This is a genomic window from Natrinema hispanicum, from assembly GCF_900111485.1.
In the GTDB taxonomy this organism is placed as follows: Archaea; Halobacteriota; Halobacteria; order Halobacteriales; family Natrialbaceae; genus Natrinema; species Natrinema hispanicum_A.
This window is the reverse complement of record NZ_FOIC01000019.1, coordinates 1-52,639: the sequence shown is the minus strand read 5'-3', so window position 1 is coordinate 52,639 and position 52,639 is coordinate 1. Positions and strand designations below refer to the sequence as shown.

General features: G+C 59.7%; 49 protein-coding genes and 1 pseudogene. 31 read left to right on the top strand and 19 right to left on the bottom strand.

Features of this window, described 5'->3' with window-relative positions; translation table 11 throughout:
- Window positions 1-373: pseudogene (locus tag BSG09_RS21335) on the top strand (hypothetical protein); the annotation flags it as partial.
- 93 nt (window positions 374-466) lie between these two features.
- Here the strand turns inward: BSG09_RS21335 and BSG09_RS14920 are convergent.
- Both BSG09_RS14920 and BSG09_RS14915 read right to left on the bottom strand, forming a co-directional pair.
- Complete coding sequence (locus tag BSG09_RS14920) at window positions 467-1,291, bottom strand: transposase (RefSeq protein ID WP_092934469.1); 825 nt, start codon at window positions 1,289-1,291, stop codon at window positions 467-469.
- Between the two features lie 217 nt (window positions 1,292-1,508).
- Window positions 1,509-2,276 carry a helix-turn-helix domain-containing protein gene (locus tag BSG09_RS14915; protein WP_092934467.1) on the bottom strand — a complete coding sequence of 256 codons (768 nt, stop codon included), beginning with the start codon at window positions 2,274-2,276 and terminating at the stop codon, window positions 1,509-1,511.
- Between the two features lie 90 nt (window positions 2,277-2,366).
- Between BSG09_RS14915 and BSG09_RS14910 the strand changes: the two genes are divergently transcribed.
- Complete coding sequence (locus tag BSG09_RS14910; protein WP_092934471.1) at window positions 2,367-3,482, top strand: oxidoreductase; 1,116 nt, start codon at window positions 2,367-2,369, stop codon at window positions 3,480-3,482.
- A 933-nt stretch (window positions 3,483-4,415) separates the two neighbouring features.
- Here the strand turns inward: BSG09_RS14910 and BSG09_RS14905 are convergent.
- The 3 genes from BSG09_RS14905 to BSG09_RS14895 form a co-directional block, all read right to left on the bottom strand.
- Window positions 4,416-5,294, bottom strand: coding sequence for an amidohydrolase family protein (locus BSG09_RS14905; RefSeq protein WP_092934465.1), 879 nt, complete (start codon window positions 5,292-5,294; stop codon window positions 4,416-4,418).
- A gap of 374 nt (window positions 5,295-5,668) precedes the next feature.
- The gene (locus tag BSG09_RS14900; RefSeq protein ID WP_092934463.1) at window positions 5,669-6,427 is read right to left on the bottom strand and encodes an enoyl-CoA hydratase/isomerase family protein; all 759 of its coding nucleotides are present in this window, start codon (window positions 6,425-6,427) and stop codon (window positions 5,669-5,671) included.
- Between the two features lie 29 nt (window positions 6,428-6,456).
- On the bottom strand, window positions 6,457-7,125 hold the full coding sequence (locus BSG09_RS14895) for a helix-turn-helix domain-containing protein (protein WP_217650132.1): 669 nt from the start codon (window positions 7,123-7,125) through the stop codon (window positions 6,457-6,459).
- An 89-nt stretch (window positions 7,126-7,214) separates the two neighbouring features.
- Here BSG09_RS14895 and paaA point away from each other — a divergent pair, with 89 nt between their 5' ends.
- From paaA to paaE, 5 genes are read left to right on the top strand one after another with little or no spacing between them, the layout of a single operon-like run.
- On the top strand, window positions 7,215-8,159 hold the full coding sequence (gene paaA, locus BSG09_RS14890; protein WP_092934459.1) for a 1,2-phenylacetyl-CoA epoxidase subunit PaaA: 945 nt from the start codon (window positions 7,215-7,217) through the stop codon (window positions 8,157-8,159).
- A gap of 2 nt (window positions 8,160-8,161) precedes the next feature.
- Complete coding sequence (paaB, locus tag BSG09_RS14885; RefSeq protein WP_049911664.1) at window positions 8,162-8,476, top strand: 1,2-phenylacetyl-CoA epoxidase subunit PaaB; 315 nt, start codon at window positions 8,162-8,164, stop codon at window positions 8,474-8,476.
- On the top strand, window positions 8,476-9,348 hold the full coding sequence (paaC, locus tag BSG09_RS14880) for a 1,2-phenylacetyl-CoA epoxidase subunit PaaC (protein ID WP_092934457.1): 873 nt from the start codon (window positions 8,476-8,478) through the stop codon (window positions 9,346-9,348). The genes paaB and paaC overlap by 1 nt, the downstream gene beginning before the upstream one ends.
- Window positions 9,341-9,793: a 1,2-phenylacetyl-CoA epoxidase subunit PaaD gene (gene paaD, locus BSG09_RS14875; RefSeq protein WP_092934455.1), complete on the top strand. Its 453-nt coding sequence runs from the start codon at window positions 9,341-9,343 to the stop codon at window positions 9,791-9,793. Before paaC ends, paaD begins: the two co-directional genes overlap by 8 nt.
- 2 nt (window positions 9,794-9,795) lie before the next feature.
- On the top strand, window positions 9,796-9,963 hold the full coding sequence (gene paaE / locus BSG09_RS20890; protein WP_175542216.1) for a 1,2-phenylacetyl-CoA epoxidase subunit PaaE: 168 nt from the start codon (window positions 9,796-9,798) through the stop codon (window positions 9,961-9,963).
- Window positions 9,964-10,561: 598 nt separating this feature from the next.
- On the opposite strand, the gene BSG09_RS14870 is transcribed toward paaE, so the two are convergent.
- Together BSG09_RS14870 and BSG09_RS14865 are read right to left on the bottom strand one after the other, a co-directional pair.
- The gene (locus tag BSG09_RS14870; RefSeq protein ID WP_092934453.1) at window positions 10,562-12,013 is read right to left on the bottom strand and encodes an aldehyde dehydrogenase family protein; all 1,452 of its coding nucleotides are present in this window, start codon (window positions 12,011-12,013) and stop codon (window positions 10,562-10,564) included.
- Between the two features lie 456 nt (window positions 12,014-12,469).
- Window positions 12,470-12,931, bottom strand: coding sequence for a MaoC family dehydratase (locus BSG09_RS14865; protein ID WP_008011733.1), 462 nt, complete (start codon window positions 12,929-12,931; stop codon window positions 12,470-12,472).
- A gap of 124 nt (window positions 12,932-13,055) precedes the next feature.
- Here BSG09_RS14865 and paaI point away from each other — a divergent pair, with 124 nt between their 5' ends.
- The gene (paaI, locus tag BSG09_RS14860; RefSeq protein ID WP_008011732.1) at window positions 13,056-13,451 is read left to right on the top strand and encodes a hydroxyphenylacetyl-CoA thioesterase PaaI; all 396 of its coding nucleotides are present in this window, start codon (window positions 13,056-13,058) and stop codon (window positions 13,449-13,451) included.
- A gap of 8 nt (window positions 13,452-13,459) precedes the next feature.
- Here the strand turns inward: paaI and paaK (BSG09_RS14855) are convergent, their stop codons facing one another.
- A complete protein-coding gene (gene paaK, locus BSG09_RS14855) occupies window positions 13,460-14,749 on the bottom strand; it encodes a phenylacetate--CoA ligase PaaK (protein ID WP_092934451.1) in 1,290 nt (429 codons plus the stop codon).
- Between the two features lie 178 nt (window positions 14,750-14,927).
- On the opposite strand from paaK (BSG09_RS14855), the gene BSG09_RS14850 reads away from it, so the two are divergent.
- Together BSG09_RS14850 and BSG09_RS14845 are read left to right on the top strand one after the other, a co-directional pair.
- A complete protein-coding gene (locus tag BSG09_RS14850) occupies window positions 14,928-16,100 on the top strand; it encodes a thiolase domain-containing protein (protein WP_008011727.1) in 1,173 nt (390 codons plus the stop codon).
- Complete coding sequence (locus BSG09_RS14845; RefSeq protein WP_092934449.1) at window positions 16,097-17,533, top strand: zinc ribbon domain-containing protein; 1,437 nt, start codon at window positions 16,097-16,099, stop codon at window positions 17,531-17,533. Before BSG09_RS14850 ends, BSG09_RS14845 begins: the two co-directional genes overlap by 4 nt.
- Window positions 17,534-17,538: 5 nt before the next feature.
- On the opposite strand, the gene BSG09_RS14840 is transcribed toward BSG09_RS14845, so the two are convergent.
- Window positions 17,539-18,675: a thiolase family protein gene (locus BSG09_RS14840; protein WP_092934447.1), complete on the bottom strand. Its 1,137-nt coding sequence runs from the start codon at window positions 18,673-18,675 to the stop codon at window positions 17,539-17,541.
- Between the two features lie 441 nt (window positions 18,676-19,116).
- Between BSG09_RS14840 and BSG09_RS14835 the strand changes: the two genes are divergently transcribed.
- The 4 genes from BSG09_RS14835 (at window position 19,117) to BSG09_RS14820 (ending at window position 21,969) form a co-directional block, all read left to right on the top strand.
- Window positions 19,117-19,815: an AzlC family ABC transporter permease gene (locus tag BSG09_RS14835; RefSeq protein ID WP_092934445.1), complete on the top strand. Its 699-nt coding sequence runs from the start codon at window positions 19,117-19,119 to the stop codon at window positions 19,813-19,815.
- On the top strand, window positions 19,812-20,159 hold the full coding sequence (locus tag BSG09_RS14830; RefSeq protein WP_008011719.1) for an AzlD domain-containing protein: 348 nt from the start codon (window positions 19,812-19,814) through the stop codon (window positions 20,157-20,159). The genes BSG09_RS14835 and BSG09_RS14830 overlap by 4 nt, the downstream gene beginning before the upstream one ends.
- Before the next feature lie 116 nt (window positions 20,160-20,275).
- Window positions 20,276-21,160, top strand: coding sequence for a 3-hydroxyacyl-CoA dehydrogenase family protein (locus tag BSG09_RS14825; protein WP_008011717.1), 885 nt, complete (start codon window positions 20,276-20,278; stop codon window positions 21,158-21,160).
- Window positions 21,160-21,969, top strand: coding sequence for an enoyl-CoA hydratase/isomerase family protein (locus BSG09_RS14820; protein WP_008011714.1), 810 nt, complete (start codon window positions 21,160-21,162; stop codon window positions 21,967-21,969). The genes BSG09_RS14825 and BSG09_RS14820 overlap by 1 nt, the downstream gene beginning before the upstream one ends.
- A gap of 858 nt (window positions 21,970-22,827) precedes the next feature.
- On the opposite strand, the gene BSG09_RS14815 is transcribed toward BSG09_RS14820, so the two are convergent.
- Window positions 22,828-23,598 (bottom strand): IclR family transcriptional regulator, encoded by a 771-nt coding sequence (locus BSG09_RS14815; protein ID WP_092934443.1) that lies wholly within the window; start codon window positions 23,596-23,598, stop codon window positions 22,828-22,830.
- Window positions 23,599-23,753: 155 nt separating this feature from the next.
- On the opposite strand from BSG09_RS14815, the gene BSG09_RS14810 reads away from it, so the two are divergent.
- Both BSG09_RS14810 and BSG09_RS14805 read left to right on the top strand, forming a co-directional pair.
- Window positions 23,754-24,080, top strand: a complete 327-nt coding sequence (locus tag BSG09_RS14810) for an EthD family reductase (RefSeq protein WP_049911662.1) — start codon at window positions 23,754-23,756, stop codon at window positions 24,078-24,080.
- On the top strand, window positions 24,073-25,776 hold the full coding sequence (locus BSG09_RS14805; protein WP_092934441.1) for a thiamine pyrophosphate-binding protein: 1,704 nt from the start codon (window positions 24,073-24,075) through the stop codon (window positions 25,774-25,776). The genes BSG09_RS14810 and BSG09_RS14805 overlap by 8 nt, the downstream gene beginning before the upstream one ends.
- A gap of 7 nt (window positions 25,777-25,783) precedes the next feature.
- Here the strand turns inward: BSG09_RS14805 and BSG09_RS14800 are convergent, their stop codons facing one another.
- Window positions 25,784-26,179 carry a RidA family protein gene (locus tag BSG09_RS14800; protein WP_092934439.1) on the bottom strand — a complete coding sequence of 132 codons (396 nt, stop codon included), beginning with the start codon at window positions 26,177-26,179 and terminating at the stop codon, window positions 25,784-25,786.
- Window positions 26,180-26,286: 107 nt separating this feature from the next.
- Here BSG09_RS14800 and BSG09_RS14795 point away from each other — a divergent pair, with 107 nt between their 5' ends.
- Window positions 26,287-27,249 carry an NAD-dependent epimerase/dehydratase family protein gene (locus tag BSG09_RS14795; protein ID WP_008011705.1) on the top strand — a complete coding sequence of 321 codons (963 nt, stop codon included), beginning with the start codon at window positions 26,287-26,289 and terminating at the stop codon, window positions 27,247-27,249.
- Window positions 27,250-27,348: 99 nt separating this feature from the next.
- Here BSG09_RS14795 and BSG09_RS14790 read toward each other — a convergent pair whose 3' ends face one another.
- Window positions 27,349-27,813: a VOC family protein gene (locus BSG09_RS14790; protein WP_092934437.1), complete on the bottom strand. Its 465-nt coding sequence runs from the start codon at window positions 27,811-27,813 to the stop codon at window positions 27,349-27,351.
- Window positions 27,814-27,951: 138 nt separating this feature from the next.
- Between BSG09_RS14790 and BSG09_RS14785 the strand changes: the two genes are divergently transcribed.
- Complete coding sequence (locus BSG09_RS14785; RefSeq protein ID WP_092934435.1) at window positions 27,952-29,220, top strand: M24 family metallopeptidase; 1,269 nt, start codon at window positions 27,952-27,954, stop codon at window positions 29,218-29,220.
- A 45-nt stretch (window positions 29,221-29,265) separates the two neighbouring features.
- On the opposite strand, the gene BSG09_RS14780 is transcribed toward BSG09_RS14785, so the two are convergent.
- Window positions 29,266-31,257 carry an oxidoreductase gene (locus BSG09_RS14780; protein ID WP_049911673.1) on the bottom strand — a complete coding sequence of 664 codons (1,992 nt, stop codon included), beginning with the start codon at window positions 31,255-31,257 and terminating at the stop codon, window positions 29,266-29,268.
- Window positions 31,258-31,530: 273 nt separating this feature from the next.
- On the opposite strand from BSG09_RS14780, the gene BSG09_RS20885 reads away from it, so the two are divergent.
- Together BSG09_RS20885 and BSG09_RS14775 are read left to right on the top strand one after the other, a co-directional pair.
- Complete coding sequence (locus BSG09_RS20885) at window positions 31,531-31,698, top strand: hypothetical protein (protein ID WP_160162896.1); 168 nt, start codon at window positions 31,531-31,533, stop codon at window positions 31,696-31,698.
- Entirely contained in the window at window positions 31,698-33,323 is a 1,626-nt protein-coding gene (locus BSG09_RS14775; RefSeq protein ID WP_092934433.1) for a sodium:solute symporter family transporter, read from the top strand. Before BSG09_RS20885 ends, BSG09_RS14775 begins: the two co-directional genes overlap by 1 nt.
- A gap of 29 nt (window positions 33,324-33,352) precedes the next feature.
- Here the strand turns inward: BSG09_RS14775 and BSG09_RS14770 are convergent, their stop codons facing one another.
- Window positions 33,353-33,769, bottom strand: a complete 417-nt coding sequence (locus tag BSG09_RS14770; protein ID WP_092934431.1) for an acyl-CoA thioesterase — start codon at window positions 33,767-33,769, stop codon at window positions 33,353-33,355.
- A 112-nt stretch (window positions 33,770-33,881) separates the two neighbouring features.
- On the opposite strand from BSG09_RS14770, the gene BSG09_RS14765 reads away from it, so the two are divergent.
- From BSG09_RS14765 to BSG09_RS14750, 4 genes are all read left to right on the top strand, one after another.
- Window positions 33,882-34,886 carry an LLM class flavin-dependent oxidoreductase gene (locus tag BSG09_RS14765; protein ID WP_092934429.1) on the top strand — a complete coding sequence of 335 codons (1,005 nt, stop codon included), beginning with the start codon at window positions 33,882-33,884 and terminating at the stop codon, window positions 34,884-34,886.
- Between the two features lie 128 nt (window positions 34,887-35,014).
- Complete coding sequence (gene paaK, locus BSG09_RS14760; protein WP_092934427.1) at window positions 35,015-36,301, top strand: phenylacetate--CoA ligase PaaK; 1,287 nt, start codon at window positions 35,015-35,017, stop codon at window positions 36,299-36,301.
- Between the two features lie 84 nt (window positions 36,302-36,385).
- Window positions 36,386-38,386: an AMP-binding protein gene (locus BSG09_RS14755; protein ID WP_008011696.1), complete on the top strand. Its 2,001-nt coding sequence runs from the start codon at window positions 36,386-36,388 to the stop codon at window positions 38,384-38,386.
- A 108-nt stretch (window positions 38,387-38,494) separates the two neighbouring features.
- Entirely contained in the window at window positions 38,495-38,878 is a 384-nt protein-coding gene (locus BSG09_RS14750) for a PaaI family thioesterase (protein ID WP_008011694.1), read from the top strand.
- An 80-nt stretch (window positions 38,879-38,958) separates the two neighbouring features.
- Here BSG09_RS14750 and BSG09_RS14745 read toward each other — a convergent pair whose 3' ends face one another.
- Window positions 38,959-39,549 (bottom strand): HD domain-containing protein, encoded by a 591-nt coding sequence (locus BSG09_RS14745; RefSeq protein WP_008011693.1) that lies wholly within the window; start codon window positions 39,547-39,549, stop codon window positions 38,959-38,961.
- Between the two features lie 3 nt (window positions 39,550-39,552).
- Window positions 39,553-40,269: an EthD domain-containing protein gene (locus BSG09_RS14740; RefSeq protein ID WP_092934425.1), complete on the bottom strand. Its 717-nt coding sequence runs from the start codon at window positions 40,267-40,269 to the stop codon at window positions 39,553-39,555.
- Between the two features lie 101 nt (window positions 40,270-40,370).
- Between BSG09_RS14740 and BSG09_RS14735 the strand changes: the two genes are divergently transcribed.
- The 6 genes from BSG09_RS14735 (at window position 40,371) to BSG09_RS14710 (ending at window position 47,406) form a co-directional block, all read left to right on the top strand.
- Complete coding sequence (locus tag BSG09_RS14735) at window positions 40,371-41,732, top strand: NAD-dependent succinate-semialdehyde dehydrogenase (RefSeq protein ID WP_092934423.1); 1,362 nt, start codon at window positions 40,371-40,373, stop codon at window positions 41,730-41,732.
- Window positions 41,733-42,111: 379 nt separating this feature from the next.
- The gene (locus BSG09_RS14730) at window positions 42,112-43,356 is read left to right on the top strand and encodes an ABC transporter substrate-binding protein (RefSeq protein WP_092934421.1); all 1,245 of its coding nucleotides are present in this window, start codon (window positions 42,112-42,114) and stop codon (window positions 43,354-43,356) included.
- Between the two features lie 7 nt (window positions 43,357-43,363).
- The gene (locus tag BSG09_RS14725) at window positions 43,364-45,397 is read left to right on the top strand and encodes an ABC transporter permease (protein WP_008011686.1); all 2,034 of its coding nucleotides are present in this window, start codon (window positions 43,364-43,366) and stop codon (window positions 45,395-45,397) included.
- Window positions 45,390-46,157, top strand: coding sequence for an ABC transporter ATP-binding protein (locus BSG09_RS14720; protein WP_092934419.1), 768 nt, complete (start codon window positions 45,390-45,392; stop codon window positions 46,155-46,157). Before BSG09_RS14725 ends, BSG09_RS14720 begins: the two co-directional genes overlap by 8 nt.
- The gene (locus BSG09_RS14715) at window positions 46,150-46,872 is read left to right on the top strand and encodes an ABC transporter ATP-binding protein (RefSeq protein WP_049911672.1); all 723 of its coding nucleotides are present in this window, start codon (window positions 46,150-46,152) and stop codon (window positions 46,870-46,872) included. Before BSG09_RS14720 ends, BSG09_RS14715 begins: the two co-directional genes overlap by 8 nt.
- Before the next feature lie 135 nt (window positions 46,873-47,007).
- Entirely contained in the window at window positions 47,008-47,406 is a 399-nt protein-coding gene (locus BSG09_RS14710; RefSeq protein WP_008011681.1) for a universal stress protein, read from the top strand.
- A gap of 170 nt (window positions 47,407-47,576) precedes the next feature.
- Here BSG09_RS14710 and BSG09_RS14705 read toward each other — a convergent pair whose 3' ends face one another.
- Both BSG09_RS14705 and rdfA read right to left on the bottom strand, forming a co-directional pair.
- Window positions 47,577-48,329, bottom strand: coding sequence for an IclR family transcriptional regulator (locus BSG09_RS14705; RefSeq protein WP_206536886.1), 753 nt, complete (start codon window positions 48,327-48,329; stop codon window positions 47,577-47,579).
- A gap of 527 nt (window positions 48,330-48,856) precedes the next feature.
- A complete protein-coding gene (gene rdfA, locus BSG09_RS14700) occupies window positions 48,857-49,573 on the bottom strand; it encodes a rod-determining factor RdfA (protein WP_139246225.1) in 717 nt (238 codons plus the stop codon).
- A gap of 120 nt (window positions 49,574-49,693) precedes the next feature.
- Between rdfA and BSG09_RS14695 the strand changes: the two genes are divergently transcribed.
- Window positions 49,694-51,637: an archaea-specific SMC-related protein gene (locus tag BSG09_RS14695; protein ID WP_092934417.1), complete on the top strand. Its 1,944-nt coding sequence runs from the start codon at window positions 49,694-49,696 to the stop codon at window positions 51,635-51,637.
- Window positions 51,638-52,261: 624 nt separating this feature from the next.
- Here BSG09_RS14695 and BSG09_RS14690 read toward each other — a convergent pair.
- On the bottom strand, window positions 52,262-52,639 hold a 378-nt coding region (locus tag BSG09_RS14690; protein ID WP_139246224.1), incomplete at its 5' end, for an IS630 family transposase.

Below are 52,639 nucleotides of genomic sequence, written 5' to 3'. Positions count from 1 at the left end.
ACTGGCACACTGAGTACGAAATCTCCGCACTTGACGTTGAGTACCTTGTTCACTACCGCGGCTCATCACCGAATGCAGTCATGAACAACGCGCTCATTCGGGCAAAAGGATACTCTCAGCGCTGGATGGCCGAAACCTCGTACTCAACAACGAAGCGCTCGCTCGGCGAGAGTGGTCTGCGTCACTTCTAAATCGTGGCTACACCGGTACGCTCTTCGAATCCGGCGACTCGAGCGAACGCTTCCGAAACGAGTATTCAAACCAAACCCCGATCACTCACGCCGTGCGAGCGCTGGGCTGGTATCGCCAGTTCCGTGAAATTGTCCTGATGTTCGCCCTCATCAATATAGAATCGCTGTGTGAGCCTCTGTAACCGTGACTCAGCATCTATTCAACAGAGCAGTTACGATCGGTCTCAGAGAAGCTGTTTGAAATGCTCTATTGAAAATGCGGTACGGCGGTACGATCATAGCTTTGTAGCGGTCTTTTTGATGTTATGGAGAGCGAACATGAGGACGATCTCACGGAACTGGCGGTACCAGAACCGCGAACGCAAGGCGGAGGCCTGCGTTCGCTTCGTCGTTGAGTAGGACGTCGCTACCATCCATCGTTGCGTGTAGCTGTTCGTCTGGTTGAGCGCATTGTGTGCTACAGCCATCGGCTTCGATCCACGATGATGAACACGATAATCGAGATCGTACGCGGACAGCTCGTATTCGGTGTGCCAGTCTTGGAATCCGTTGTCGGCGACGACGGCCCGCAGGTCGTCCGCGTTCCGGCGGACGACCCGCGGGCCAGCCTTCGTATCGTGTTCACGCTCAATACAACAATGCACGTCCAGCACCGCCAATGACTCTATATCGGTCAGTGTCGTCGCTTTGACTGTTGTGACCGTCCGACTCTGCCGTTGGAGGTAGTACTGCGAGGGTTGGTCACGGTCGAAGAACGTGCTGTCCAAGGCGACGTGTCCAGACTGGCGGAGTTGCTGCTCAGAGACGCGCAGCAACGCCCGCCACACGTACATCGCGTATCGGTCTAGAGAGTGGTAGAACGTCGTTGGATCAGGCAATGCCTCGGGATGAATGCCGAGGCAATCGCACACCTCCGGCATAAGTCCGAGCCGATCAACAAGTTCAGTGAACGTGTGGCCTTCTTCCTTCCGAATACAATGAGCGACGATGTGTGCTTCGCGGGGAAGCCCGCCTGACTCGGGCTTCCCCGCATGATTCCCCAACGCTTGTTTTGCTACGCGTAGTACCTTCTCAACGAGGTCAAGGAGTGCGACTGCCATAATCGGCTTCTTGACCTCGTTCTCTCAAACCAGTACCGACCAAACTCGACGCTGTCGGCCATTTTCAATAGAGCAATCTGAACACTGCATGAACACTACTGTTTTCAGTCAAACATTTATTCCTAATGACTACTCTGAGTTCCCAATATTTATTTGATATATAATGCGCTGACCGGCGAGACGGTCCTGACTCCGTAAGCAGTCGAAGCATTCGGTTTTACACTTTGAATTCGACTTGTTTAGTCCGCTTTTCCGTATCGGTGGTAAGTGTGTTAGAGATGAATTGCTTCACGAGCCACGCTTCAGCTCGATTTAGCCGATATTGCAGCGTTGAATTAGGTATGTCCATCGCCGACGCAATTTCTTTGAGTGAGTTGCGTCGAGGTGTTTCGTAATATCCGTACGCAACAGCAGCCTCTAGCGCAGCCTTCTGTTCCGCTGGCAGAGAATCCGTACGGAAGTTGCTTTTGATCCAGCACCGGGGTTCGCTGAGACGCTGAATACTGAGGGACAGCCCATCCCGTAGTCCGTTGGTCATTTCTTCGTAAATATCTCTAACCGTGTCATCATCGTCAACAAGGAGACTCCATTGATACTTGTTCGCACGACGTTTCGACTGCATCAGCAGGCCGTCACCGATGTGTTTTGCGGCGACGAACGGTATCGAGTGAACCCCGTTTCCTTCCGTACGGACCGAGTAGACGATTCGACGATTAGGCGTCCGTGAGAGGACTTCGTGATCACTCTCGACAACGGGTGCGTCGCACATCCCGATGATATCACTGCAGACGGTGGTGTTTTCGATGTGGTCATCGAAAGCTTCAAGCGCTGTGGTCGGTCCCGTGACATGTTCCAGACGCCATATCGACCTTTGGGTCACGTGAATGGCCATCGTTTCCGCTTGGAGGTTAGGATTCTCGGTAAAAAGGTCCATCAGCTGGTCTGCGCCCCTCTCGTACTCAACGGTGAAGACAAACTCGCGCACAGATACATGAAAGATAGCCCAGAACTATAGTCTTGATTGGTATATTCCAACCGAGTGACTATGCATGTCCGACCCATAGACGAGGGTAGAATGTTGTTTGATTCGACCTCGCTAGGTGAACTAACACTGGACAATCGAGTTGGTCTAGCACCGATGACGCGAGTGAGCGCGACGGCCGATGGACGGGCAACTGAAGAGATGGCGCAGTACTACGCGAAGTTCGCCAATGGCGGTTTTTCATTTGTCATTACTGAAGGAGTCTACACTGATGACGAATACAGTAAGGGCTATCTCAATCAGCCGGGCCTAGTCACTGCCCAGCACGCCGACGCGTGGACGCAGGTTGTCGATGCCGTTCACGATAGTGACACAGCTATTTTCGCGCAATTGATGCACAGCGGTGCTCAAAACCAAGGAATCCCACGCAGCAATAACCAAGAGACAATTGCCCCATCAGCCGTCCAACCGGACGGCGAGAAGGCCGAAGCCTACGGTGGAAGTGGAACGTATCCTGTTCCAAAGAAAGCCACTCAGGATGACCTTGCGACTGCGCGCGAGGGCTTTGTTACAGCAGCAAAAAACGCCCACAACGCTGGCTTCGACGGCGTGGAATTGCACGCTGCAAACGGCTACTTCCTCAATGAGTTCCTTTCGAAGTCGCTGAATCAACGCGACGACGAGTATGGTGGTAAGCCAGCGAATCGCGTTCGGTATCCTGCCGAAGTCGTCTCCGCGGTCGCAGAGGCAGTTCCCGAGGACTTCGTTGTTGGTGTCCGTATCTCACAGACAATGGTAACCGACTACGATTATGAGTGGCCCGAAGGAGAAGATGCAGCAGCCGTTTTTTTCAAGGAACTCTCGGCTGCTGGTGCAGACTACATCCACACAACTGAACGCGACGCCACTGCATCAACGTTTGGTGCCGATGGACCAACGCTTGCAGAAGCCTCTGTCGAATACAGCACAGATCACACAGTCGTTATCGCCAATGGTAGTCTGGGTACACCTGAAGCAGCACGCAAAGCTCTTAATCACGGGGCAGATCTCTTGACACTTGGGACGAGTGCTCTCGCGAACCCAGACTGGCCGACACGAGTCGCCGAGGGAGACGAGCTCGCTCAATTTGATCGGGCACAGTTCCTAAAGCCGGAAGCTAGTATATCTAATCACGAGCTTCTGGATGGTATGTCAGCTACTGAGGATTGAATCCCGTACATGAGAGCTGACCGCTGCAACAAATAGAGGCCGATCGATAAATTTGTAGCCTTGGATTGTATCTGATATGAGCATTAGTTGCCATTCGACGTTGCTGAAATAGTTCGTAATGGAATAGTTCGGGTTTGATTCATCTGAATATTACCGTATAACAGATATGGAGCTTGTCATCGAAAGACTCTCACGGAGTGGGTTTTTAAGTTATTTTGGTTGAATTAACTAGAAAGTATATATAGACTAAGTAATCAATTCACCTGAAGACGAAGGGTGATATTTGCACAGCAATGCTCCGTACAGAGGTAATATCGAAGGCAGATATAATCAGTGTGATCGTCAGAAAGCCGGTGATGGACCGGCTTACAAGTCCCTAAGTTGGTGGTGAGATATCGCCCTGGAATTGAGCAATGATGCCTGCCCAAACCTACTACGCCGGATTTCCAGGGCAATTTACCAGTTTATATTAAATAATTATTAAGATCTGGTGAAGCGGCATTGGTTGCCCAATTATATTATTTTGAAGGCTATTCGACGGTCACTACAGCCAAATACAGAATACCAGATTCAATTAAACTTAATGTCGTGTGATCAGGTGTTGATTGGCTTTCAGTGGTTACTATAGTTGAGACGTATAAGCGAATAGGAATTAAACGAGTCAACGAAGCGGTCAGAGACTATAAACTTGGGCGTGACGTTATTTAAGCTGCGTCCATGTGCGAACGAAGACTTTCTTGAAGTTGTATCGGTGTATTATCGTTTCTATCCGCAACTACGAACGAAAATACGATCACACGGTGAAAAGGGGTGCTGTGACAATTCTTCTAGAGATGACAATCTATCAACCGAGAAAGCATGACCTTATCCTTTATTATTTTAGCCACCTATAAATTAATATATTTAAATAATTATAAATATAGATAAGGCGGACTATGAGAGCCCAAGGAACTCTTCAGCGTTCTCGTAGAGAATCTTTTGCTGGACCGACTCATCGAAATCGGTATGTTTTTCAAAGGATTTGAGCCAGTCTTCAGGATGGATCATCGGATAGTCCGTTCCGAACATCACCTTGTCCTGTAGAACGGACCCTGCATAGTGGAGGACCTGATCATCGATATATTTCGGGATCCATCCGGAGAGATCCATGTAGACGTTGCCCTTCTGCTGACAGACGGCAAGTTGTTCTTTCTCCCAAGGGAAGGCAGGATGTGCAAGCAGAATCTGGAGGTCGGGATGTTCGGCGGCCACCCTGTCAACGAGCATCGGATCACCGTACTCAATCCGCAAACCACGACCGCCGGGACTACCGGCCCCGAGCGTCGAGTTACCACCGTGGAAGATTACTGGCACACCAAGATCTTCAATAGTATTCCAAAGATGCGCGTGACGATCTGCGGAGGGATCGAACCCTTGTGCGATCTGTTGGAACTTGAATCCATCGAGGTCAAGATCCTCTACACACCGAATTGCCTCCTGAACACAGTCATCTTTCAGTGGATCAACGCTCCCGAACCCAACGAAGAAATCGGGATACTCGTCGCGAATCTCAGCTACGTAGTCGTTCGGAACCGGTGGACTCCCGGTGTTGGTCTCGGCGTCCCATCCCAGTAGAATGGATCGACCGATGCCCATCTCTTCGTACTCCTCGAGCATCGCCTCGTAATCCCACGTCTCCAAGTCAGTTCCAAACTTGTTTGCGGCGTCTTCCATCATCTCACCGCCTGCATCGTGCAGGAACTCGCTCGTGGGCTGGTGGGCGTGCGTGTCAATGAGCCGCTGGCTGTCGATGCCAGGCAAGTCAATCTCCATAGTTGGGCTGTTTCGCTCAATAATCAAAACCTTATGGATTGTCTGCGTCTGGAACGATAGTCTATTCTTTGCCGTACTGACCTGTCCCATGGCCGAATTCAGCGAGAATGATGCTCTCATGGTCACCGCCATGGAACAGCACAGGCGAGTAGCCATCAGTTAGCCTCGGCGAGTCCATCAACATGCGTAGAAATAAGTTCGAGCGAGTGCGTGTCAACCCCCAAGAGTGTGGAGCGCGCAACACCATCGTACGCTTGAAGTCGTGAGCGGACGGGCCGGGAATGTCATTGAAATCGTCGCGTCTGGACACCAGACGGGGTGTTAGTCATGATCGAATTCTACAACCACGTTCACGACGTCGGCGTCAGCTTCCACTAGAACTCCGGAGTCCGATCATTGAGAAAAGCATCGACGCCCTCGGCATGGGCGTCCGTGTCGTAGGCGAGCGTCTGGAAGTGAGCCTCACGCTCGAGTCCTTCTTGCAGCGACGCGCCCAGATTACCGTGAATCGCACGTTTGGCTAGACAGATGGATTCCGTCGGTTGCTCAGCGAGCGTCTCGAGGAGGTTGTCGACCCGGTCGTCGAGCTGATCGTCCGGGACCGCTTCGTTGACGATGTCGAGATCGGCCGCCTCCGTGGCCGAGAGGAGTTTCCCAGTGAACGCGAGTTCCTTCGTCTTTCGGAGCCCGATGAGTCGCGGGAGAATCGCGGTGCCGCCGAGGTCGGGAACCAACCCGACGTTGATGAAGGAGGCTCCGAAACGAGCGGACTCGGCGGCATAAGCGAAATCCGCAACCGCAGTGAGTGCCATGCCAGCGCCGACGGCATCGCCGTTGACCTTCGCGACTACCGGGACGGGTGCTGTCAGTACTGCTTCGGCGACGCGTCCAAGCGTCGTGCGAACGCGTTCGTACGCCTCCGGTGCTGATTCGTCTCGCTCAGCCATCGCCTCGATGTCACCCCCGGCGCTGAAGGCGTCGCCATCGCCAGTGATGACGACGGCGTCGTGGTCGCTTGAGTCGAGATCAATCAGCGCGTCCGCGAGGTCGTGGGCGACCGCTGCGGTCATAGCGTTGTATACATCAGGCCGGTCGAAAGTGATCTGTCGGATGGATCCGTCGTCGATTCGCATATGCCAGTAATTCTCGGACCCAATAATAATTAAGTGTCGTTGCCAGCCTGCTGGTCAACGTCGGAGAACAGTTCCGAAAACAGAGCCTCCTGTGCCCGACGAAGCCGTTCGAGGAAAGCCGTCTTGCTGATCCCGAGTGCATCCGCGACTTCGCCCGCAGTCGTTTGTCGGGGGACCTGAAAGTATCCCATCTGCAGTGCATACCGGAGGCTCTCTTCCTGCGCGGGGGTGATATCCCACTGCTTGTCGACTGCGTCGTCATTCTCGGGCCGCATCGAGTACACCCGCTGGAGTTGTATCCCAACGGTCTGTCCTGCCGTTTCCAACACGTCTTTGAGGATATCGTTCCCGACGACTGCCCCCATCAGAATCGCATTCCCGTTCTGATAGGTCAGTGACTCGATCATGAAGCCGGTACTGATGAGTTCGTGGACAACACAGCGATGAAGTGACAGACAGCGGTAATTATACCGTCCGTCCGTCTTCGCCTGATAGAGATAGCGAACGCGGTCGTCGTTGTCGAGTTCCGCCGTTAGTTCCTCCCCACACGAGGAACTGAACCGGAGCAACACGTTTCCGTCATCGCGCAATAGTGGCGGGGCGGCATCGACGGTTTCCTCGAGGTGCCTCGTCGCATCCGCGAGCGGGCAGTCATCACCTTTGATCCGGAATTCCGTCATCAGACATTCGTCTATCATACGTATCATTTCAGGACCCTAAGCATATAAACCCCGTATATAGACTGCACAATTAGTAAGCGCGAACCGGCCGTAGTACATGATGAACAATGAACGTTGAAGAAACCAAGGCACGTGCGAGTCCACGGGAGTTCAGCCCCAAGGACGACCTGCCGGAGGAGTACCGGAAGGCGGCGACGCGAATGCTCGAATTCCATGCGAACAGTGAGATCATGGGTGCGTACTTGGAGCGCCCGTTCATCCGCAAGGCACCGAGCCTAGAGCGGAAGATGGCCTTCAGCGCCAAGGTGCAAGACGAGATCGGTCACGGGCAGTTGCTCTACCGGGCCGCCGAGTCGCTCGGTGTCAAGACCCGGGACGAGATGCTCGACGATCTGGCCGAGGGTAAGGGCAAGTTCCTCAACTGCTTCCACTACCCGCTCGAATCGTGGGTCGAGACGCCGATGATCGCGTTCTTCGTCGACGGCGCAGCGATGCGCCGGCAGGCGACGCTCAAGAAGTCCAGCTGGGAACCATACGCCCACGCGATGGACAAGATCTGTTTCGAGGAAGGCTTCCACGTCAAACACGGCGAGAGCATCCTTGGCGAATTGATGAACGGCTCGAAGAAAGAACAGGAGATGACCCAGGAGGCCTTCGATAAATGGTGGCCACGCATCCTGCAGTTCTTCGGTCCGACCGACGACCAGTCGTCCCACCACGACTTCGCCGCGGATGTCGGCCTGAAGGTCATGACCAACGACGAACTTCGGAACGCGTTCCTCAACACGTACCTCCCCAAGGCCAAGAAGTACGGCCTGGAGATTCCGGACGAGCCACGGATCCGCGAGAACGACGACGGCACGTACGACGTCGTCGAGGACGACCTCGACTGGGACGAGTTCTTCACCATCGCGAAAAACGACTACGAGCCCGGCGTCGGCCAGATCGAAGGCCGCAAGCACGCACAGGACGCAGTCGAATGGGTCCGCAACGCCCTCGACGAACAGGAAGCAATCGCAGCTGGCGGTCAATCACCACAGGCGGCTGACTAACAATGATTTGGGAAGTGTTCCGGCAGAACCAGGCGGGTGACTATCACACCCACTGTGGCAACGTTCACGCACCAGACCGTGAGATGGCATTGCTGTTCGCGGAGGTCCAGCACGGCCGACGCAAGCCGACCAACAGCCTCTGGGTCGTTCCCCAAGAGGAAATCGGCGAGGTCGACACCGAGGACGCGAAGTTCGGCGGGACGACCAACAAGTCCTACCGTTTCGCCCGGACGTACAACGTCGAGCCGGCGGCCGAGGAGGTCGAAGCCTCCGAGAAAGAACTCACCGAGGCAGAGCGCAAGCGTGGTGAGGCATAATGGCGGCCGCTGACGACGCCACGTTCGCCTCCACCGATGACCTCGACGAGACCGAGCAGGAAGCCGTGCAGGACCTGCTCTTCCGACTCGCCGACGATGAGCTCGTCCTGGCCGAGCGCTACACCGAGTGGCAGGTCCGCGCCCCAACCCTCGAGTCGGACATCTCGATGGCCAACATCGCACAGGACGAACTGGGCCACGCCCGCCTCTGGTACGAGGTGCTCAAGGACTTCGGCCACGACGAGACGGATCTGATCTGGGAGCGCGACGCCGACGACTTCCGTCACAGCACGCTCGTCGAACAGCCCTTCGCGGAGGGTGACTGGGCCGACGCCATCGTTCGCGCGTACCTGTATGACGTGGCCGAAGACATCCAACTGCACGCGCTCGAGAACTCGACGTTCGAACCCATCCGTGACCGCGTCGGCAAGGTGCTCGGCGAGGAGGATTACCACCTCGAGTACGCAACGAACTGGCTCGAGCGGCTGGCAGCCGACGACGAGGGACGCGAGAACGTCCAGGACGCCGTCGACCGGCTGTATCCCTATGCGCTGACGCTCTTCGAGCCGACCGACGAGGAGGTCGAAGCCACGATCGTCGAACGTGGCCTGCGCGGCGAGGACCTCGTGGAACTCCGCGACACGTGGCACGACCGCGTCAGCGACTTCCTCGAATCGATCGGCATCGAGGTGCCGGGACTGGACCTCCCCGACCAGTACGACGTGCACATTTCGCCGGACGAACTCCCCGAGCACCTCGGGCGGGACGGCGACCACACCGACCACTGGGAATCGCTCCTTGACGAGATGACGGAAGCCTACGACGAACTCGGTCGCGACTACGCCACCCACATCATGGACGACGATGAGTAGCGAGTACGAGCGCCCGGAGCGTGACGACGACGCGACGGCTTGCGCCTATACGAGCTACGACAACGACGAGGACGTCGAGTACGACGAGAAAGAATCCGTCGACGGCGAGGTGCCAGCCACCGGACGGGGAGCCGAAGGCGTCGAACGGCGCGTCTGGCAGGCCCTCTACGAGGTGGAGGATCCGGAGATGCCGATCTCCATCGTGGATCTGGGCCTCATCTACGGCGTCTCCGTCGAGGACGGCGTCGCCGCGGTCGACATGACGCTGACCTACACCGGGTGTCCCGCTCGCGACATGCTGATCAACGAGGTCAAACAGTCCGTGAGTGCCGTCGAGGGCGTCGACACGGCGGAGATTGCCGTGGTCTGGTCGCCCGGCTGGACCGTCGACATGGTCACCGAACAGGGCAAAGAATCGCTCCGCGAATTCGGACTCAGTGTCTAACCATGCGCAACCTTGACCCCAGCGTCGATACGTCCGGGAAGCACGAACAGGCCGAGTGTCCCTACTGTGGCTCGGCGAACACCGAACGCGACCACCCGAAAGGACCGTCGCTGTGCCGGTCGATGCACTACTGCAACGACTGCGAGCAGCCCTTCGAGAAGTTCGCGTAGCCCACGCACACTCGACTCCTCGACTGGCAGTGCCGTTTCAATCATAGCAGTCGTGTAGCGACCGTGCCGTTTCCGCGGTCGTTTCCGGTCCACTCGATCCGGACTTCCATTCATTCCGTTCTCAGAGAGTGTCACATTGTAAGTCTATTCGGTGAACCCCTCAATATGCTAGTGTATCCCAGACACGATCATTTCTGACAGCTCGTTACTGTGCTCAAGTCATCACAGGCAACTCCGACAGCGACTCGCCATTGGAACCGATGTCAGCCCGACTTGCGTCCTCCCTCATCAGTGGCGACACACCGGTAGAACAGCCGTGTGCTGTCAACGATCATCTCTTGACTCCAATTATTCATCGTGGCAACTCCATCCGAAGACAGGTGTGATACGGTGTATCGTCACTGTGTACCGGTGCACCCGCAGGCCGGTCGCGGATGTACCGGCACTGACTGACAGGAGACCGTCTGAGCCACCCCGAAACGGGAGCGGTCAAGAAGGGCTCGGAAACAGGCGCGCTCGGCATGTCACAGGACCGCACTGTTCCGACGAGTAGACAGGTCGCTACGTCGTCACTCTCGATCGACCGATCGGTTCGTCGTCACTCGAGGTTGACGTGAACGTTCTTGACTTCGGTGTAGGCGTCGATCGCTTCCTCCCCTTGTGCACGTCCGTGACCGCTCTGCTTGGTGCCGCCAAAGGGCGTCTGTGGCCAGGTGTTGGGCGTGTCGTTGACCATGACCATGCCGTACTCGAGTTTGTCGGCCATGGTGTGTGCGCGGCTGAGATCGTTCGTCCAGACGCAGGACGTCAGCCCGTACGGCGAGTCGTTGGCGACCTGGAGGGCCTCGTCCTCGTCTTCGACTTCGATGATCGACAGGACGGGGCCGAAAATCTCCTCGCGGGCGATGGTCATGTCGTTGGTCACGTCCGCGAAGACGGTCGGTTCGACGAAGTGACCGGCGTCCTTGTCCTCGGGAACGCCACCGCCGGCGACGACGGTTGCACCTTCCGCTTTGCCGGTCTCGATGTAGTCGAGGATCTCCTGTTGCTGGCCCTCGCTGACGACTGGCCCCATCTGGCCGTCGTCGTCGATGCCGCTGCCGAGCGTGATGTTCTCGGCGATGTCGGCCATCCGATCAATCATCTCGTCGGCGACGTCCTCGTGGACGACCAGCCGCGAGTTGGCCCAGCACATCTGACCGGCGTTCATGAAGATGCCATACTGGACACCCCGGGCGGCCGCACCGAGGTCGGCGTCGGGGAAGACGACAGCCGGACCCTTCCCGCCGAGCTCGAGCGTCACGTCCGTGACGCTGTCGGCGGCGTCCTTCTGGATCGTCTGGCCGACGCCGGTGCTACCAGTGAACGTGACGTGGTCGACGTCGTCATGACTGGCCAGTGCGCTGCCCGCGCCGCTCCCGGAGCCGGGAACGACGTTTACGACGCCGTCGGGGAGACCCGCCTGTTCGGCAGCCTTGGCGTAGTAAAGTGCCGATAGCGGTGTCATGCTGGACGGCTTGAGCACGACACTGTTGCCGGTCGCTAGCGCCGGTGCGATGCTTCGGCCCGCGAGCTGGAAGGGGTAGTTCCACGGAGAGACATGGGCGGTAACCCCGACCGGTTCGCGCTTGGTGTAGTTGAGTCGAGAGTCGGATACCGGAATCTGCTCGCCCTGGATCTTGTCGGACCAGCCGGCGTAGTACCGGAAAGTATCGACGATCAGGTCAATCTCGAGGCCCGCCTCAAACGGCGTCTTCCCGTTGTCGTGGGACTCGACCATCGCGATCTCGTCTTTCAACTCCTCGATCGCGTCGGCCATCGCGTGCATATACTGGCCGCGCTCGTCGGGGTCCATCGTTCGCCACTCGGAGCCGTGGTCGACCGCCTCGGCGGCCGCCTGGACGGCTGCGTCGACGTCGTCCGCGTCCCCCTTCTGGACCGTCGCGTACGGCTCTTCGGTCGCTGGGTCTTCGGTTTCGATCGTCTCGCCGCTGCTCGCAGCTGTCCATTCGCCGTTGATATACAGGTCTGTCGGACCGGAGTATTCCATTGCGTTCGATACGAACGGTCCATTCACCTTAACAGTTTATGTCCGTGGTGTCAACAGCGTTTACGGCCCACAGAAACGTAGTGAACGTTCCCGTTCTTCGTTCGAGTCATACCCCTATTCGGACGGCCTGCTATACGAGTTTCCGTGATCAGAAGGGGACTCATGGTCGCGCCGGGACTGACGGATAGGCGTCCGTCCCAGATCAAAGCGAACGACACGCACTGTCCTGCCTCCCCGATCGTTTGCTGACCGTATGATCACGTATCAGTCGCTCCGCTCAAGTTCTGCTGTGACTGTCACGTGACAGGGAGACAGATACCCTGATACGGGCTGCCGTCACGAGGCCCGGCGCACCCACACGACGGCTCACGGTCGGGCCGGGACTGGCTGATAGCGCCCGCATGACAGTTAGAGCTGTTCCCTTCTGCGAGGCACGTGAGAAACGAAAACCAGGTCTCAGTCCTGTTTCTTGATGAGGAACTTCATGTCGCCCTCGAGAACGGTGGTGCCGTCCTGCTTTTCCATCTCCGTGTCAAGGACGACGAGGCCAGCGTCGTCGCGGCCGACTTCTTTCTTCTCCGTGACCTCCATCTCGAGCTGGAGGGTGTCGCCGATGAAGACTGGGTTGGGCAGATCCATGTAGTTCATGCCCAAGAACGCGAGCGCGGTCCGCTCAACGATACCAGTGCGATAGACGAATCCAGTCGCTTGCACGAACGTCATGGGACCGTGGGCGATACGCTCGCCGAAATCGTCCTGTTCGGCTGCGTACTCCTTGTTGGTGTGCAGTTCAGTCCAGTCACCGCTGAGCGCTGAGTGCATCACGAAGTCCGACTCCGTGACGGTCCGACCGACGCTAATGAATTCTTGCCCTTCTTCGAAGTCTTCGAAGTGATGTGGCTCGTAGCTGTAGGCCATACACCGTATTTCGCAAACCACCATTAAATAATTTTACGTTCGTGGTGATTCACGGCCAAATATATAAATAAAATTATCAACAACCAGTACGTATTTACGTCAGCTTTCTGAATTAGTTTCCTGTATGTCGAACGTATCTGATGAGACACGGTCACGTATCGAATCCGATTCGTACTGCGAGACGCTCGGTATCGACATCGTTGAACTAGAGGCGGGATTCGCTCGCACAGAACTGACGATCACTGAGGATCTGCTCAACTTCCATGGAACTCCACACGGAGCTGCCATCTACTCGCTTGCGGACGCTGCCTTCGCCGCGGCGTCGAACTCCCACGGCGAACCCGCCGTCGGATTGGAGGCGAACATCTCGTATCTGGAAGCCGCCGACACCGGCGAAACGCTCACGGCCACGGCCGAGGAGACGCACGTCTCCGGTCGAACTGCAGAATACGAAATCACAGTAACGGGTGAGGGTGGAAACCGAATTGCGACGTTCCGCGGACGCGTTTATCGTCCCTGAAATCGTCGTTACTCGCGGTGGTCGTAGACGCGCTGGACCTTGCCGACCTCGGTTCGAGCGATGCCGCCGTGGTCGACGAGTTCGAGTTCGTCTGGTGTGAATTGAAGGACGTTCTCCAGGCGTGTCATGATTTGTTTCTGGAGTTCCTTGTCGTCGCCGTCGAACTCCTCGGCTTTTTCGATGGTGAGTTCCATGACATCGAGAGTGCCCTTTTTGTGGAGATCGATGCGATAGTGTGGGGCGACACCGTCGATCTCGAGGACGACGTGTTCGATCTCGCTCGGGTAGAGGTTGACACCCCGAACGATGAGGAGATCGTCTGCACGACCGGTGACGTTGTCCATGCGGACCATGGTCCGGCCGCACTCACATTTGTCGTAGTTCAGCGTCGTGAGGTCACCCGTCCGGTAGCGTAGCACCGGCAACGCCTCTTTCGTGAGCGTGGTCAACACGAGTTCGCCCTCTTCGCCTTCTTCGACGGGTTCGCCCGTCTGCGGGTCAACGACTTCCGGATAGAAGTGGTCTTCCCAGATGTGCAGGCCGTCCTGAGCCTCGTGGCACTCGTTGGAGACACCTGGACCAATGATCTCCGATAGCCCGTAGATGTCGATGCCGTTCACGTCGAGTCGCTCCTCGATCTCCTCGCGCATCGGTTCGGTACACGGCTCAGCGCCGAAGATAATCGTCGAGATCGGGAGCTCTTGTGGATCGTAACCCATCTCCTCTGCCGTCTCGGCGAGGTACAGCGCGTAGGAGGGCGTACACGAGAAGGCGTCGCTCTCGAGGTCGGTCATCAGTTCGACCTGACGCTGTGTTCCGCCACTCCCGATGGGGATGACCGTCGCGCCGAGTTCTTCGACACCGTAGTGGAGGCCAAGGCCACCCGTGAACAGACCGTAGCCGTAGGCGTTCTGGACGGTGTCGCCCGGGTTTACGCCGCCTGCCTTCAGCGACCGGGCAACGACTTCGCTCCAAACATCGAGATCGTCGTCGGAGTAGGAGACGATCTTTGGCTTGCCGGTCGTCCCGGACGACGCATGGAGCCGCGTGATTTCCTCGTCGTCGACGGCGAACAGGCCGTCGGGATACTCATCGCGGAAGTCCTCCTTGGTCGTCATCGGGAGCTTCGCGATGTCTTCGAGACTCGCGATGTCACTCGGTTCGACGCCGGCTTCCTCGAGTTGCTCGCGGTAGAACGGGACGTTTTCGTACGCGTGTTCGACTGTTTCGTGGAGGCGTTCTTCCTGAATTGCACGGAGTTCTTCGCGGTCTTCGCTCTCTACAGGTGCATACACCATACTTCATGCGCTGATTAGAATACTACCATGAAAAATCATTCGGGTATGATCCGTCAGGTTCGAGTGGTAGTTTTTGATCATTTGGATAAGAAATTCGACTTACGAACATAACTGGGAACACAGTGTTTCCACGCGTGGAGGAAAAGCTATTTCTCTACACATCGGCAACTCGAAGCGTATGCGGGATGCCTACGTCATCGGAGCAGGGCAAACACCGTTCGGTACGATGCCCGACGAGAGTTATCGCTCGCTGTTTTCCGCGGCCCTTGAGACGGCCGTCGACAGCGTACCATATGGACTCGAGAGAGACGACATCGACGAAGCCGTTATCGGCTCGCTCGGCGTCGGCGGTCGCCAACTGGGGCTGTCGGGGCCGGCGGCGACCGAACATGCTGGCTTACACGGAATCCCGAGTTCGCGCATCGAGAACGCCTGTGCGGCGTCGGGGTACTCGGTTCGGCAGGCAGTGCAGGCGGTCAAAAGCGGGATGGCCGACGTGGCGCTGGCCGGCGGTGTCGAAATCATGACCGACATGAGCAGCGACGTGACGAAGTACTGGCTCGGCGTCAGCGGCGAGACAGAGTGGGAGCGCCTGACGGGGACGACCTTCGCGGGCGTCTACGCCCAGATGGCCAGTACGTACTTAGACCAATACGAGGCGACGCAGGAACACCTCTCGATGGTTGCGGTCAAAAACCACGAAAACGGCGCAAAAAATCCGAAGGCCCATCTGGGCTTCGAGTGTTCGCTCGACGACGCGGTCGGTGCGCCGACGGTTGCCGACCCGCTGAACCTCTATCACTGCTGTCCGACCTCCGACGGCGCGGCCGCCGTGTTGATCGCGAGCGAGGATGTCGTCGATGAGTATACAGACGATCCGATCCGCGTTGCGGGCGTCGGTGCCGCCAGCGAACGGGTCGGTCTCTTCCAGCGCGACGACTACACGGGAATCGCCTCCTCAAAGAAAGCCGGCGAGCAGGCCTACGACGAAGCGGGTATCACGCCCGACGATGTCGACTTCGCGGAGATCCACGACTGCTTTGCAATCGCGGAACTACTCGCCTACGAAGACCTCGGCTTTTGCGAGCGCGGAGAGGCTCACCAATTGCTCGAGGACGGCGTCACGGAACTGGACGGTGAGCTCCCGGTCAACGCGTCAGGCGGCCTGAAGTCCAAGGGCCACCCTATCGGCGCGACGGGTGCGGGCCAGGTCGCCGAGGCGTTCAAGCAACTGAGTGGCAAGGCCGGTGATCGACAGATCGATGACCCGCAGTACGGCCTGACACACAATGTTGGAGGCAGTGGCGGTGCAGCCGTTGTGCACGTTCTCGAACGGGAGGTGGCACAATGACCGACGTCTCCATCGCAGCGGTCGGTGCCTACGCCCCGCGGCTGCGGATCGACGCCGACGAGATCGCCGACGCTTGGGGCCAGTTCCAGGCGTCCGGTATCGAGCGGAAGGCAGTCCCCGAAGCCGACGAAGACGCGCTGACGATGGCCGTCGAAGCAGCCGAGCGGGCACTCGCTGCCGCCGGCCGGGACGGATCCGCCGTCACACATCTGGCGCTGGGGACGACGACGCCACCGATGGCCGAGGAGGACCTCACCGCGCGGCTGGCGAGCATGCTCGGCGCGCCTGAGGACGTGACCACCCGGACGGTGACAGGCAGTACCCGCGCCAGCGCGCAGGCACTCGACGCCGCTCTCGACGCAGGACCGTGGGGCGACGAGGTCGCACTCGTCATCGCCAGCGACTGTCCGCGCGGCGAACCCGACAGCGAACGCGGGCACGCCGCCGGTGCCGGCGCGGCCGCGTTCGTCCTCGAGGCTGACGGACCCGGAACGATCGTCGACCGTGCTTCCCACGTCGAGCCCTACCCCGGAACGCGGTTCCGGACGACCGGCGACGACGAGACGACCGGACTGGGCGTCACACAGTACGACCGGGACGCGTTTACCACGACACTCGGCGGTGCCACGAGCGACCTCGAGGAACCCCTCGACGTCGACGCGGCAGCAGTCCAGTCACCTGACGGAAAACTGCCGTATCGCGCGACCGATGCGCTGGGCGTCAGCGTCACCGAGATCTCGGCCGCGGAGACAGTGAGCACGCTCGGCGACACCGGTGCAGCGAGCGTGTTCCTCAGTGCCGCGACGGCCTTTGAAGAGGGTGCCGAGCGGCTCCTCATGGCGGCCTACGGAAGCGGTGCGGGCGCAAACGCCTTGCTCATTGACGGGGCCGTCCCCGTCGCCACATCGCTCGAGGGAGATACTGACCTGTCGTATGCCGAGTACCTCCGGCGGCGCGGCGAGATTACCAGCGACGAGCCCGAAGGCGGCGGCGCGTACGTGAGCGTCCCCTCATGGCAGCGGACGATCTCCCAGCGTCACCGACTGGTGGCCGGGCGGTGTCCGAACTGCAACGGCTTGAACTTCCCGCCAGACGGGGCGTGTTACGACTGCAACGAGGTCCCTGACGAATACGAGACCGTCGAACTGTCGGGAACCGGTACTGTCGAGGCGGTGACCCAGATCGAACAGGGCGGTGCCCCACCCGAGTTCGTCGAGCAGCAGTCCAAGAGCGGGGCGTTCGTCAGCGCCGTGGTGGCGTTCAACGGGCCTGATGGCGAGCAAACAGTCAGCGCGCCAACGCAGGTCCTGATCGGCGGCGACGAAGTCGTCGATGTCGGCGACGACGTCGAAACTACGATCCGGCGCATCTACACACAAGAAGACGTCATCCGCTACGGCTTCAAGGCCCAACTCACCGGCGCGAAACGGTAACGATCTTAGGGCCGTTCGAAAATTGTCGCCACACCCTGTCCGAAGCCGACACACATCGTCGCGAGCCCGTATGTGGCGTCCTGTTTTTCCATCTCATGAAGCAGCGTCGTCGAGATCCGTGCACCCGAACAGCCAAGCGGGTGGCCCAGCGCGATCGCCCCGCCATTGACGTTCACTTTCTCGTCAGGTATTCCGAGTTCGCGGACACAGTGGACGCTCTGTGCAGCAAACGCCTCGTTGAGTTCAACGAGGTCAATGTCGTCGATCGTGAGCTCGGCGTCCTCGAGTGCAGCACGCGTCGCAGGGATTGGCCCTTTCCCCATGACGAGCGGATCGACGCCGACGACGGCGCGGGTTTTGACCCGGGCAAGCGGCTCGAGTCCGTGGTCCTCGGCGTAGGACTCGCTCGTGACGAGCAGGCCAGCAGCGCCGTCGGTCAGCGGCGAGGCGTTGCCCGGCGTGACCGACGCCTGGTCGTCGTCGCGGAAGACGGTCGGGAGTTCGCCTAGTTTCTCGAGTGTCGTGTTCGGCCGCGGCGTCTCATCAGTCTCTACGAGGCCGTCGTCGGTGTCGACGGGGACGATTTCGTCGTCGAATCGGCCACTTTCGACTGCCTCGGTCGCCCGCTCGTGCGATCGGAGGGCGAACTCGTCTTGATCGGTACGGCTCACGTCGTGCCTGCGGGCGATGGTCTCGGCGGTCTGCCCCATCGGCAGTCGGTCGGCGTCGTAGCGCTCCTCGATCGCCGGGTGGAGCCAGTCCGAGAAGGGAACTCGACTCATCTGCTCGACGCCGGCAACGGGATAGACGGCACCGTCACCGGCCTCAATGGCGCGGGCGGTGTCGTTGAGCGTGCTCAGCGAGGAGCCACAGAGGCGCGTGGTGGTCGAGCCAGGAATGGTCTCTGGGAACCCGCCCGCGAGCAACGACTGCCGGGCGAGGTTTCGACCCTGTTCCTCCTCCTGGTTTGCACAGCCGAGCCGGAAGTCCTCCCAGGCTGTTGCTTGGATTCCCGTACGCTCGACGAGCGCGTCAAGGATCGCCGTGACAAGGTCTTCGGGATACAGGCCAGCGAGCGCGCCGTCCTTTTTCGCCTGCGGTGTTCGGACTGCATCGACAATTACAGCATTGGCTTGTGTCATCACGCTGTAGGTCGAACGGTTCGGGGTTTAAGCCTTCGGCTCTCGACTGCGTCGGGATCGGACGACTGGCGGCTCAGACGTGGTACTCGATACCAGCACTTGATCGTGAACGTTCGACATTGTTTTGAGTCAGACATGGAAAGGAAGAGTAGGCAATGTCCATTGCACGGCAGTGACTCGATCATGATCACCACACAGACCTCCGGATGCCTGCGATCGTTCAGCGGAGGACGAGACGGGCATGTCCAGCCCGATCACTGTCGAGATCGCAGTCGCCGGATCGTCTGTGGTGTCGCGTTCCCGCTTCGTCGGGACTTATGTCGATCTCAACATGTTAGCGCCAGATACCGCATCGATGGGTCCGTCATCCCCGTCGATCCAACGATCGTACAGCCCTCGAACAACCCCCCACAACGTCACGGTCACCCAACTAGAGACTCCATGAACGAAGATTTTAGCGCGGGAGCGCGCGACTCCATTGGAATCCTGCTTGGGCTCGTCCCGTTCGCGCTCGTCTTCGGGATCGCCGCTGACGGTGCGGGACTGTCGGTTGCCCAGACGACGATGATGTCCGCGGGTATCTTTGCGGGCACCGCACAGCTCGTCACCGTCGAGTTGATCGGTGCGAACGCAGGGCTCACCATCATCGTCATCACTGGAATCGTCGTCAACTTGCGGATGCTCATGTACTCAGCGTCGATCGCGCCACACTTTACCGACTACGGGAAGCGAACGCGGGCGTATCTCGCATACTTCCTCACCGATCACGTCTACGCGATGTCCATCGCCGAGTACGCCGCGGAAGCCCGAAGCCGTGACAAGCGGCTGTACTACCTCGGGCTCGGCGTGAGTATCTGGGTCGTCTGGGTCGCCACGACGATCGTTGGCTTCGTCCTCGGTGCCGGCATTCCGGAGTCGCTGAACCTCATGTTCGCGATTCCGCTAGTCTTCCTCGCGATCCTGGTCCCGGCAATCGAGGATCTCCCGCAGGTCGTATCCGCCCTCGCCAGCGCCATCGTCGCGATCGCCGCGGCGTACGCCGTCGCCGAGTTCGGACTGCCGGCGGGACTCGACCTCCTCATCGCCGCAGCCGTCGGGATCGCCGCCGGCGTGACCACTGAGGAGGCGATGGACCGATGAGCGAGTTCTCCACGCTCGGTATCTGGGTCATTATCCTTGTGATCGCCGTCGCGACCTATCTCATCCGGCTCTCCTTTATCCACTTGTTCGGCCGAATCAACCAGGTTCCGCCGCGTGTCAAGCTCGTTCTCAAGTTCGTCCCTCCGGCGGTGCTCGCAGCACTCGTCGCCCCTGGACTCGTCACGCCGAGTCCAGATGTCGCCGCGATGGTCATAGACGACCGGCTGGCCGCCGGTATCGTCGCCGCCGCGGTGGCGTGGTGGCGCGGGAACATTCTGTTGACGATCGGCGTCGGGATGGCCGCCCTCTGGGTGCTCGAGTTCGGTCCCGCGCTCGTCTTCTGAGACGGAGGTTGTGACGAATTCCCCGGGGCATCCACAGACGGATCGCGGGTGCGCCGGATCGGACTCACACGTATGAAACGGAAACGGCTTTTAGGGACCCACGGTATTGCTTGTGTATGCGAGTCGCAGTACTTGGAGCTGGAACTATGGGGCACGGAATCGCACAAGTAACCGCCATGGCTGGCCACGACGTGATCGTCCGGGACATCGAGACGGAATATGTCGAGAACGGCCTCAAGTCGATCGAGGACAACCTCGAGGGCGGCATCGAACGCGACAAGGTCACCCGCGAGGAGGCCGACGCCGCCCTCGAGCGCCTCTCGGGAACGACGGACCTCGAGGAGGCCGTCGCGGACGCGGATCTCGTCGTCGAAGCCGTTCCCGAGGACTTAGACCTCAAGAAGTCGACGATGGCGGACGTCGAAGAGCTGGTCGACGACGAGACGGTCATCGCGACGAACACCTCCTCGCTGTCGATCACGGAGATCGCGAGCGCGGCGGCGAACGACGGCCGTGTGATCGGACTGCACTTCTTCAATCCTGTCCACATCATGGAACTCGTCGAAATCGTCGTCGCCGAGCAGACCGACGACGAGACCCTCGAGTTCGCCCACGAGTACATTGAGGACATCGATAAGACACCTGTCGAAGTGACCGACGCCCCCGGCTTCGCGTCCTCGCGGCTGGGTGTCGCGCTCGGTGTCGAGGCGATGCGGATGGTCGAGGAAGGCGTCGCCGATCCGCGGGACATCGACACCGCGATGGAACTCGGCTACAACCACCCGATGGGACCGATCGAACTCGGCGATGTCGTTGGGCTCGACGTTCGACTGGACATCCTCGAGTACCTCCGTGAGGAACTCGGCGAGCGATTCAAGCCCCCACAGGTGTTAAAACGGAAAGTCCGAGCCGGCAAACTTGGCAAGAAAAGCGGTGAAGGATTCTATGTCTGGGAGGACGGCGAAATCGTCGGCACGAGCGGCGACTGGGGTGATGACTGATGTCGATCGAAGCGACCGCCGCCGAGTGTGAGACGGTAAACGCCACCGTCGGTGACCGTATCGAGCACGTAGCGACGATCGAACTATGCCGACCAGACGCCCGCAATGCGCTCAACGCACAGTTGCGGTCGGAACTCAAAGACGTTCTCGACGCCGTCGAGGACAGCGACGTGCGCGTCGTCGTCCTGACGGGTGCTGAGGAATCCGGCGCGTTCGTCGCGGGCGCGGACGTGACGGAACTGCGCGAACGGGGTATGCTAGAGCAACGTGAAGCGAGCAAGCGCCCGCGCGTCTACGAGCGCGTCGACGACTGTCCGATCCCGGTCATCGCCCGGATTAACGGCCATGCACTGGGAGGGGGCTGCGAACTCATCCAGGCGTGCGATGTCCGCATTGCCCACGAGGACGCGAAAATCGGTCAACCCGAGATCAACCTCGGTATCATGCCAGGCGGTGGCGGCACCCAGCGCCTCCCGCGACTAGTCGGTGAAGGCCACGCCATGCGGCTCATCCTATCCGGTGAACTCATCGACGCCGAAGAAGCCGCAGACATCGGCCTCGTCGACGAGGTACACGCCGACGAGACGTTCGACGACAGCGTCTACGACCTCGCCGCAGCAATGGCCGAGAAGAGCCCGGTCGCACTCGAGTTCGCGAAAAAGTCCGTCAAAGCCGCCTCGCGGATGGGCTTAGAGGAGGGCATCGAGTACGAGGCTGAACTATTCGCACAACTATTCGCGACCGACGATAAGAACGAGGGCATCGACGCCTTCTTTGAGGATCGCGAGCCCGACTGGCCGAGCAGCTGATCACGATCGTACTCTGTGAACAAGTAGCATAACTGTTCACCCTTATCGAACAATTTTTCATTGTCGAACAGGGCTATCTGCTGCCGCCACCAGCTAAGCGTCGATTTCTCGTTCAATGATGGTTGTTCATCGACAGTGAACGCTCGCACGTCGATGTTCACAGTTCTGGTCTCGGAATATTCGATTTAATCGCATGACAGCGAGTGGATTTGCCATCGGCCCGATCCTTGAGAGCCATTGCCAGTCAGTTGGGGCCGGATTTGCGTTCATCATAATTGAATCAGTGGTTTTGGAGCTTCTCGAGACAGATATCGGCCGTGAACCGTGAGACCTTTTCTTGACTTCGGGATATCGACCCGGCGCTCAGCTCTGATCCACCGCGATCATTGGTCGGCATAGCAGAAACGAGCCCATTGTGGTGATGCGTCGTACCACGCTCTTCTACTGATTACAGAACTAGTTCTGTAATGGCAATGGACTCGATTTCTCAAGTCGAGCTGGCAAATTCGCGTATTCGAATAGATCGAATGAATTGAGGTAGTAACAGATTGTTTGTGTCGCCGTAGCCGGCTTTCTAGGGCCGATATTCGCGGGAAACACGGTATCGCTGACTGAGTACCAAAGTACGTTTCGGTACGCCGGAATTTGTGTTCACTGTAAGTGAACAGAATTGGGAACAGAAAAGAAGGAAGCCTGTCCAGCTCCTGTCGGAATATATCATTACTCGTTCGGTAATGTGATACGCGTCCGCGGGCGAACCGGCCGTCTCGTGACCGCTGTTCGGGCGGATAGTTGGGTGAGCGGCGACAGACGCGGCCGGGTCACACCCTCGAGAAGCCGTCTTGCGACGGTCGTCCGTCAGGCGTGTGCGAGGTTAATCGTGATTTCGTTGACTGTCCCGAGCAGTAGCGTCGGGAGTTCTTCCCGGAGGAACGATCCGTCGAGGCGATTCGCAGGCCCCGAGATGCTGATAGCGCCGAGTGCAGTCCCGTTCTCATCTTTTATCGGTGCCCCGATCGCGTGGAGCCCTTCGACGGACTCCTCAATGTTCAGTGCGTACCCACGCTCGCGAATGGCCTCGATCTCGTCCCAGAGCTCGTCCGCGGTCGTTATCGTATGTTGCGTTCGTGCTGGCAATCCGTACGTCTCGACGATCTCGTCGATGCGCTCGTCCGGCAGATACGCCAGTATCGCCTTCCCCGCGGCATGCTGGTGGAGGTAGTTCTGATGTCCCAGGCGAGCGTACGTCCGCACGGAGCGTTTCCCCTGCGCGCCGTAGATATGAACGCTCCGCCCGTGCTCCTCGACGGCACACCAGATCTTCTCGTCAGTCTCGTCGGCGAGAGTATCAACTTTCGATTTCACTTCCCGATAGAACGTGTGCCTGTCTCGAGCGATGACGCCGTAGTCCAAAAACCGAATCCCGAGACGATATTCGTCGTTTTCCTCGATGAGAAAGCTGCTCGCCTCGAGCGTCTTCAGGTGGCGATGGGCAGTGCTCTTGGCACAGCCGAGATGGGCCGTCACCTCGGCGATCGTTGCAGGTCCGTTCTCCTTGAGGTAGTCGATGATGTCGATCGCTCGTTCGACGGTTTCGACGGGCCGGTCGACATCAGGTGGGAGTGACATGTGATACTCAACGGATTGATTTCACTAAAGCCTGTTCAAGCTATTCGAACAAGCTGTCGAACCCGATTGGACATCTCTTCAGCGATTCCCGTGAGCTGGCGCGGGAAGCGGTAACCGTTAAACCAAAGAGTGTGGAATATGAGATAGCTAGTACCATGATTAAGATGGTAGACTTCCTCGTCCGCACGGACGAGTACAGCCACGAGGAGTTCGCCGAGCGCTGGCAGGGCGAGCACGCAGCGATCGCAAAGGATCTGCCGGGCCTCCGGAAGTACACGACGTCTGTCCCGACGAACCCGAATGCCGTCGAGTATGACGGCGTCCTTGAGCTCTACTTCGACGACATGACAGCGCTCAATCAGGCCTTCGAGTCCGAGGTCGGACAGAAGGTCCAAGCCGACGCCGCGGAGTTCATCGACCTCGAGGCAGGGCCGACGCTCGTCGTCGACGAGACTGTGCAACTCGACGAGACCCATGACTGAGACGGGCGAACGGCTCGTCGAAGAGCTCGACGCCCAGGACGTCGAGTATCTGTTCGGGTATCCGGGCGGCCGGGTCATCGAAATCCTCGATTACATCCCGGAGTCCGATGTGACCATGGTTCGCCCACGTGACGAGCGCGAGGCGAGTATCATGGCGGAGATGTACGGGCGGATGACGGGCAATCCCGGCGTCCTCGCGGGGCAGGGACCGTGGATCGGCAGTCTCGGTGCCATCGGACAGATGGAGGGCAAACTCGCCTCCTCGCCGATGGTCGTCATCACGGAGGCCAGCGAGCGCGGCGACTACTCCACGCTCGCGCCCTACCAGCAGGCCCGGGGCGACTACGGAGGACTAGATCTCCCCTCAGCGCTCGAGGCGTACACCAAGGAACACTGGTTCCCTCGGTCGCCAACGGAAACCATTCGCAGCCTCCAGCTGGCATTCAAACACGCGACGGCTGGCCGCTCCGGCCCCACTGCCGTCATTCTTGACGGTGACGCCGTTTCCGATGAGATGCCCGACGATCCAGTGCCACCTGTCTGGGACGGCCACGACCAGGTACAAAACTGGGAGGCACGTCCCGACGCTGATGACCTCGCGACGGCTGTGGATGAACTGATGGCCGCCGAGCGCCCGGTCATCATCGCCGGCAACGGCGTCCACTCGGCTGGCGCGTACGACGAACTGATGGCAGTCGCCGAGGCCACCGACGCCGTCGTCACTACCTCCTATCTCGGAAAATCCACGTTTCCCGAGATTCACGAGCAGGCCGCGGGCGTCATTGGCTCGTTCGGCCACGAAGGAGCGAATCAAGTTGTCAGCGAGGCTGACGTACTGCTTGTCGTCGGGTCCCGACTCAACCCGATGGACACGAACTGGCAGGCACCCGGTTTCATCCGACCGGACGAACAGACGATCATCCACGCCGACATCGACACCCGCAACGCCGGATGGGTCTACCCTGCTGACGTCGCACTCATCGGCGATGCTACGCAGAGCCTCGCCGACCTCGCGGATGCACTACCCGACGACGTGGTCAACGACTGGGCACGCGACCGGGCGGCCGAGGCACGGGAGTCGTTCTCCGATCCGAAGTGTAAGTCGAATGCCTCACCAATCAAGCCCCAGCGCGCGGTCAAAGAGATCGAAGCCGTCGTCGACGCGGACACCATCGTCACAGCCGACTCCGGGAACAACCGCTTCTGGCTCCTGAACTACCTGGAGACCCCCGACACGGGGACCTACTACGGCAGCGGCGGCGTCGGGAGCATGGGCTGGGCTACGCCGGCAGCCGTTTCGGCGGCGATCACGACGGACAAGGACGTCATCGGCGTCGCCGGCGACGGCGGCTTCGCCATGACAATGACCAGCGTCGAGACGGCCGTCGAACACGGCGTGGCGCCGACGTTCGTCGTCTTGAACGATACGAGTCTGGGCATGGTCCGGCAGATGCAAGACGACGAGGGCGACATCGCCGGCGTCGAGTTCCACGATACCGACTTCGTCAAGGCTGCTGAAGCGTTCGGGGCCGAGGCGACGCGTGCAGTGACGCCCGACGAACTCGCCGACGCGCTCGAGACCGGGACGAACGCCGATGTCCCGTTCGTCATCGACACGCGCATTGATCGCGAAGAGGAAATGGTCGAGTCTCTCCAATCGTCGTTCTACGAACAGGTCGGCGGCCTCCACGAATAGTCGGCGGCTACTCGTCGATCGGGACTTCGACCTCGAGTTCGACGAGTAACCCGTCCTGTGCGAGTTGCTGTGGACCGAGCAGCGTGAGACACGGGAACGGCGGCTCGCTGAGCACATCGTTCCACACCTCGAAGAACGCGTCCCGGTTCGCTTGGAGGTCGACGACGTGCGCGGTCACTTTCGTCACGTCGGCCAGCGATCGATCGACGTCCTCGAGGAGCATCTCGACGTTCGCGAATGCTTGGCGTGTCTGTGCTGTGACGTCCTCGCCGGCAAGTTCGAACGACTCGTCCCAGCCGACTTGCCCGGACATGTAGAGTGTGCCGTCCGCGACGATGCCGTGGCTGTAGCCGATGCTCGAGGCGTCGATGAGCCCGTCTGGATCTAACTGTCGCCGTGCCATGACGTGACGGACATCGTGGGTCTCAAAATACCTGGTGGTAGACGTGTCGGCGGGACGGTGGTAATAACAAACTTTTTTGTGTTGCTCCGTCACGTCGTTGGTATACGATGACAGAGTCAACTGTACTCGTCACTGGTGGTACTGGCTTCCTCGGCTCGTACGTCGTCGAGGACTTGGTCGATGCGGGACACGACGTCGTCGCCTACGACCTGTCGACGGACGACCGCATTCTGGACAAACTCGGCGTCGCCGACGACGTGACCATTCGGCGGGGCGACGTCTCGGAGCCGACAGACGTCATCCGCGCAGTCAAAGAGACCGGAACGACACACATCATTCACCTGGCAGCGCTGCTGACCAACACTGCCCGCGACAACCCGCGTGCGGCCCTCGACGTGAACGTCACGGGTACGAACAACGTCCTGGAAGCCGCCCGTACGCTCGACGATCAGGTCGAACGCGTCGCCTGGGCGTCGAGCGCCGCCGTGTACGCGCCGCCGCACAACTACGAGGGCGAGTACGTCGACGAGGACGAACTCGTCTACCCCGACACGCTCTACGGAGCGACCAAAGAGTACAACGAACACCAGGCTCGGGTCTACTACGAGGACTACGACGTCTCCCACGTCGGCCTGCGCCCGACCGTCGCGTACGGCCCCTACCGGGAGACCGGCGGCTCGGCGTTCCTCGCGAACATCGTCGAGAAACCGGCCCTCGAGGAGTCGTTCAGCGTCGAATACGGCGACCAGGTCATCGACTGGCAACACGCCCGCGACATCGCCCAGGCGTTCCGGAAGGCGGCCTTTACCCCCGACGAGGACCTCAGCCAGCGGATCTACAACGTCCGCGGGGAACTCGCTACCATCCGCGAGGCCGCCGATACCGTCCGCGAGATCATCCCGGACGCCGACCTCGACGTCTCCGACGACGGCGAACTCCCGTGGACCCAGAACCTCGACATGACCGCCGCACAGGAGGACCTCGGCTACGAGGTCGAATACGACCTCGAGAACGGGTTCCGCGAGTACATCAACACGCTCCGCGAGGAGAACGGGCTCGAGCCGGTCTGATCGGTTTTTCAGGCTTCTTCTATAGTAACAACTGAAACGATTTACACACCGATCGCACGACGACTGTGCGATCGGGTGTGCATTGACTCTCAGTGGCTACTATAACCGCTGGCCGTCGACGTAGAGCGCGTCGGCCGGCGGGCGGTCCTCGCCGTACCCCTCGTGGTACTCGAACAGCTGGAACAGCGCCCCCGTCGGGTTCGACGGGGGAACGAACGCCTCCGTCCAGTCGTCGTATTCTTCGTACTCGACGACCCGATAGCCGGCGTCCTCGAGCGCCGCGGCGACGGCCGCGATGTCCGCGACCTCGAAGGTGATGTGGTGGAGTCCGGGACCGTGCTCGTCGAGGTACTCGGTCAGGAAAGTGTCGTCGGCCTCGGGTTCGATGAGTTCCAGTCGCGAGGCGTCCATCCCGAAGTCGTACTGGGCCCAGCGGAAGCGGCCCTCGACGGACTCCTCGATAAGCTTCCGACAGCCGAGCGCGAACAGGATCGGTTCGGCGTCGGCGATCGATTCGACGGCGATGCCGGTGTGGTCGACGCGAATCGGCGTCTCGTGGGACATAGCCACCAGTGGTCGCAGCAGGCAGTTATAGGCTCGGGTGGGTACACGCTGCCAGCACAGCGAATCGACCGGTGGGGTGTGTCAGCTGTCACCATCAAATCCGGAGTTTGATTAGCCCCCTCTGTGTACGTTGATGTGATGTACGAGCGCGACTTCATGGAAGGAACGCGTGGAACCATGGCTGTCGACTGGGAAGAGCGCATCGACGTCCAGCGCATGCGACGCGAGCGCAAGGAGCGAGCGCTCGAGCGACTCCAGGACTCGGAGTTGGGGTCGATGTTGCTCATCAACGACCCGAACGTCCGCTACGTGACCGGGCTCGCGATGACCGGCGGCAGCGGCGCGGACCACTACACGCTGCTCACGGAAGACGGCGATGTCGTCCACTGGGACACGGCCGATCACGCCTCGAACCAGCGGTTCAACTGCCCCTGGCTCGACGACATCCGGTACGCCTGTCCCGGCCTCGGGAACGTTCCCCGGGCCTCGGGGAGCGCCTCGGCGCGACGCTGGCTCAAGGACAAGATGGCCGAGACGGTCTACGAGGCCATGGAGGAGTACGGCGTCGCTAAAGAACCGATGGGCATCGACGTGGCTAACGGCGCACTCGTCGAGAAGTTCGAGGACCGCGGCGTCGACGTCGACACTGACGCAGCGACGGACATCATGCTTGACGCTCGCAAGGTCAAGACGCGCGACGAGATCGAGTGTCTCCGACAGGTCGCAGCCATCTGTGAGGCGGGCTTCCAGGCCATCACCGAGAGCGCGAAACCCGGCAAACGCGAGTCCGAGGTCTGGGGCGATGCGGTCAACGAACTCTGGCGTCACGGCGCGATGGCCCAGGGCGGCTACGTCACCTCCGGCCCGAATACGTGGCCGAAACACCAGGCCAACACGACCGACCGCATGATCCGGCCCGGCGACCTCGTCTACGCCGACTTCTACAACATCGGCTACCTTGGCTATCGCTCCTGTTACTACCGCACGTTCTCCATGGGCGAGCCCACGCAGGCCCAGCAGGACGTCTACGAGAAGGCCCGCGACGACCTCTACGACGTGTTAGAGCGCATCGAGCCCGGGGCGACCACCGACGAGATCTGCAAGGGCTTCCCGGACGAAGAGGGCGAACACATGGACTGGTACGACGCCGACGACTTCTGGCAGATGACGACCAACCACTGGGCCCACGGCCTGGGGCTCCAACTCTACGAGGAGCCACTCATCTGGCGGGGCCTCTCGCCGGACCATCCCATCGAGATCGAGGAGGGCATGACGATGGCCGTCGAGACGATGCAGCCGGCCGACCGACAGGGCGTCCGCGTCGAGGAGATGGTCGTCGTCCGCGAGAACGGCGTCGAGATCCTCAGTCAGTGGCCCGTCGAGGAGATTACGGCTATCGACTACTGAACGGTGGCGACTCACAAATACCGCTCTCTGTAGGGCGCTGATCTCCTATACCTGCCGACCGAGTTCGTGACCGGAATAGACGGCATCGGCGATCCGCCGCGGCGAGACGCAGTCACCGATTGCATGAACTTCCTCGATTTCGGTCGACTGCCGGAGCGAGTCGAGGTTCGCCGTAAGATCGCGGTAGAGGTCGTCGTTCGACTTTCGCATCGTCGTGAAGACGACGTAGTCCGCCTCGAGCGTGGTCTGCGCTCCCGAGTGAACGTTGGCGGTGACGACGTCGTCGTCGCGGATTTCCTCGAGCGCGTGGTGAGGTACGAACTCGACGCCGCTCTCGAAGAGGGTCGTGAAGATCGTTCCCCGTTCGAACGTGTGCACCGCCTGATCGAACGCGCTCGCACTCGGCGTCACGAACGTCACGTCGTTGTCGGCGGCGAGCGACTGGGCGACGCCGGCGCTCACGTTGTACCCCTCCTCGTCGAAGATCACGACGTTCCGTCCCGAGGGATCGACCTCGAGCGCGTCTTCGGGAGTCAGCACGTGGTCACGATTCCAGCCCGGAACGGGACGGTGCGTTCCCGACGTTTCACCTTTCTCGGACCACCTCGCGCCAGTCGCGACGACGACGACCTCCGCACCGTAGCTCTCGACGTCGTCGTAGCACATCTCTGCTCTACTTCCCGTGTGGACGGCGACGTCGTCGAGCCGCTCGAGTTCGGTCGTCCGCCAGTCGCGAACCCGGTTCCATTCACCGAGATCAGGCAGCGTCCCTTCGAAGTTGACCCGGCCGCCGAGCGTCTCCGCTTTCTCGTTGAGGTGAACGAGATGCCCACGCTCGCCGGCGACCCTCGCGAACTCCATGCCAGCCGGCCCGCCGCCGACCACGAGGATGCCTTTCGGTTCGTCGACTGTTTCGTACTCTTCGGGCGGCCAAACCGCCTCTCTCCCGACCGTCGGGTTCTGCGTGCAGGTGAGCGGGATTCCCTGTCTCGATTGCGAGACGCAGACGTTACAGCCGATACACTCCCGGATCTCGTCGATGCGCTCCTCTCTCACCTTTCGTGGCCAGTGGGGGTCCGAGATCGACTGGCGTGCCATGCCGACCATGTCCACGTACCCTTCCTCGAGGAGCGCGACCGCGTCGTCCGGGTCGGTGATTCGCCCGGTGCCGCCGACGGGAACGTCGAGTTCGTCGGTGGCAGCTTTCACGAAGTCTATCTGGTAGTTCTTCGAGTGGCGGCGACTCGGCGCGATCATGTCGTCGATCGACTGTTTGACGCCGATGTCGATATCCCAGAAGTCGAGGTCGTCGCCGATTCGCCGAACGATCTCGAGCCCGTCGCCGTCCGCAGTTAGCCCGCCCTCGACGCGTTCGTCGATCGTGTACCGGGCACCGACGGCCATGTCGTCGCTTACGTTCTCGCGAACGCTCTCGATGACCTCCCGGAAGAACCGCATTCGGTTCTCGAGTGAACCGCCGTACTCGTCGTCGCGGTCGTTGTAGAACGGCGAGAGGAACTGTGAGATGAGGTAGCCGTGTGCTGCGTGGAGTTCGATGCCGTCGTAGCCTGCTCGCCGCGCCCGGTCTGCCCCGTCACCGAACGCCGCGACGATTTCCCGGATGTCGGCGTGTTCCATCTCCTTGGGCGTGTAGTAGTTGCCGGTTGGAAGCTGCGACGCCGAAAGCGGTGGGCGGCGGCTCCCGTAGTTCCCGGCCGTCGCACCGCCGTGCCACAACTCGACGAACAGCTTTCCACCGTGGTCGTGAACCGCGTCGACCATCGCTCGCTGTGGCGGGATCGTCTCGTCGTCGTGGATGTATCCCGAGTCGACGGGCGTAACGTCGGTCGATTCGTGAATCTGGCTGTACTCTTGGACGATCAGACCGAATCCGCCCCGTGCCTTCTCCGCACGGAAGGCCGTCTGCTGGTCACCGAGCCCGTACGCGTTCCCGTGTGGCGGCTGAAAAACCCTGTTCGGCACCGTCACGGGGCCGAGATCGATCGACTCGAAGAGTGCGTTATGCCGGTCGGACATGTATTTCGTGTACATATAGCATACAACAAAACTGTTTCTCCCACGGTCGTCGACGACGGTTCGTCGTTGGAACTCGAACCGTCTCGAGCGTCGGTGACCAGCCGTCGCGACGGAAGGCGGCGTAACGCTTATGTATTACAAATTTGATTGTTTGGTTTGTATGTGGCACGATACTACACATCATGGGTCTGCATGGCACGAACTGTACTCGGGCCGTCGAGCGGTGATCGGCGCGAGAGACCAACACCAGCGCGGCCGAGGGGTGATCGTCCGATGAGCTACCTGCTCGGATTCCCGACGCCGGTCGTCGAGGTGTTTCTCTCGCTCGTCGTCCTCTTTCTCGTCGTCTCGGTGTACCTCGGGACGCAGTTGGAGGGGACGGAGACGGTTCGGGAACGGGACTCTCTCGGTGGAATCGACCCCAGTGAGGTGAACGATTGATGAGCGTCAATGCTGGCGTGTTGATCCCGCTGCAGACGTGGGGTGATGACCTCGGCGTCGACTACTACTCGGAGACCGCAGTGATATTCTTCGCTGTGTTCGCCGTTCTGATGGTCGGAATCGGGATACTGGCGAGTCGATACCAGACTAACCAGGAGGAGTACTTCGTGGCGGGACGACGGTCGGGCGTCCTCGTCGTCGCGCTGGCGGTGTTCGCCTCAATCCAGAGCGGGTGGGGAATGATCGGCGTCACCGGAACGGGCTACCTCGTCGGCCTCGAGTACTTCATTTTGGTCGGCGGGTTGATCATCTTCGGGTTCACCGCGTCGTACTGGTTGCTCGGACGGAAGATGCGCGTACTCGGCGACGTACGCGACGCGATTACCGCGCCAGACGCGATGTACTACCGCTTCCAGGACGAGCGTGTCCGGCTGCTCGGTGCGGCGTCGGTCCTGCTCGGCAGTATGGGGTACCTCGCCGCCCAGTACGCCGCACTCGGGATCGTCGGATCACTCATCCTGCCGATTAGCTTCTTCCAGGCACTGGTGATCGGGTTGGTGGTCGTCGGCTTCTACACCGTCATCGGGGGGATGCTCGCGGCCATCTGGTCCGACGCGATTCAGGGTGCGATCATGGTGCTTGGCGGCGTACTGACCGCGTACTACGTCGTGACGAACTCCGGGGTCGGCTGGAACGGGATGATCGAGACGATCCAGGCGGAAAATCCCGCGTACTTCGAGTTCACGCTGCTCGGCGGCGACGGACTCATGGCCATCGGCCTGGTCATCTCGGTGATCGTCATCCAGGCGACCGTCGCCGGCCAGCCCCACGCGATCACGAAGTTCTACATGGTACGCGACGTGTCGGTGCTGAAGTGGGGCGCACTCATCACGGGGTCGGCGTACCTCGCAACGGCGATGTACTGGCTCGCCGCACCGTTCCTGCGGGCCGCCGTCATCGGTGGGACTGTCGCCGATCCGGGCAACCCGGACGCGACCCTCCCGCTCGCGCTCATCCAGTGGGCTCCGGACGTCGTCGTCGCGTTCGTGCTCACTGCGGTCATGGCCGCGATCATGTCGACGAGCAACGCGTTCCTCAACATGGGCGCGTCCGCGGTCGTCCACGACTACTTCATCGAACACCGGAACGTCGACCTCACCCAGGAGCAGGAAGTCCGCTGGGGGCGTCTGATTACGGCTGCGCTCCTTATCGCGGCGGGCGTCATCGCAGCCACCTTCCCCGGCCTCATCTTCGTCCTTGGTGCCGCGGGCTGGGCAATCTTCGCGGCCGTCATCTTCCCCTGTATCGCTATCGCGTACAACTGGCGGGGAGCGACCGCCGAAGGCGCACTCGCGGGCGGCGGCGCCGGACTGGCGCTTACGATCCTCCTCGCCTACGGCGGCGAGTACGCTGGTGTCGAACTTCCTCTGGGATTCCTCGGTGGCCAACTCGCCACGATCGTCGCCGTCGTCGTCTTCGTCGGCGTTTCGCTCGTTACGAGCACGAGCGACTATCACGACTTGGACGAGGACATCAAGGCGGTGATGGATCTCGGCCGTATCAAGGGCAGTCCGGAGGAATCGACCGGCGTCGTCACAGGCGACGGAACCGGAACCGACGACTGACCCCGCCGATACGCTGACATCTCGTCTCTCTACTCGACTATCTCTACCGATCCGTCTTCGAACGCCGTAATGTTCTCGCGCCACGTGTCGGGCACCGCTCGAGTCTCTCCCGCTTCGTCGAGCACCACGTGAACGACCACGCCGTTCGCCGCGATACCGTCGTCTGTCCGTACCTCGAAGACCGTGGTGAGGCTGGACGCGCCGATTTTCGAGACGCGGTAGCGAACCGTCACCGCGTCCTCGAGTTCGATCGGGGCGGTGTAGTCGATCTCCTGGTGGACCAGGGCGCCGTCGGTCTGCTCGAGTCGTTCGCCGACGACCTCTTGGAAGTACCGTGCGCGAGCTTCCTCGACGTAGATCAGGACGACAGCGTTGTGGACCTGCCCCATCGGATCGAGATCGCGAAAGCGAACTGGCACTTCCGTCTCGTATGTGAACGTTGCCATGGGATGACTGTTCGGCTCGACGGGCTTCGGTGTAACGGTCTGGTCGGCTCTCCCGGGCGGAACCTCGCCCCTTCGCCAAGGATTAAGACGGCCCACCCGAATTGAGTAGTGTATGCAACTCGGGACTGGCCTGTTTACCTGTCAACAGCGACCGGACGACGACGGTTCGATGAGCGAAATCTACGACGAGATGCTCGAGCTCGGCCGCGTCATCGACGACGCCGGCCTCGACAGCGCGTGGGTATCCGAACATCATTTCCTCGACGACGGGTACATGTCGGGAATCTCGCCCGCGCTGGGTGCGCTGGCGGCGGTCACGGACGACATCGAACTCGGGCCGTGTATCGCGCTGGCTCCGCTGTACGATTCGGTCCGCCTCGCGGAGGACGTTGCGACGATCGACCAGATCGCGGACGGACGGACGACGCTCGGTCTCTCGATCGGCTCGAACGTCGACGAGTTCGACGCGTTCGGCATCTCCAAGGACGAGCGAGTCGACCGGCTGACCGACACCGTCAACGTGCTTCGCGGTGCGTGGTCGGAGGGGACACTCGACTACGAGCCCGATTTCCACGAGATCTCGGCCGACGTCGACGTGACGCCGAAACCGGCCCACGACGTACCGATCATGCTCGGCGGCGCTGCCAAGCCCGCCGTTCGGCGGGCCGCCCGCATCGGCGACGCCTGGTGTGCACCCTCGGCCATCTCGCTCGAGGGCGTCCGCAAGCGCACGGAGGACATCGAGACCGTCCGCGAGCACGAGAACATCGACGGCGATTTTCAGGTGTACGTCCTCCAGCACGGGTTCGTCGGCGACTCCCGCGACGAAGCCTGGGAGGCGATGCGCGACGGCTACTTCTACATCCAGCGCCGGTACGAGGAGATCTTCTCCGGCGAACCTGTCGACGAACTGTCCGACGAGCGCAAACAGGAACTCAAAGAGCAGGCGATCTTCGGCACGCCCGAACAGGTCGTCGACGAACTCGAGACCTACCGCGAGACGCTCGGCGACGACATTCACTTCATCTTCCGGACGTACCACCCAGGTGCCGGTACCGAGGAGATGGCCGAGTGTATCCGTCGACTCGGCGACGAAGTCCGCCCCGAACTTGTCTGATACGGGCTGCCGTCACTGAACGGCGCATCTGCATGATGTGTCACGGGTTCACCGGCACTGACTGACAGCGGTCCGTCTCCGCAGCGATATCACGAATCTTTTTGAAGGGGACCGTTCATCGTTTTGGTATGAGAAGTAGTAACGAGTCACTCGATCGGGCAGCGCTCCGTGAACGACAGGCAGACCGGCTCACGAAGACGGTCGAACGCGCGTACGAAAACGTCCCGTTCTACCGCGAACGACTCGAGGACGCCGGCGTCGACCCGAGCGACATCGAGAGCATCGACGACATCACGACGCTCCCGATGACGACCAAAGAGGACTTCCGCGACGAGTATCCCGACGGCCTGTTCGCCGTCGACGACGAGGAGCTCGCGCGAATCCACGCGTCGTCCGGGACGACCGGCAAGCCCAAGATCGTCTCTTACACCGACGCCGATCTCGACGTCTGGGGCAAAGCCATGGCGCGGTCACTGGCCGCGGCCGGCGTCGAACCCGGCGATACCGTTCAGAACGCCTACGGATACGGCCTGTTCACCGGCGGCCTGGGCTTCCACCAGGGTGCCGAGGAACTCGGCACGACGGTCGTGCCGACGAGCAGCGGCGGCACGCAGCGACAGATCGAACTCGCACAGGACCTCGAGAGCGACGTCCTCGCGTGTACGCCCTCCTACGCGCTGTACTTCGCCGAGACGGCCGAAGAGATGGGGCTGAATCCACGCGAGCTCCCGATTTCCGTGATCGCCTACGGTGCGGAGACCTGCACTGAGCCGATGCGCGAGGAGATCGAGGAGCGACTCGGCGCGACCGGGATCAACAACTACGGCCTCTCGGAGATCATCGGTCCGGGCGTTGCCGCGGAGTGTCACGAGGCCCAGGACGGCCTGCACGTCTGGGAGGACCACTTCTATCCGGAGGTCGTCGACCCGCGTACGGGCGAGCCCGTCGAAGAGGGCGAAGAGGGTGAGCTCGTGTTGACTACGCTCACGAAAGAGGCGCTGCCGGTGTTGCGCTACCGAACGGGTGATCTCACGACGCTGAACTACGACGAGTGTGAGTGTGGCCGGACAATGGTCCGCATGGACAACGTCACTGGTCGCACCGATGAACTCCTTATCGTCCGTGGTGTCAATCTCTACCCGAGCGAAATCGAACACATCATCCTCGACGTTGCCGGCGTCGCTCCCCATTACCGCATCGACCTTCACAAGGACGGAAGCCTCGACGTGATGGAGCTTACCATCGAAAAAGACGAGCAGAGCGACCGAAGCGAGAACGAACTAAGAGATGTGATCCTCTCCCGGTTGCAGAACGTCCTCTCATTTACGCCGGACGACCTCGAACTCGTCGAGCCGGGCGGCATCGCCCGTACCGAGGTCGGCAAGGTCCAGCGCGTCTACGACCATCGCGGGTGACCGCGATCGGACGCACCACGCATCGTCGAACTGGCACGCACAAATTTTTAAGAGGATACTGTCACCAGTTGTGCATGGGTTACAATGGCAGGATTACTCGACGAGCCCGAGGAGATACGCTACGAACCGGACGAGCAGTTCGTTCAGGATAGCAACGTCTACGCGTTCATGCAGGAACACGGCATCGATAACTTCGAAGAACTCCACGAGCTGACCGTCAGCGAGGTCGATGGGATAGCGGCCTCTGGCCTTGACTGGTTCTGGGACGAGGTCGTCGACCACCTCGGCCTGGAGTTCTACGAGGACTACGACCGGGTCCGCGATGCGAGCGACGGCCCGCAGTTTACTGGCTGGTACGTCGGCGGCGAACTCAACATCGCACACAACGTCGTGGACCGCCACGCCCAGCCGGACGCCGAGGCCCGGAACAGGGTCGCGACGATCTGGGAGGGCGAAGACGGCGAGGTCCGTGAGGTTACCTATCACGAACTGCATCGGCAGGCGAATCGGGTCGCCAACGCCCTCAAGGAGCGCGGTATCGACACCGGCAACACCGTCGGCCTCTACATGCCGATGGTCCCCGAGATCGTCCCACTGCTCTACGGCTGTTTCAAGGTCGGTGCGATCGCGGTGCCGATCTTCTCCGGTTTCGGCGTCGACGCCACCGCGACGCGCATCGCGGACGCCGAGTGTTCGGTGCTGTTCACCGGCGACGGTTTCTACCGGCGTGGCAGCGAAATCGCGCTCAAAGCACAAGCTGACGACGCCATCGACGAAGCCGGCCACGTCGAACACACTATCGTCTACGACCGATTAGGTTCCGACGAGGCGTCGATCCCGTGGGACGACGACCGCGACGAGTGGTGGGCCGACGCCGTCGGGACGCAGTCCGACGAGTACGACACGAAGTCACTCCCCGCGGATCAGGAGTCGATGCTGCTGTACTCGTCGGGCACGACGGGCCAGCCGAAGGGGATCGTCCACACCCACGCGGGCGGACTGGTTCAACCGGCGAAGGAAATCTACTTCTCGTTCGACCACAAGCCCTCGGATCGGTTCTTCTGGGTGTCCGACATCGGCTGGATGATGGGACCGTGGACGCTCATCGGTAACCACGCGCACGGCGGCACAATCTTCCTCTACGAGGGCGCACCGGACTACCCCGAGCCGGATCGCTTCTGGCGGATGATCGACGACCACGGCCTGACGGTCTTCGGCATCTCCCCGACCGCCATCCGCGCGCTCCAGAAACAGGGTGATGAGTGGCTAGACGGCCACGACCTCTCCTCGCTACGCCTGCTGGGATCGACCGGCGAGCCGTGGGATCCCGACTCTTGGCAGTGGTTCCTCGAGAACGTCGGCCGTGGTGAGGCACCCATCATGAACATCTCCGGCGGCACCGAGATTTTCGGCTGTTTCCTCCAGCCGACGCCACTGCACTCGCTGAAACCTGGCACTCTCGGCGGGCCGGCGCTTGGCATGGACGTCGACATCGTCGACGCCAGCGGCGAGTCCGTCGCCGACGATCATGAGGAAGGCTATCTCATCTGCAAGTCTTCCGCACCGTCGATGACCAAGTCGCTGTGGAGCGGCGACGAGCGTTACCTCGAGGAGTACTGGTCACGGTTCGACGACATGTGGGACCACGGCGACTGGGCACAGCAGGACGCGGACGGCTTCTGGTTCCTCCACGGCCGTTCGGACGACGTGCTCAACGTCGCCGGCCGAAAGGTCGGCCCGGCCGAAGTCGAAGGCGCGCTCATCGAACACGAGGCCGTCAACGCCGCCGTCGCGATCGGCGCACCCGACGACACCAAAGGAACCGCCGTCGTCACGTACGTCGTCGTCACCGACGGCTACGAGGAAACCGACGAGTTGCGAGAGGAGCTACGCACACAGGTCGGCGCGGAGTTGGGCAAGCCGTTCCGTCCGCTCGAAGTGTTGTTCGTCGACGGGTTCCCCAAGACCCAGAGCGGCAAGATCGTCCGTCGCATCATCCAGTCCGTCTACACGGGCGAGGAGTTGGACGATCTCTCGAGCATCGAGAACCCCGACGCCATCGACGAGATTGCGACCGCTCGATAGCGCCGTACCGACCTCTCGTCCGATTCGTCCTCGAATCGAGTGGCAGCCCACGTTACCGTGACACAAACCAGAACGGTTAATTAGCCGGAAAGAAAAATCCCGGCCGTCATGGACATCGAAGCGTTCTTCGAGAACATGCCGTTCGCCGACCTGCTCGGTGTCGAGGTCACCGAGGCGGCGGACGGACACGCCGAAGGAACCATCGAGATGCGAGAAGCATTATCCTGGAACGACGATCGGATAATGGCCCATGGCGGCGTGACGTTCACCCTGGCGGACACCGTCGGCGGTGCCGCGCTCGTCTCACTGGTCGACCAGCCGGTTCCGACCATCGACATGCGAATCGACTATCTGGAAGCCGGGACCGGCGATCTGTACGCGGAAGCCGACGTCGTTCGGCTCGGAAGTGACGTCGGCGTCGTCGATGTCGCGGTCTACGCTGCTGACGACACACAGGTCGCGGACGCTCGCGGCGTCTACAAGACGGGATAGGTTGAATACACGATCGCACCTGAACGGCTGGTACCACTGCCGACGAGCCGTGAGACGCGATCGGTGGGGGAATCCTCTTATCAGTTCTGTGTCTGTGAGTACTCGTCGACCCACTCCTGAAGCGTGATCCCCATCGCCGACTGGGTGATCGCGTTCGAGGACGCCGAGTTCGCGCTCTTGACGAGTTCCGCTTCCATCGTCCGGGTGGGAATCTCGCCGATGAAGTGAGGGATCGCCCGCTGGACCGCGAGCGGACAGCCGACCTCGTGGGCGAGGGCATACCCCGACAGCGAATGCGGGACCTCCTCGGTCGCGTACGTTCGATCCGGCTCGAGCAACTGCTCGTCGTCGACGAAATCGACGTACTCGTAGCACTTGCCGACGTCGTGAAGGAGACACGCGGCCACGACGACGTCGATGTCGGGGTCCGCGCCGTGGAAGTCGCGCTGCTCTTGAGCCGATTGGCGAGCGATGCGCGTGACGCCGCGAACGTGCTCGACGTTGGTTACCTCGTGGATGTTCCAGGCGTAGGGAATATCCTCGATGTGTCGCCAGCCGCCCCGGTCGAGTCCGAGCATCCACGCCTCGATGACTTTCTCGCGGAGGTCGGGACTGTCGATCGAATCGAGTTCGGGAAACGCCTCGCGGACTTGGCTCTCGTAGTCGGGCATGGCTCAGCGTTCGTCTTTGACGAGTCGTTCTTGCCCGATAAACCGCGGGCGCTCCTTGAGGGCCAGGAAGTTGTCGACGTCCTCGCGGGCTTCCTTAGCTTTCCCCTTCGCAGGGTCGTAGTCACGGGACCCTTCGCTGCCCAGCGCGGCGTAGAGCTTCGAGAGATCCTCGAAGTACAGTTCGGCGACGCCGTCGAATTCTGCGTTCTCGGAATCGGTTGGCAGGACGGTGTTATACTTGACGACACCGTCGATCTCACGAGCGATGGGCGTGTGGTTGGTCTGCCAGTAGTCGACAAACTCCTCGTGAGTCATGCCCTCCTGACGAACCAGAAACGCCGAGTGTTTGTAGAGGTGATCAGTGTCACTCTCGACGTCGTCTTTCTGGACGATCTCCTCGCCAATGAACCGCGGACGCTCCTCGAGAGCCAGAAAGTTGTCAACGTCCTCGCGGGCTTTCGCCGCGATCTCTTTGGTGGGGTCGTAGTCACGGGAGCCGGGACTGCCAAGCGCCTCGTGAAGATCCTCAAGCGTCTCGAAGTACAGTTCCGCCAGCCCGTCGAACTCGGCGTGTTCGGGTTCGGTCGGCAGCACCTGCTGGTACCGCACAACACCCTCGATATCCTTCGCGATGGGTGTGTGGTTGTTCTGCCAGTGGTCGACGAACTCTGCATGGGACATACCCTCCTGTCGAACGAGCAGGGCAATGTGCTTGTACATCACTGGTCACTATCACACCCCCCGAAATAAATCCTCAGGTTGACCGCGGCCCGTTCGTGGAATGAAAATACCTAAGAGTAGTGCTAGCGATACTCACTGCCATGGACGCGGTCAATCCAGCCACTGGCGAACAGTTCGCCGAATACACCGAAGACGACTACGCGGACGTCGAGGCCACGCTCGAGACTGCGATAGAGACCTTCGAATCGTGGCGCGAGCGCCCGCTGCGTGAGCGCGAGGAGTTGCTGGCGGCCGCTGGCGACGTGCTTCGGGAGAACAAGCGGCGGTACGCGGAGTTGATGACCAAGGAGATGGGCAAACCGATCTCCCAGGCCGTCGCCGAAGTCGAGAAGTGCGCGTGGGCCTGCGATCACTACGCGGAGCACGCGAGCGCCTACCTCGAGGCCGACCACCATCCCAGCCCACCGGGAACGTCGGTTAAGACCGTCCACGATCCGCTCGGACCCGTGCTTGCGGTGATGCCCTGGAACTTCCCATTCTGGCAGGTCATCCGCTTTGCCGCCCCGTATCTCACCGCCGGCAACGTCGGCCTGCTCAAACACGCCTCGAACGTACCAGGGTGTGCCATGGCGCTCAAGGAGGTCTTCCGCGAGGCTGGCTATCCCGAGGGCGTCTTCCAGACGCTGCTCGTCGGCTCGAGCAAGGTCGAAGACGTCCTGACCGACAATCGGGTACGCGCTGCGACGCTCACCGGCAGCGGGCCGGCCGGCCGGGCCGTCGCCGAGACCGCCGGTAAACACCTCAAGAAGACCGTCCTCGAACTGGGTGGGAGCGATCCGTTCGTCGTGCTGGACGACGCAGACCTCGGTCGCGCCGTCGAGACAGGTGTGCAGGCGCGCACGCAGAACGGTGGCCAGTCCTGTATCGCGGCCAAGCGGTTCATCGTTCACGAGGCCGTCTACGACGAATTCGTCGACCGGTTCGTCGACGAATTCGAGAGCCTCACGGTCGGTGACCCGATGAGCGAGGCGACCGATGTCGGGCCGCAGGCGGACCCCGACCTGATGGCGCAACTCCACGACCAGGTCGAAGCCAGCGTCAAGGCCGGGGCGACGGTTCTGACGGGCGGCGACCCCCTCGACAGGGAGGGGGCCTTCTATCCGCCGACCGTGCTGACCGACGTTCCCAAGGGCTGCCCTGCGGACGCAGAGGAGACCTTCGGCCCCGTTGCGGCCGTCTACGAGGTGGCCGACGAAACCGAAGCCATCGAACTCGCAAACGATACGCGGTTCGGGCTGGGCGCGAGCCTCTGGACCGACGACCGCAAGCGCGGACAGCGACTCGCACGCGAGATCGATGCCGGCTGCGTCTACATCAACGAGATGACGAAGTCGGACCCGCGCGTGCCGTTCGGCGGGATCAAAGACTCCGGCTACGGCCGTGAACTCTCGGAAGCCGGCATCAAGGAGTTCGTGAACTGGAAAACAGTGTGGGTTCAGTGAAACGGGCTTCCGCTATCCGGTCTGCTGTCACTGGTCTCGGCACACACCAAGACGGGGCGCAGGCCTGCCGTACTGAGTGACAGGAGTCCGTAGCACTCGGTTTCAGCGCGTACTCGAGACCGCGAGGACTGGGGCAGCCGAGGGCAGCGACGGTCTCGACACGACCGGTAAAGTGGGAACTGACGCGGTAACGGCCCTGTAGTTCGAGTTGCCGAGTAACACTTTCCATGACAGATCGATCATAAGCAGGAATTATCATTCTCCCAGTTGGGACGGTTCGTCCATTATTAAATATAAAACCCTTATTTATCAACCCCTCGTATATATGAGTTGAACATAATGATTTATTAGGCACTGGTGTGCAGTGGATATCATACCCATGCGAGGGGCAACCAATGGAGACAATGACAGTATCGTATTCGGTTCCTCACGTCGAACGTTCCTGTCGGCCGCCGGCGCAGCGGGCACTGTAGCGCTCGCCGGCTGTGCGGGAGGGAGTGGGAACGAAACAGTGACTATTGCGAGCCTCAATCCGATGAGCGGGGCCTACAGTTCACTCGGTCCGGCACAGCGGAATGGCGTCGAGTTGGCCGTCCAGCAGATCAACGACAGCGACGAGTTCGACTACGAGATCGACGCGGTGTACGACGATACCGAGACGGAGGCCGGAGCCGCGTCCCAGGCCGCCCAAGAAGTCGTTCAGCAGGAACAAGCCGACTTCGTGTTCGGTGCGATCTCCAGTTCCGTCGCGCTGGGACTTAACGAGTTCGCCAGCGATGCGGAATTCGTTTATTTCCCAGGTGCGGCGGCCGTTCCGGTCACGGGCGAGGCGTGCAACGAGTGGGTCTTCCGCTTCGAGACGAGCACGGCTCAGATCGCCGAGGCGATCTCGGCGTACACGGTAAACGAGATCGGCTCAAACGTCTGGTTCCACATCGCCGACTACGCCTACGGGGATTCGGTCTACAATCGGACCAGAGAACGGATGCAGGACGCAAACAGCAACTTCACTGAAGTTGGGAAGACAGAATCCAGCCTCGGCTCTTCGAACTTCGGCTCGTATATAAGCCAGATTAGCTCGTCCGACGCCGACGCGGTTATCCTCGGCATGACCGGCGGGGACCTCGTCAACTTCGTCAATCAGGCCGCAAACCAGGGTCTCGCGCAAGAGAAAGCGCTTGTCGGTCCGACGATGGCGTTCAAGAGCGCGCGCTCAGGAGCGGGGTCCAATGCGGTCGGTACCTACGGCGGTGTCCGTTACGATCCCTCAGTCGATCTCGGCGACAACCAGCAGTTCGTCGAAGCCTACCAGAACGAATACGACGGCGTCCCCGGGAACTTCGAGCGAGTGGGTTACGAGTCCATCCGCCTGATGGTGCGAGGCATGCAGGAAGCTGGGAGTACCGACCCCACGGACGTCAGAGACGCCCTCGAGGGCGGAACGTTCACGACGGTGCTGGGAGATATCACGCTTCGGGAGTCCGATCATCAGGCCACTAACCCAACCTGGATAGGCGAGCTGGTCGAAGGCGACGGCGACATGGCTAACGTGGATCTCCTTAGCAAGGTCGAGGGCGAGAACACGCTGCCGCCAGGCTCCGAACTGGGCTGTGAACTGAACTAGTGTACCAATGACATTCGTAGCAGACCTAACCGAACAGCTGATCAACGGCGTCACCCTCGGGATGGTGTACGTCCTGTTAGCTGCGGGACTGTCCATCATCTTCGGAGTCATGGACGTCATTAACTTCTCCCACGGGGAACTGTTCGCCCTCGGGGCGTACTTCGCACTCAGTATCTCGGGTGCGCTCGGCGTCGGGGTAGGGTTCTGGACGGCACTGGTCGTCGCACCGCTGCTGGTCGGTATCGTCGGTGTCGCCATCGAACGCTTCACCATTCGACCGCTGTACGGCCGAAATCCCCTGTATCACATCCTCCTTACCTTCGGGCTCGTCCTCATCATCAACGACCTGATCAAGTTGGTCTGGGGGACCCAACAGCGGAATCTCGGGGTGCCAGGATATCTCAGCCAGCCAGTCGGCGTCGCGGGCATTCAGGTGTCCCTGTACAACTACTTCATGATCGTCTTCGCGGGGGCGCTTGCGCTCGGGATCTACCTGTTCTTGGAACGGACCAAGTACGGGATGATCGTCAGAGCCGGCTCACAGGACAGACAGATGGTCCGCAACGTCGGCATCGATATCGACAAGTACTACACGCTCGTGTTCGGTCTCGGTGCCGCGCTCGCGGCTGTCGGCGGGATCGTTCTCGGCGGCTACCAGAGCATCAGTACCGGGATGGGTAACAGCGTCATCATCCCCGCGTTCATCATCGTCGTGCTCGGCGGACTCGGGAGTTTCCGCGGTGCCGTCTTCGGCGGCCTTCTCGTGGGTATTATCCGCACGATAACGCGGACGTACGGCGGCACGGAGTTCGGCGAGGTCGCCGGAATCACGCTCTCGCTGCCGGACCTGGAAGGGCTCACTATCTTCCTGTTGATGATTGCCGTGTTGCTGGTCAAGCCACAGGGCCTATTCGGGAACCCGGAGTTTCAGGACGAAGGCGGTGAAGAGGGCGACCTCTTGACCGGTGCCGACGGCGGCGTGTTCACGGACAGCGTCCGGATGAAACTGGGTGCAGCAGCAGTCGGCCTGCTGGCCATCGCCCCCTTTGCCATCCTCCTGACCGGCAATGACTACTACATCATCCTCCTTAACCGCGTTCTTATCATGGCCATCTTCGCTCTGAGTCTGGACATCGTCATGGGCTACACCGGCCTCGTCCCACTTGGTCACACGATGTTCTACGGCGTCGGTGCGTACGTGGCCGCGCTGGTGATGATCCACTACACGTCGTCGTTTATCATCGCGCTCTTCGGTGCGATCGTCATCTGTGCGCTCATCGCGTGGATCGTTGGCAGTCTCTCGATTCGGGTCTCCGGCGTCTACTTTGCGATGATCACGCTGGCGTTCGCCGAACTGTTCTACAACGCGGTGTTCAAGTTCCAGTTCACCGGGGGCAGCGACGGGTTGCTCGGCTGGGACACGTTCTTCGGAATTGCCGGCATCGGTGCCGAACTCAATGGCATCAACCTACTGATCGCCGGGTTCGAGATCACGCCGAACATCGTCTTCTACTACACCGCGCTGATTCTGGCGGTCGCATCGCTCCTATTCGCCCGTCGGTTCATGAACGCGCCGTTCGGGAGTGTCCTTCAGTCCATCAGCGAGGCCGAGGAACGTGCCGAGTTTATCGGCTACGACGTGACGAAGTACAAACGCCGCGCGTTCGTGATCAGTGGTGGGATGGCCGGGATGGCTGGCGGCCTCCTGGCTGTCAAGCCAAGTACGTTCATCATCTCGCCGGATCAAACCCTCGCATGGATTCACTCCGGTGAGGTCATCGTGATGACGCTGCTTGGCGGTATGGGAACGCTCTTCGGGCCGATGATCGGTGCCGGCGTCTTCATCGGTGCCGAAGACATTCTCTCGTCGTACACCGAGCAATGGCGACTGGTGATCGGGACCATCTTCGTGTTGTTCGTGCTGTTCGTTCCACGTGGACTCGTGTCGATCCCGTCGCTGCTCGTTCAGCGTCGCCAGAGTGCGGAAAGCGACAGCCCGTCAGTCGGGTTCGACGAATCGGAGGTGAACACGCATGACTGAGACAGTACTCGAAACGAATGGACTGACGAAACGCTTCGGTGAGCTCACTGCTGTCGACCACGTCGACCTCGAGGTCGAGAAAGGCGAGTTTCGGAGCGTCATCGGCCCGAACGGTGCCGGCAAGACCACCACGTTCAACCTCATCACTGGCGCGCTCATCCCCTCCGAAGGGACCGTGCGCTTCAACGGCACAGACATCACGAACATGCCGCCACATGAGCGCGTCCATCACGGTGTCGGCCGATCGTTCCAGATCACCAATGTATTCGGCGGTCTCACCGTCCGTGAGAACGTCCGACTCGCCGCGCAATCGATGTACAGCGACGAGATCAGTCGTCGAGAGGCGATGTTCCGCGACAAGGACTCGTTCGATGAATTGACCGACCGAACCACCGAAATCCTTGACAAGATTGGGCTGCGCGATCGTGCAGACGTGCACGCAGACACGCTCGCATATGGTGACCAGCGTCGCCTGGAAATCGGTCTCGTGCTCGCGACAGACCCAGAATTAGTTATGCTTGACGAACCAACCGCAGGGATGAGTAGCGAGGAAACGCACGAAACGATGACGCTCATCAGTGATGTCCTCTCGGACCAGTCGCTAATGCTCATCGAACACGATATCGATCTCGTCATGCGTGTCTCCGACCGGGTCACCGTCCTGACTCGTGGGCAGGAGCTTGCGAGCGGGACGCCAGAGGATATCGCTACCAATGAGGACGTCCGTGATGCATATCTCGGAGGTGCTCGCGATGAGTGATCCACTGCTCTCGATACAGGACTTGCGCGCCGGATATGATATGACCGAGGTACTACAAGGACTCTCACTCGAGGTCGAGCGTGGCTCGGTTGTCTCGCTCGTCGGCCGCAACGGGGTCGGCAAGACGACGACGCTTCGATCGGTCGTCGGCAACCTCGCACCGACCGGCGGCTCAATCCAATTCGATGGAGACGATATCACGACCCTCGATACCGAGTCGACCATCAGGAAGGGGATCGCGTTCGTCCCGGAAGGGCGCAGGGTATTCCCCGGGCTGACGGTCCGTGAAAACATTGAGATGGGCCACATGGGCGTCGACGCGAGCAACGGGCCCTCGGTCGACGAAGTAATCAACATATTTGAAAATCTTCAGGAGCGCGAGGATAGTTACGGCTCGGTACTCTCCGGCGGCGAACAGCAAATGGTCGCCATCGGGCGTGCACTGATCGCCGATCCCGACCTGCTCCTGCTCGACGAGCCGACTGAAGGGCTCGCACCGTACATCGTCAGACAGATCGAGGATATAATCGAGAATCTCAACGATCAGGGGATCACCGTCCTGATCGTCGAACAGAACATCCCAGTCGCACTCGGGGTGTCCGACTACACGTACATCCTCGAGAAGGGCCATATCGTCCACAAAGGACCGTCCGAGGACGTAAGCGAGAACGACAAGGTACTCGACGAACACCTTGGCGTCGGACTGGCCGACTAGCGGCTCGCTCCAGCGATACTGTTCGGATCTCCCGCTGACGAGACCGGATTGACTACGTGGATCCGATATCGGTCGATGCCCTCGTGCCGCGGGACGGGCGGTACTTATTTCAGATCCGTCTGCGAATATATGTCCATGAAAGAGATCGTACTCGGTATCGATCAGAACGTCGAACGCGCGGCCGTCCAGGCCGAGACAGTTATCGACCTGTTCGACATCGACAATACCCGTGCGTACCTGCTCCACGACTTTGTTGACAATCTGGAAGGTGCGTCAGTCACGCAGGTCGAAGCCGTAAAACGGGCACAGGAGAACCTCGAAGACGCAGGCGTGGCGGTCGAGCTGCGAGAGGGGAGTGGCGACCCGGCAGAGTCGATCCTCGAAACCGCAGAAGAACTCGATGCCGATGCGATCTGTGTCGCTGGGCGCAATCGAACACCAGCGGGCAAAATGCTGTTCGGGAGTGTGAGCCAATCAGTCGTGCTGAATACCGACCGACCAGTTCTCATTTGTAGCGAAGCAGAGACAGCATAGCACCGCTCCTACACGTTCACCAGCCATATCGTAAGTGGCAACTTTGATAACACACAACGTTCAGCATTCGAAAGAGTAGAACGTTACTCACGAAGAATAATCGCCGCTATCCGTGGGAAGAGATAATAAATAGAAGGATCTGCCTCAGTCACCCGTTCGAGTGAGTAGAACTAACGGTACGAGAGATTGACTCGTAGTTCGCCCACGAGACCCCGGACGAGGTTTGCAAGCTCGTTTTCCACGCGGTCGCTGTCGAGGCGGTTGGACGGACCTGAGACGCTGATTGCTCCGTAGGAGTTTCCAGCATTGTCCGTAATCGAAGCGCCGACACCGGAGACGCCCTGCAGGAACTGCTCGGATCCATACGCGACACCCCGGTCTCGAATCTCCTCGAGTTCTGCCTCAAGTTCCGCACGGGTTTTTTCGCCGCCAAGTGGATAGTCGTAGCTATCCAGGATTTCTGTCCGTCGCACTGCTGGCAGGTTTGCGAGGATGGCCTTTCCTGCCGCTAGCTGATACAGTTCGATGTGGTGTCCGATCCGAGCGTTGGTTTGAATGCCGTGCTTTCCTACGGACTTGGCGATGAACACGGCCTTCCCGTTTTCTTCGACGGTCCACCAAGCCTTTTCGTCCGTCTCTTCAGCAAGTTCGTCGAGTTTCGGGAGTACCTCGTCGTACATCTCCTGGGTCTCCTGAACCATCATCCCCATATCGAGCAGCTGAAGGCTAAGACGGTACTCCTGCGAGTTGTTCTGGACGACGTATCCTCGGTCTTTGAGTGTCGAGAGGTGAACGTGTACAGTGCTCTTTGGCATATCCACAGCGTCGGCGAGCTCCGTCACACCGGCGGACGTGTGCTCTTTGAGTGCTTCCATGATATCGAGCATCCGTTCATCCGAATTGACCGTGTTTCTATTTCCCATAAAAGGGAAGACGAACTCGACACCAATAATATTGTTCATTGTCGTTGAATCTGGCGGAGATCGCGTTGACATAACTTATTCGACGGATTCAGAGTAGGCAAGGCCTCAGCAATACGCAGTCATGACCGTCCTCTCTTGGAACCAGTACGAAACAGCCGAAGGCAGAAACCACAAGACGGAACAGAGATTTCGTGAAGAGAGTGTTACAAACGCTCACCTTATCCGAGTTACTCGAATGAATTGAGAGAACTATCTCCGAATATGTCGCAACGTTGCTCAGCATCTGGGCCGAAAAGCGCGTCTACTGGGATAATTTGAGATTGAGGAACAGTTCTATCGTGATCTATGTTAGTGATTAACAATCCGCCATTCATCAAGAATGAACAGTTGAGATTGATTTCGGCGAACAGCGTTCGTCCGTAACACACTCCATTACATAACTAGGTCTGTAATGGTTGTGTCCCAAACGAGATCGATACCGATCACAAACAGCTACTGACGCACCCTGAGACGGTCAGAGAGAGCGCTCACTGCCCATCCTCACACTCACAGCCCCCATCACTCAACAGTTCGGTGAGGTTCTTGTGAGTCCCGCAGTCGGTGCAGTGTACGTTAATTTTGACTAAAATATCGAACGAGCCGAGCGTGAGAGTGTCCGTATCCCTGAGATTCGAGAGCACTGTCTCTACAACGGCGATAAGCCGACCTCGAAGCCCGTTGATCGTCTGTTGAGCGGACTCGATTCGGTCACCGGCCTCCGTCCCTTTTTCCACATCCCGTCCTTTTGTCAGGTACGTGTGAATCGCCTGGTGTGTGACGAAGTCATTCTGTAACTGTTCGACATCGATACTATCGCGTTCGAGCGTTTTCCGGACGCGAGTTTGCTCGCCCCGGCTTACGTCGTCGTCCGTGAGGGCGTGATAAATCGTCTCGATATCGCCGCTGAAGCGTTGCTGTGAAGTTCCTGCTAACGCACTGCGTAGTACTTCTTTGTTGAAATACTCCGCGAGCTCACGGAGGCTGTAAGAGTCTTTCGCGTCACCAACCCAATATTCCTCAAGTTCGCGCCCCATCCCGTCGAGCGAATATCGATTGATGACCTTTCCAACTTTGTATCTGGGGGTGCCGTTCGAATTCGAAGCGTCAGCCATCATTGAGACATAGTCAGCGAGGGATACTAAAGTGTGTTCGTTGGCTGTTTGAACAAGGTTATTTCTGTTCAAAACACCCGAATTTTTCGACATTATTGTGGTTTGAATGCAATATTAGCAGTTGGCGATGAGCGAAGACGCTGGGTCCGAAACAGCGACTTTTGTCCTACTTCTATATAAAGGTTTATCAGCAAACGGCACGGATACGGGCGTATGGAACAACAGAAAAAGATTCGTGAGACCGGAACGATACACGCAGAGAATATCGGTGGAATTGAAGAGACCACGGTCGAGTTCTCCCCAGGAGTGACGGTTCTCGAAGGTCGCAACGCGACCAACCGGACGTCGTTTCTCCAAGCAGTGATGGCGGCGCTCGGCAGTGAAAACGTCTCGATCAAAGGAGACGCGGACGAAGCGTCCGTTGAACTCACACTCGGTGACGAAACGTATACCCGGACGCTGAGCCGGCGGTCCGGTACCATTGTTTCCGACGGTAAGCCGTATCTCGACGATCCAATGCTCGCCGATCTGTTTGCCTTCCTGCTCGAGTCGAACGAGGCTCGTCGAGCCGTTGCTGCGAGCGATGACCTGCGGGAACTCATCATGAGACCGGTCGACACGGACGCCATTCACTCCGAAATCGATCGACTCGTCGAAAAGCGCCGCGATCTCGAACGTGAACTCGACGAAATCGACGATCTTAAAGGAGAACTCCCCGGGCTGGAAGAGAAGCGAACGCAGCTTACACAAGAAATCGAAGCAAAGAAGGCCGAACTCGCAGAGAAAGAAGCGGAGCTACAGGACGCCGACGCCGATGTCGAAGAAACGCGCGAGGAGAAATCCGCTCTTGAGGACAAACTCGACGAACTGCGGTCGAAGCGAAAGCAACTCGACGACATCCGATACGATCTCGAAACGGAACGCGAGAGCCTCGAAGCGCTCAATCGCGAACAGCAGGAACTCGAAGATGAGAAAGCCGAGCATCCCGAAACGCCAGTCGGCGAAATCTCGGAGATCGAGTCGGAGATCAGCCGGCTCCGGGAGCAGAAACAAACCCTCGAGGCAGAAGTCAGCGAACTGCAGAGCGTCATCGGTTTCAACGAGGACATGCTCGAAGACGCCGATACGAGCGCGCTCGAGACGCTCTCTGAGGGTTCGACCGAAGACATCACTGAGCAGTTGCTCCCGAGCGACGACGTAACCTGCTGGACGTGTGGGAGCGAAGTCGAAAAACAGCAGATCGAATCGACGATCGATCAGTTACGGCAGATCAGCCGGGCGAAATTCGACGACGTAAACGAGTTAGACGACGAGATCGACGACCTAAACGAGAAAAAGAGATCGTTCCAGCAGGCCCAGCGGGAACGCGACCGCATCGAACGGCGACTATCGGATCTAGAGCGGGAAATCGAGCGCAGCGAGAACACGATCGACGAACTGCAGACGCGCCGTGAGGAGGTCACCGACGAAATAGAGACGATCGAAGCGGAAGTAGAAGAGTTAGAGAACGAGGACTACAGTGCCATCTTAGATCTTCACAAGGAGGCAAACCAGATCGAATACGAGCTCGGAAAGCTCGAAAACGACCTCGAGCGCGTTGAGGGCCGGATCGAAGAGATCGAAGGGCGTATCGCCCAGGCGGAAGACATCGAGACACGACATGACGAAGTCAGCGCCGAGATCGAGGACCTTCGAACGAAGATAGAGCAGATCGAACAAAACGCGGTCGAGGAATTCAACGAGCATATGGATACTGTCCTTGAGATGCTCGGCTACGCGAACCTCGACCGCATCTGGATCGAGCGTGTTGAGCGTGACGTACGTGAGGGTAGACGCAAAGTGACGAAGTCCGTCTTCCAGTTGCACGTCATTCGTACCTCCACGTCAGGTGCGGCATACGAGGACACCATCGATCACCTATCCGAGAGCGAGCGGGAAGTAACAGGACTCGTGTTTGCACTTGCCGGCTATCTCGCACACGAAGTGTACGAAGACATTCCGTTCATGCTGCTCGATTCGTTGGAAGCGATCGACTCTGAACGGATCGCGACCCTCGTAGACTATTTAACCGACTACACAGGCTACCTGCTCGCCGCATTGCTCCCGGAGGACGCCGCAGCGCTCTCCGACGAGTATGAACGAGTAACTGAAATATAACTTGACATTCACCTCCGCTAAAGGCAGAGGAATGCCGAACGCTGGGACAGTAGAATTTGCAGTTTAGCTGTTCTCAGCGTCAACTGCCTGCTCTCGCGATTAAACAGGCAGACTCCAAGCTATAACAACCATAGGCGGTCTTTCGAGTCGCCGAAAACTGACAATCCGACTGATATCGAGCATTTCAGCCTGCTAACTGACCCTTCTTCGGGGTGACGCTGTAGCTACGAATGACAGAATCCGTGCACGGAATTTCAACATCGATTAACTGACCGGTGGGGGACGATTCGTCCCCCACTGTGACAAATAACTGGTCAGGTCGTGTTGCGGCTGCTGATGACAGCCGCACTCAACGATCAGTTGACGAGCGCCTACAAGATATCGGTCCACTCACGGGTGGTGAATGGCGGTCGTGATTCCTTGATCGGCCCTGTATTCGGGATCGATTCCTACCGACAGACGCGAATCTCGTGCACGGATTTCGGGGTATTCGCAGCACCCACCTGACGGGTTTGGTATAGTTATATTAGATTTATAGGATGTGTGTATGTGCCGGAGGACACTCAAGCAGTCTGAAATCAGCCGAATGAGCGTTTGGATATCCACTGTGCGTTAGTATAATGATCAAGGAAACTTTTGAAAATCAAGGAACTTCTTACACCAGCTCTTTGCGAAACTTACTCGTTGTGTCACTTGATCAAATACGTCCTTGACGAGTTCGTGGAACTCGTCTTCGTTCTCAACGATGATCGGTGCCATCGTCCACTTGAGGTATTTCCAAACCTGTTCGATTGGGTTGAGATGCGGTGATCCTGAGGGAAGGAACACGAGATCGATGCCAAGTTGGTGCGCACGCTTGCGCGTGTATTCACAGATGTGGGAGCCGTGCTTGTCCAAGACGAGCAGAATCCGCTTGCCGGGATTCTGCTCGCGTACCGCCTCTAACACCTCGCAAATCCGCTCTTTCTCCTCGGTTTCTTTCCACTGGACCACACTGTTGCC

Excerpts from the sequence above, each read along its gene's own strand:
- BSG09_RS14920 (WP_092934469.1), bottom strand. The coding sequence starts at position 1,291 with ATGGCAGTCGCACTCCTTGACCTCGTTGAGAAGGTACTACGCGTAGCA.
- BSG09_RS14910 (WP_092934471.1), top strand. The coding sequence starts at position 2,367 with ATGTTGTTTGATTCGACCTCGCTAGGTGAACTAACACTGGACAATCGA.
- BSG09_RS14905 (WP_092934465.1), bottom strand. The coding sequence starts at position 5,294 with ATGGAGATTGACTTGCCTGGCATCGACAGCCAGCGGCTCATTGACACG.
- BSG09_RS14900 (WP_092934463.1), bottom strand. The coding sequence starts at position 6,427 with ATGCGAATCGACGACGGATCCATCCGACAGATCACTTTCGACCGGCCT.
- BSG09_RS14895 (WP_217650132.1), bottom strand. The coding sequence starts at position 7,125 with ATGATAGACGAATGTCTGATGACGGAATTCCGGATCAAAGGTGATGAC.
- paaA (WP_092934459.1), top strand. The coding sequence starts at position 7,215 with ATGAACGTTGAAGAAACCAAGGCACGTGCGAGTCCACGGGAGTTCAGC.
- paaB (WP_049911664.1), top strand. The coding sequence starts at position 8,162 with ATGATTTGGGAAGTGTTCCGGCAGAACCAGGCGGGTGACTATCACACC.
- paaC (WP_092934457.1), top strand. The coding sequence starts at position 8,476 with ATGGCGGCCGCTGACGACGCCACGTTCGCCTCCACCGATGACCTCGAC.
- paaD (WP_092934455.1), top strand. The coding sequence starts at position 9,341 with ATGAGTAGCGAGTACGAGCGCCCGGAGCGTGACGACGACGCGACGGCT.
- paaE (WP_175542216.1), top strand. The coding sequence starts at position 9,796 with ATGCGCAACCTTGACCCCAGCGTCGATACGTCCGGGAAGCACGAACAG.
- BSG09_RS14870 (WP_092934453.1), bottom strand. The coding sequence starts at position 12,013 with ATGGAATACTCCGGTCCGACAGACCTGTATATCAACGGCGAATGGACA.
- BSG09_RS14865 (WP_008011733.1), bottom strand. The coding sequence starts at position 12,931 with ATGGCCTACAGCTACGAGCCACATCACTTCGAAGACTTCGAAGAAGGG.
- paaI (WP_008011732.1), top strand. The coding sequence starts at position 13,056 with ATGTCGAACGTATCTGATGAGACACGGTCACGTATCGAATCCGATTCG.
- paaK (WP_092934451.1), bottom strand. The coding sequence starts at position 14,749 with ATGGTGTATGCACCTGTAGAGAGCGAAGACCGCGAAGAACTCCGTGCA.
- BSG09_RS14850 (WP_008011727.1), top strand. The coding sequence starts at position 14,928 with ATGCGGGATGCCTACGTCATCGGAGCAGGGCAAACACCGTTCGGTACG.
- BSG09_RS14845 (WP_092934449.1), top strand. The coding sequence starts at position 16,097 with ATGACCGACGTCTCCATCGCAGCGGTCGGTGCCTACGCCCCGCGGCTG.
- BSG09_RS14840 (WP_092934447.1), bottom strand. The coding sequence starts at position 18,675 with ATGACACAAGCCAATGCTGTAATTGTCGATGCAGTCCGAACACCGCAG.
- BSG09_RS14835 (WP_092934445.1), top strand. The coding sequence starts at position 19,117 with ATGAACGAAGATTTTAGCGCGGGAGCGCGCGACTCCATTGGAATCCTG.
- BSG09_RS14830 (WP_008011719.1), top strand. The coding sequence starts at position 19,812 with ATGAGCGAGTTCTCCACGCTCGGTATCTGGGTCATTATCCTTGTGATC.
- BSG09_RS14825 (WP_008011717.1), top strand. The coding sequence starts at position 20,276 with ATGCGAGTCGCAGTACTTGGAGCTGGAACTATGGGGCACGGAATCGCA.
- BSG09_RS14820 (WP_008011714.1), top strand. The coding sequence starts at position 21,160 with ATGTCGATCGAAGCGACCGCCGCCGAGTGTGAGACGGTAAACGCCACC.
- BSG09_RS14815 (WP_092934443.1), bottom strand. The coding sequence starts at position 23,598 with ATGTCACTCCCACCTGATGTCGACCGGCCCGTCGAAACCGTCGAACGA.
- BSG09_RS14810 (WP_049911662.1), top strand. The coding sequence starts at position 23,754 with ATGATTAAGATGGTAGACTTCCTCGTCCGCACGGACGAGTACAGCCAC.
- BSG09_RS14805 (WP_092934441.1), top strand. The coding sequence starts at position 24,073 with ATGACTGAGACGGGCGAACGGCTCGTCGAAGAGCTCGACGCCCAGGAC.
- BSG09_RS14800 (WP_092934439.1), bottom strand. The coding sequence starts at position 26,179 with ATGGCACGGCGACAGTTAGATCCAGACGGGCTCATCGACGCCTCGAGC.
- BSG09_RS14795 (WP_008011705.1), top strand. The coding sequence starts at position 26,287 with ATGACAGAGTCAACTGTACTCGTCACTGGTGGTACTGGCTTCCTCGGC.
- BSG09_RS14790 (WP_092934437.1), bottom strand. The coding sequence starts at position 27,813 with ATGTCCCACGAGACGCCGATTCGCGTCGACCACACCGGCATCGCCGTC.
- BSG09_RS14785 (WP_092934435.1), top strand. The coding sequence starts at position 27,952 with ATGTACGAGCGCGACTTCATGGAAGGAACGCGTGGAACCATGGCTGTC.
- BSG09_RS14780 (WP_049911673.1), bottom strand. The coding sequence starts at position 31,257 with ATGTCCGACCGGCATAACGCACTCTTCGAGTCGATCGATCTCGGCCCC.
- BSG09_RS20885 (WP_160162896.1), top strand. The coding sequence starts at position 31,531 with ATGAGCTACCTGCTCGGATTCCCGACGCCGGTCGTCGAGGTGTTTCTC.
- BSG09_RS14775 (WP_092934433.1), top strand. The coding sequence starts at position 31,698 with ATGAGCGTCAATGCTGGCGTGTTGATCCCGCTGCAGACGTGGGGTGAT.
- BSG09_RS14770 (WP_092934431.1), bottom strand. The coding sequence starts at position 33,769 with ATGGCAACGTTCACATACGAGACGGAAGTGCCAGTTCGCTTTCGCGAT.
- BSG09_RS14765 (WP_092934429.1), top strand. The coding sequence starts at position 33,882 with ATGCAACTCGGGACTGGCCTGTTTACCTGTCAACAGCGACCGGACGAC.
- paaK (WP_092934427.1), top strand. The coding sequence starts at position 35,015 with ATGAGAAGTAGTAACGAGTCACTCGATCGGGCAGCGCTCCGTGAACGA.
- BSG09_RS14755 (WP_008011696.1), top strand. The coding sequence starts at position 36,386 with ATGGCAGGATTACTCGACGAGCCCGAGGAGATACGCTACGAACCGGAC.
- BSG09_RS14750 (WP_008011694.1), top strand. The coding sequence starts at position 38,495 with ATGGACATCGAAGCGTTCTTCGAGAACATGCCGTTCGCCGACCTGCTC.
- BSG09_RS14745 (WP_008011693.1), bottom strand. The coding sequence starts at position 39,549 with ATGCCCGACTACGAGAGCCAAGTCCGCGAGGCGTTTCCCGAACTCGAT.
- BSG09_RS14740 (WP_092934425.1), bottom strand. The coding sequence starts at position 40,269 with ATGTACAAGCACATTGCCCTGCTCGTTCGACAGGAGGGTATGTCCCAT.
- BSG09_RS14735 (WP_092934423.1), top strand. The coding sequence starts at position 40,371 with ATGGACGCGGTCAATCCAGCCACTGGCGAACAGTTCGCCGAATACACC.
- BSG09_RS14730 (WP_092934421.1), top strand. The coding sequence starts at position 42,112 with ATGCGAGGGGCAACCAATGGAGACAATGACAGTATCGTATTCGGTTCC.
- BSG09_RS14725 (WP_008011686.1), top strand. The coding sequence starts at position 43,364 with ATGACATTCGTAGCAGACCTAACCGAACAGCTGATCAACGGCGTCACC.
- BSG09_RS14720 (WP_092934419.1), top strand. The coding sequence starts at position 45,390 with ATGACTGAGACAGTACTCGAAACGAATGGACTGACGAAACGCTTCGGT.
- BSG09_RS14715 (WP_049911672.1), top strand. The coding sequence starts at position 46,150 with ATGAGTGATCCACTGCTCTCGATACAGGACTTGCGCGCCGGATATGAT.
- BSG09_RS14710 (WP_008011681.1), top strand. The coding sequence starts at position 47,008 with ATGAAAGAGATCGTACTCGGTATCGATCAGAACGTCGAACGCGCGGCC.
- BSG09_RS14705 (WP_206536886.1), bottom strand. The coding sequence starts at position 48,329 with ATGGGAAATAGAAACACGGTCAATTCGGATGAACGGATGCTCGATATC.
- rdfA (WP_139246225.1), bottom strand. The coding sequence starts at position 49,573 with ATGTCGAAAAATTCGGGTGTTTTGAACAGAAATAACCTTGTTCAAACA.
- BSG09_RS14695 (WP_092934417.1), top strand. The coding sequence starts at position 49,694 with ATGGAACAACAGAAAAAGATTCGTGAGACCGGAACGATACACGCAGAG.